The 56,348-nt window shown below is 71.6% G+C and carries 50 protein-coding genes and 1 pseudogene (2 of these 51 only partly in view); 24 read left to right on the top strand and 27 right to left on the bottom strand.

Going from position 1 to position 56,348, the window contains the following annotated elements; all coding sequences use genetic code 11:
- On the bottom strand, positions 1-651 hold the 5' portion of the coding sequence (locus ACLZOT_RS10210) for a rhomboid-like protein (protein WP_416968459.1). It extends 240 nt beyond the left edge of the window; only the first 651 of its 891 coding nucleotides appear in the window; its start codon is at positions 649-651; its stop codon lies off the left edge, out of view.
- 177 nt (positions 652-828) lie between these two features.
- On the opposite strand from ACLZOT_RS10210, the gene ACLZOT_RS10205 reads away from it, so the two are divergent.
- The 4 genes from ACLZOT_RS10205 to ACLZOT_RS10190 all read left to right on the top strand — a co-directional run bounded on the left by ACLZOT_RS10205 (position 829) and on the right by ACLZOT_RS10190 (position 7,530).
- The gene (locus ACLZOT_RS10205) at positions 829-1,548 is read left to right on the top strand and encodes a spermidine synthase (protein WP_416968458.1); all 720 of its coding nucleotides are present in this window, start codon (positions 829-831) and stop codon (positions 1,546-1,548) included.
- Positions 1,549-1,669: 121 nt separating this feature from the next.
- Entirely contained in the window at positions 1,670-2,410 is a 741-nt protein-coding gene (locus ACLZOT_RS10200) for a response regulator transcription factor (RefSeq protein ID WP_416968457.1), read from the top strand.
- Positions 2,407-3,510: a sensor histidine kinase gene (locus tag ACLZOT_RS10195; protein WP_416968456.1), complete on the top strand. Its 1,104-nt coding sequence runs from the start codon at positions 2,407-2,409 to the stop codon at positions 3,508-3,510. The genes ACLZOT_RS10200 and ACLZOT_RS10195 overlap by 4 nt, the downstream gene beginning before the upstream one ends.
- Before the next feature lie 237 nt (positions 3,511-3,747).
- Positions 3,748-7,530 (top strand): multifunctional oxoglutarate decarboxylase/oxoglutarate dehydrogenase thiamine pyrophosphate-binding subunit/dihydrolipoyllysine-residue succinyltransferase subunit, encoded by a 3,783-nt coding sequence (locus tag ACLZOT_RS10190; protein WP_416968455.1) that lies wholly within the window; start codon positions 3,748-3,750, stop codon positions 7,528-7,530.
- Between the two features lie 77 nt (positions 7,531-7,607).
- Here ACLZOT_RS10190 and fxsT read toward each other — a convergent pair whose 3' ends face one another.
- The 8 genes and pseudogenes from fxsT to ACLZOT_RS10150 form a co-directional block, all read right to left on the bottom strand.
- Positions 7,608-10,616 carry an FxSxx-COOH system tetratricopeptide repeat protein gene (fxsT, locus tag ACLZOT_RS10185; RefSeq protein ID WP_416968454.1) on the bottom strand — a complete coding sequence of 1,003 codons (3,009 nt, stop codon included), beginning with the start codon at positions 10,614-10,616 and terminating at the stop codon, positions 7,608-7,610.
- A 154-nt stretch (positions 10,617-10,770) separates the two neighbouring features.
- Complete coding sequence (locus tag ACLZOT_RS10180; protein ID WP_416968453.1) at positions 10,771-12,123, bottom strand: aKG-HExxH-type peptide beta-hydroxylase; 1,353 nt, start codon at positions 12,121-12,123, stop codon at positions 10,771-10,773.
- A complete protein-coding gene (locus ACLZOT_RS10175) occupies positions 12,120-13,268 on the bottom strand; it encodes an FxsB family cyclophane-forming radical SAM/SPASM peptide maturase (protein ID WP_416968452.1) in 1,149 nt (382 codons plus the stop codon). Before ACLZOT_RS10175 ends, ACLZOT_RS10180 begins: the two co-directional genes overlap by 4 nt.
- A gap of 121 nt (positions 13,269-13,389) precedes the next feature.
- Complete coding sequence (gene fxsA / locus ACLZOT_RS10170) at positions 13,390-13,542, bottom strand: FxSxx-COOH cyclophane-containing RiPP peptide (protein WP_416968451.1); 153 nt, start codon at positions 13,540-13,542, stop codon at positions 13,390-13,392.
- A 15-nt stretch (positions 13,543-13,557) separates the two neighbouring features.
- Complete coding sequence (locus tag ACLZOT_RS10165; RefSeq protein WP_416968450.1) at positions 13,558-16,830, bottom strand: SAV_2336 N-terminal domain-related protein; 3,273 nt, start codon at positions 16,828-16,830, stop codon at positions 13,558-13,560.
- Between the two features lie 6 nt (positions 16,831-16,836).
- Positions 16,837-17,853 carry an AAA family ATPase gene (locus tag ACLZOT_RS10160; RefSeq protein ID WP_416968449.1) on the bottom strand — a complete coding sequence of 339 codons (1,017 nt, stop codon included), beginning with the start codon at positions 17,851-17,853 and terminating at the stop codon, positions 16,837-16,839.
- A 121-nt stretch (positions 17,854-17,974) separates the two neighbouring features.
- A complete protein-coding gene (locus tag ACLZOT_RS10155) occupies positions 17,975-20,293 on the bottom strand; it encodes a trypsin-like peptidase domain-containing protein (protein WP_416968448.1) in 2,319 nt (772 codons plus the stop codon).
- A 1,052-nt stretch (positions 20,294-21,345) separates the two neighbouring features.
- Positions 21,346-21,822: pseudogene (locus ACLZOT_RS10150) on the bottom strand (CU044_2847 family protein); the annotation flags it as partial.
- 173 nt (positions 21,823-21,995) lie between these two features.
- Here ACLZOT_RS10150 and ACLZOT_RS10145 point away from each other — a divergent pair.
- Positions 21,996-22,175, top strand: a complete 180-nt coding sequence (locus ACLZOT_RS10145) for a DUF6104 family protein (RefSeq protein ID WP_003992906.1) — start codon at positions 21,996-21,998, stop codon at positions 22,173-22,175.
- Between the two features lie 34 nt (positions 22,176-22,209).
- Here ACLZOT_RS10145 and ACLZOT_RS10140 read toward each other — a convergent pair whose 3' ends face one another.
- Positions 22,210-23,037 (bottom strand): hypothetical protein, encoded by an 828-nt coding sequence (locus tag ACLZOT_RS10140; protein ID WP_416968447.1) that lies wholly within the window; start codon positions 23,035-23,037, stop codon positions 22,210-22,212.
- A 149-nt stretch (positions 23,038-23,186) separates the two neighbouring features.
- Between ACLZOT_RS10140 and ACLZOT_RS10135 the strand changes: the two genes are divergently transcribed.
- Both ACLZOT_RS10135 and ACLZOT_RS10130 read left to right on the top strand, forming a co-directional pair.
- Positions 23,187-24,182, top strand: a complete 996-nt coding sequence (locus tag ACLZOT_RS10135; protein WP_416968446.1) for a DUF4097 family beta strand repeat-containing protein — start codon at positions 23,187-23,189, stop codon at positions 24,180-24,182.
- A 1-nt stretch (position 24,183) separates the two neighbouring features.
- Entirely contained in the window at positions 24,184-25,212 is a 1,029-nt protein-coding gene (locus ACLZOT_RS10130) for a helix-turn-helix transcriptional regulator (RefSeq protein WP_416968445.1), read from the top strand.
- Between the two features lie 47 nt (positions 25,213-25,259).
- Here ACLZOT_RS10130 and ACLZOT_RS10125 read toward each other — a convergent pair whose 3' ends face one another.
- The 4 genes from ACLZOT_RS10125 to ACLZOT_RS10110 form a co-directional block, all read right to left on the bottom strand.
- Entirely contained in the window at positions 25,260-25,823 is a 564-nt protein-coding gene (locus ACLZOT_RS10125) for a Clp protease N-terminal domain-containing protein (RefSeq protein ID WP_416968444.1), read from the bottom strand.
- Positions 25,823-26,032: a helix-turn-helix domain-containing protein gene (locus ACLZOT_RS10120; RefSeq protein ID WP_416968443.1), complete on the bottom strand. Its 210-nt coding sequence runs from the start codon at positions 26,030-26,032 to the stop codon at positions 25,823-25,825. The genes ACLZOT_RS10125 and ACLZOT_RS10120 overlap by 1 nt, the downstream gene beginning before the upstream one ends.
- Positions 26,033-26,134: 102 nt before the next feature.
- Entirely contained in the window at positions 26,135-27,100 is a 966-nt protein-coding gene (locus tag ACLZOT_RS10115; protein WP_416968442.1) for a zinc-binding dehydrogenase, read from the bottom strand.
- A 256-nt stretch (positions 27,101-27,356) separates the two neighbouring features.
- Complete coding sequence (locus ACLZOT_RS10110) at positions 27,357-28,553, bottom strand: NAD(P)-dependent malic enzyme (RefSeq protein ID WP_416968441.1); 1,197 nt, start codon at positions 28,551-28,553, stop codon at positions 27,357-27,359.
- A gap of 763 nt (positions 28,554-29,316) precedes the next feature.
- On the opposite strand from ACLZOT_RS10110, the gene ACLZOT_RS10105 reads away from it, so the two are divergent.
- Genes ACLZOT_RS10105 through ACLZOT_RS10095 form a run of 3 tightly spaced genes read left to right on the top strand, consistent with a single transcriptional unit; the run spans position 29,317 to position 32,020 of the window.
- Positions 29,317-30,288, top strand: coding sequence for an ABC transporter substrate-binding protein (locus ACLZOT_RS10105; RefSeq protein WP_416968440.1), 972 nt, complete (start codon positions 29,317-29,319; stop codon positions 30,286-30,288).
- A 32-nt stretch (positions 30,289-30,320) separates the two neighbouring features.
- Positions 30,321-31,262, top strand: a complete 942-nt coding sequence (locus ACLZOT_RS10100) for an amino acid ABC transporter permease (protein WP_416968439.1) — start codon at positions 30,321-30,323, stop codon at positions 31,260-31,262.
- Complete coding sequence (locus ACLZOT_RS10095) at positions 31,259-32,020, top strand: amino acid ABC transporter ATP-binding protein (protein ID WP_416968438.1); 762 nt, start codon at positions 31,259-31,261, stop codon at positions 32,018-32,020. Before ACLZOT_RS10100 ends, ACLZOT_RS10095 begins: the two co-directional genes overlap by 4 nt.
- Positions 32,021-32,072: 52 nt before the next feature.
- Here ACLZOT_RS10095 and ACLZOT_RS10090 read toward each other — a convergent pair whose 3' ends face one another.
- Together ACLZOT_RS10090 and ACLZOT_RS10085 are read right to left on the bottom strand one after the other, a co-directional pair.
- Complete coding sequence (locus ACLZOT_RS10090) at positions 32,073-32,486, bottom strand: hypothetical protein (protein ID WP_416968437.1); 414 nt, start codon at positions 32,484-32,486, stop codon at positions 32,073-32,075.
- A 202-nt stretch (positions 32,487-32,688) separates the two neighbouring features.
- Positions 32,689-33,447 carry a methyltransferase domain-containing protein gene (locus ACLZOT_RS10085; RefSeq protein ID WP_416968436.1) on the bottom strand — a complete coding sequence of 253 codons (759 nt, stop codon included), beginning with the start codon at positions 33,445-33,447 and terminating at the stop codon, positions 32,689-32,691.
- Positions 33,448-33,542: 95 nt separating this feature from the next.
- Here ACLZOT_RS10085 and ACLZOT_RS10080 point away from each other — a divergent pair, with 95 nt between their 5' ends.
- A complete protein-coding gene (locus tag ACLZOT_RS10080) occupies positions 33,543-34,172 on the top strand; it encodes a CGNR zinc finger domain-containing protein (RefSeq protein WP_416968435.1) in 630 nt (209 codons plus the stop codon).
- Here ACLZOT_RS10080 and sodX read toward each other — a convergent pair.
- Positions 34,076-34,516, bottom strand: a complete 441-nt coding sequence (gene sodX, locus ACLZOT_RS10075) for a nickel-type superoxide dismutase maturation protease (RefSeq protein WP_416968434.1) — start codon at positions 34,514-34,516, stop codon at positions 34,076-34,078. The two genes, ACLZOT_RS10080 and sodX, sit on opposite strands and share 97 nt — an antisense overlap.
- A gap of 145 nt (positions 34,517-34,661) precedes the next feature.
- Here sodX and sodN point away from each other — a divergent pair, with 145 nt between their 5' ends.
- A complete protein-coding gene (sodN, locus tag ACLZOT_RS10070; protein WP_010353595.1) occupies positions 34,662-35,057 on the top strand; it encodes a superoxide dismutase, Ni in 396 nt (131 codons plus the stop codon).
- Positions 35,058-35,132: 75 nt separating this feature from the next.
- Here the strand turns inward: sodN and ACLZOT_RS10065 are convergent, their stop codons facing one another.
- From ACLZOT_RS10065 to ACLZOT_RS10055, 3 genes are read right to left on the bottom strand one after another with little or no spacing between them, the layout of a single operon-like run.
- Positions 35,133-35,615, bottom strand: coding sequence for a GNAT family N-acetyltransferase (locus tag ACLZOT_RS10065; RefSeq protein WP_416968433.1), 483 nt, complete (start codon positions 35,613-35,615; stop codon positions 35,133-35,135).
- Positions 35,616-35,657: 42 nt separating this feature from the next.
- Positions 35,658-35,879, bottom strand: coding sequence for a hypothetical protein (locus ACLZOT_RS10060; protein ID WP_416968432.1), 222 nt, complete (start codon positions 35,877-35,879; stop codon positions 35,658-35,660).
- A 19-nt stretch (positions 35,880-35,898) separates the two neighbouring features.
- Positions 35,899-37,053 carry an anion permease gene (locus tag ACLZOT_RS10055; protein WP_416968431.1) on the bottom strand — a complete coding sequence of 385 codons (1,155 nt, stop codon included), beginning with the start codon at positions 37,051-37,053 and terminating at the stop codon, positions 35,899-35,901.
- A gap of 94 nt (positions 37,054-37,147) precedes the next feature.
- Here ACLZOT_RS10055 and ACLZOT_RS10050 point away from each other — a divergent pair, with 94 nt between their 5' ends.
- The 3 genes from ACLZOT_RS10050 to ACLZOT_RS10040 are packed head-to-tail and all read left to right on the top strand — an operon-like array spanning position 37,148 to position 38,749.
- Positions 37,148-37,552, top strand: coding sequence for a helix-turn-helix transcriptional regulator (locus ACLZOT_RS10050; RefSeq protein WP_416968678.1), 405 nt, complete (start codon positions 37,148-37,150; stop codon positions 37,550-37,552).
- Between the two features lie 10 nt (positions 37,553-37,562).
- Entirely contained in the window at positions 37,563-37,994 is a 432-nt protein-coding gene (locus tag ACLZOT_RS10045; protein WP_416968430.1) for a VOC family protein, read from the top strand.
- A complete protein-coding gene (locus ACLZOT_RS10040; RefSeq protein WP_416968429.1) occupies positions 37,991-38,749 on the top strand; it encodes a VOC family protein in 759 nt (252 codons plus the stop codon). The genes ACLZOT_RS10045 and ACLZOT_RS10040 overlap by 4 nt, the downstream gene beginning before the upstream one ends.
- Here the strand turns inward: ACLZOT_RS10040 and ACLZOT_RS10035 are convergent.
- The 3 genes from ACLZOT_RS10035 to ACLZOT_RS10025 all read right to left on the bottom strand — a co-directional run bounded on the left by ACLZOT_RS10035 (position 38,743) and on the right by ACLZOT_RS10025 (position 41,688).
- Positions 38,743-39,060, bottom strand: coding sequence for a DUF952 domain-containing protein (locus tag ACLZOT_RS10035; protein WP_416968428.1), 318 nt, complete (start codon positions 39,058-39,060; stop codon positions 38,743-38,745). The two genes, ACLZOT_RS10040 and ACLZOT_RS10035, sit on opposite strands and share 7 nt — an antisense overlap.
- Positions 39,061-39,194: 134 nt before the next feature.
- Positions 39,195-40,238, bottom strand: coding sequence for a family 2 encapsulin nanocompartment cargo protein polyprenyl transferase (locus ACLZOT_RS10030; RefSeq protein WP_416968427.1), 1,044 nt, complete (start codon positions 40,236-40,238; stop codon positions 39,195-39,197).
- Positions 40,239-40,284: 46 nt separating this feature from the next.
- Positions 40,285-41,688, bottom strand: coding sequence for a family 2B encapsulin nanocompartment shell protein (locus tag ACLZOT_RS10025; RefSeq protein WP_416968426.1), 1,404 nt, complete (start codon positions 41,686-41,688; stop codon positions 40,285-40,287).
- Positions 41,689-41,858: 170 nt separating this feature from the next.
- Here ACLZOT_RS10025 and ACLZOT_RS10020 point away from each other — a divergent pair, with 170 nt between their 5' ends.
- From ACLZOT_RS10020 to ACLZOT_RS10010, 3 genes are all read left to right on the top strand, one after another.
- Positions 41,859-42,728 (top strand): 1-aminocyclopropane-1-carboxylate deaminase/D-cysteine desulfhydrase, encoded by an 870-nt coding sequence (locus tag ACLZOT_RS10020; protein ID WP_416968425.1) that lies wholly within the window; start codon positions 41,859-41,861, stop codon positions 42,726-42,728.
- A 61-nt stretch (positions 42,729-42,789) separates the two neighbouring features.
- The gene (locus ACLZOT_RS10015) at positions 42,790-43,128 is read left to right on the top strand and encodes a trypco2 family protein (protein ID WP_416968424.1); all 339 of its coding nucleotides are present in this window, start codon (positions 42,790-42,792) and stop codon (positions 43,126-43,128) included.
- Positions 43,129-43,131: 3 nt separating this feature from the next.
- Entirely contained in the window at positions 43,132-46,254 is a 3,123-nt protein-coding gene (locus ACLZOT_RS10010) for a trypsin-like peptidase domain-containing protein (protein WP_416968423.1), read from the top strand.
- Here the strand turns inward: ACLZOT_RS10010 and ACLZOT_RS10005 are convergent.
- Positions 46,205-47,803 carry a Na+/H+ antiporter gene (locus tag ACLZOT_RS10005; RefSeq protein ID WP_416968422.1) on the bottom strand — a complete coding sequence of 533 codons (1,599 nt, stop codon included), beginning with the start codon at positions 47,801-47,803 and terminating at the stop codon, positions 46,205-46,207. The two genes, ACLZOT_RS10010 and ACLZOT_RS10005, sit on opposite strands and share 50 nt — an antisense overlap.
- Positions 47,804-47,871: 68 nt before the next feature.
- Here ACLZOT_RS10005 and ACLZOT_RS10000 point away from each other — a divergent pair, with 68 nt between their 5' ends.
- The 3 genes from ACLZOT_RS10000 (at position 47,872) to ACLZOT_RS09990 (ending at position 49,846) form a co-directional block, all read left to right on the top strand.
- A complete protein-coding gene (locus ACLZOT_RS10000; protein WP_010353611.1) occupies positions 47,872-48,132 on the top strand; it encodes a UBP-type zinc finger domain-containing protein in 261 nt (86 codons plus the stop codon).
- Positions 48,133-48,383: 251 nt separating this feature from the next.
- On the top strand, positions 48,384-48,797 hold the full coding sequence (locus ACLZOT_RS09995) for an anti-sigma regulatory factor (protein ID WP_416968421.1): 414 nt from the start codon (positions 48,384-48,386) through the stop codon (positions 48,795-48,797).
- Positions 48,794-49,846, top strand: coding sequence for an RNA polymerase sigma factor SigF (locus ACLZOT_RS09990; RefSeq protein ID WP_416968420.1), 1,053 nt, complete (start codon positions 48,794-48,796; stop codon positions 49,844-49,846). The genes ACLZOT_RS09995 and ACLZOT_RS09990 overlap by 4 nt, the downstream gene beginning before the upstream one ends.
- Positions 49,847-49,907: 61 nt before the next feature.
- Here the strand turns inward: ACLZOT_RS09990 and ACLZOT_RS09985 are convergent, their stop codons facing one another.
- Positions 49,908-50,363, bottom strand: a complete 456-nt coding sequence (locus ACLZOT_RS09985) for a hypothetical protein (RefSeq protein WP_416968419.1) — start codon at positions 50,361-50,363, stop codon at positions 49,908-49,910.
- A gap of 181 nt (positions 50,364-50,544) precedes the next feature.
- Between ACLZOT_RS09985 and ACLZOT_RS09980 the strand changes: the two genes are divergently transcribed.
- Together ACLZOT_RS09980 and ACLZOT_RS09975 are read left to right on the top strand one after the other, a co-directional pair.
- Positions 50,545-51,513, top strand: coding sequence for a diacylglycerol/lipid kinase family protein (locus ACLZOT_RS09980; protein ID WP_416968418.1), 969 nt, complete (start codon positions 50,545-50,547; stop codon positions 51,511-51,513).
- A 322-nt stretch (positions 51,514-51,835) separates the two neighbouring features.
- Complete coding sequence (locus ACLZOT_RS09975; RefSeq protein WP_006142322.1) at positions 51,836-52,093, top strand: WhiB family transcriptional regulator; 258 nt, start codon at positions 51,836-51,838, stop codon at positions 52,091-52,093.
- Positions 52,094-52,291: 198 nt separating this feature from the next.
- Here ACLZOT_RS09975 and ACLZOT_RS09970 read toward each other — a convergent pair whose 3' ends face one another.
- On the bottom strand, positions 52,292-53,758 hold the full coding sequence (locus ACLZOT_RS09970) for a sensor histidine kinase (protein WP_416968677.1): 1,467 nt from the start codon (positions 53,756-53,758) through the stop codon (positions 52,292-52,294).
- Between the two features lie 508 nt (positions 53,759-54,266).
- Between ACLZOT_RS09970 and nagB the strand changes: the two genes are divergently transcribed.
- A complete protein-coding gene (gene nagB / locus ACLZOT_RS09965) occupies positions 54,267-55,052 on the top strand; it encodes a glucosamine-6-phosphate deaminase (protein WP_416968417.1) in 786 nt (261 codons plus the stop codon).
- Positions 55,053-55,060: 8 nt separating this feature from the next.
- Here the strand turns inward: nagB and ACLZOT_RS09960 are convergent, their stop codons facing one another.
- A protein-coding gene (locus tag ACLZOT_RS09960) for a glycoside hydrolase family 3 protein (RefSeq protein ID WP_416968676.1) crosses the window boundary here: on the bottom strand, positions 55,061-56,348 show its 3' portion. The gene runs 245 nt beyond the window's last position; only the last 1,288 of its 1,533 coding nucleotides appear in the window; the start codon falls outside the window, past its right edge — the gene reads right to left on this strand; it ends in the stop codon at positions 55,061-55,063.

The raw sequence follows: 56,348 nt of genomic DNA, 5'->3' as shown, positions 1-56,348 counted from the left end.
GCTCGCGGCGACCCCGAAGCTGATCCCGTAGTCGAGCCGGTGCAGCGAGGTGTCCGGCAGCCGGCCGACCAGGACGGCGAAGCCGACCGGCAGTTCGGTGGCGAGGGTCGCGACGACGTGGCCGGCGAGGAAGACGAGGGCGGTGCGCAGCGCGCCGATCCGCCGTTCGAGGGCGGTCAGCACGAGGAGGAAGACCGCGGCGAAGGGCGAGCCGAGCCCCCCGGCCACCCACAGCGCGCTCGCGACGAGCACCAGCACCGGCGCCTGCACGAGATGCGTGACGTCGGTGCTGGACGCCTGGAGCACGCTGTCCACCCAGGCGGGGTCCGCGTTGTCGGCGACGTACGAGGTGACGGCGAGCAGGACGGCGTACCAGAAGGTGAACGGCGTACCGGTGGGCGTGGGCAGCAGTCGCCACACGCGCGGGAAGGCCCGGACGGCGACTTCCTGAACGACGGGAACGGGAACGACGGCCTCGACGGACCCGGCACCCGGATCGGCCACCTCAGCCGCCCCGGAAGCAGCGTCCGCCCCGGAGACCGCGTCGGCCCCGACGCCCGTCCCCGCCCGCAGCCGCTGTCTCGGCACCCCGTCCAGCAGCGCCCCGGGAACCGACAACTCCCCCGCTCCAGCCGTCTCGGTACGTTCCACCGTGAGGCGCTCCTTCCGTTCTCCTACACCTTTCGCGCCCCGCACCCCCGCTGTCTGTGACTCAGGCCACGTAAGAGCGGATTCTCAGCAAGCTCTCAAAGAAGCTGCCTTCCCGAACACAACCCCGGCCGGTGAAATTCCATCGGCCCCGAAGCCCCCGAGTGCCAGGATGGGCCGATGCCGCAACCGATGCCACCGCAGCCGTCACCCTCTGTGTACGACGCCCCGCAGGTCCTGGACCGCCGGGAGGGCCCGTACGGCGAAGTGGTCCTGCGCAGACACGGCGGCCTCCTCCAGATCATCGCCAACGGCTGCTTCCTGATGGACACGTCGGACGGCCGGTCGGAACGCCTGCTCATCGACGCCGCGTGGCAAACACTCGACAAAAATCACGCGGCCCCGTCAGAAAAACCCACCCTCCTCATCGGCGGACTCGGCGTGGGATTCTCGCTCGCACACGCCGCCGCGAACCCGGCCTGGTCGAAGATCACGGTCGTGGAACGCGAGCGCGCGGTCGTGGACTGGCACACGGACGGCCCGCTGGACGTCGTGTCGAGGACCGCCCTGGACGATCCGCGCACGGACGTCGTCGTCACCGATCTCCTCGATTTCCTGCGTGAGACATCGGACACGTTCGACGCGCTGTGTCTGGACATCGACAACGGCCCCGACTGGACCGTCACCGAGGGCAACGACGGCCTGTACGGCCCGGCCGGACTCGCGAGCTGCGCCCGGGTGTTGAGGCCGGGCGGAGTACTCGCCGTATGGTCCGCGCAGCCCTCGCCCGACTTCGAGGGAACCCTCTGGAATGCCGGGTTCCGGGGGGTGCGTACCGAAGAGGTGCCCGTTGCCCGAGGCGTTCCGGACGTCGTGCATCTCGCCGTCCGGCCTGGATAGCAAAGCGATGGTGACTCCCCGTACTCTGCTCACCTGACGCCGATCATTCATGCGTCGGTCGCAGTCATGCGCAGACATGGGATCACCCCACGGATTCCGGAAAGCACCCCAGGGGCGGGCGATGGAGCAGACACACACCTCGCAGAACGGCACGACGACGGCTACCCCGGGCGCACAGCGCCGCGTCCTGGTCGTCGAGGACGACCAGACGATCGTCGACGCCATCGCGGCCCGACTGCGCGCCGAGGGATTCCTCGTGCAAACGGCCGGAGACGGTCCGGCGGCGGTCGACACGGCCGAGGCATGGCAGCCGGACCTGCTGATTCTCGACATCATGCTGCCGGGCTTCGACGGTCTGGAGGTCTGCCGCCGTGTGCAGGCCCAGCGGCCCGTCCCGGTGCTGATGCTGACCGCCCGCGACGACGAGACCGACATGCTGGTCGGGCTCGGGGTCGGCGCGGACGACTACATGACCAAGCCGTTCTCGATGCGGGAGCTGGCCGCGCGCGTGCACGTCCTGCTGCGCCGGGTCGAGCGGGCGGCCATCGCCGCCACGACCCCCCGCTCGGGCATCCTGCGCCTGGGCGAGCTGGAGATCGACCACGCGCAGCGCCGCGTACGCGTCCGCTCGGAGGACGTGCACCTGACGCCCACCGAGTTCGACCTCCTGGTCTGCCTGGCGAACACGCCGCGCGCGGTGCTCTCCCGCGAGCAGCTCCTCGCCGAGGTCTGGGACTGGGCGGACGCCTCCGGCACCCGCACGGTCGACAGCCACATCAAGGCGCTGCGCCGGAAGATCGGCGCCGAACGGATCCGTACCGTGCACGGTGTCGGGTACGCGCTGGAGACCCCGACGCCATGAGCGGCGGGCCGGAGGGCGGGCCGAGAGGGGAGCCCTGGGCGGGAATGCGACCGTTCTCGATCAAGACGAAGCTCGGGGCACTCGTCGTCATCTCGGTGCTGATCACGACCGGGCTGTCGATGATCGCCGTGCACACGAAGACCGAGCTGCGGTTCATCATGGTCTTCTCGATGATCGCGACGCTGCTGATCACCCAGTTCGTCGCGCACTCGCTGACGGCGCCGCTGGACGAGATGAACCTCGTCGCCCGGTCCATCGCACAGGGCGACTACACGCGCCGGGTCCGCGAGAACAGACGCGACGAGCTGGGCGACCTGGCCGAGACGATCAACGTCATGGCCGACGAGCTGGAGGCGCAGTACCAGCAGCGGAAAGAGCTGGTCGCGAACGTCTCGCACGAGCTGCGCACCCCGATCGCGGGCCTGCGGGCCGTCCTGGAGAACGTGGTCGACGGCATCGCCGAGGCCGACCCGGAGACCATGCGCACGGCCCTGAAGCAGACCGAGCGCCTCGGCCGCCTGGTGGAGACGCTGCTCGACCTGTCCCGGCTGGACAACGGCGTCGTCCCGCTGCGCAAGCGGCGTTTCGAGGTGTGGCCGTATCTGTCGGGCGTGCTGAAGGAGGCCAACATGGTCGCCTCGGCGCGCGCGGGGATGGCCTCGGGCTCGGGCAACCACACCCGCTCCGACGTCCACCTCCACCTGGACGTCTCGCCGCCGGAGCTGACCGCGCACGCCGACCCCGAGCGCATCCACCAGGTCGTCGCCAACCTCATCGACAACGCCGTCAAGCACAGCCCGCCGCACGGCCGCGTCACGCTGAAGGCCCGCCGGGGCGTGCTGCCGGACTCGCTGGAGCTGGAGGTCCTGGACGAGGGCCCGGGCATCCCGCGCTCCGAGTGGCACCGCGTCTTCGAACGCTTCAACCGGGGCTCGGTACGCCGTCCGCACGGACCGGGCAGCGACGGCGGTACGGGCCTGGGGCTCGCCATCGCGCGCTGGGCCGTCGATCTGCACGGCGGGCGCATCGGAGTGGCCGAATCGGAGCGCGGCTGCCGGATTCTCGTCACCCTTCCGGGGGAGTCTCCGATCAGCGGTTGACGTACAGTTCGATCATCGTCGGGCAGTAAAGGTGCCGGACCAGCGTCATCGTGGACGAAGAGAAGCCGTTTCGGGCGGAACCCCGCTTGTTTCCCGCCATTTCCGGCGACGAAACACGGCGTTCGATGTGACTTACACGACGATGCGGCGGCCCGGCCTCTCCTTCTCGGTCTCGGAGGCGTAGCCTTTATTCCCGCTGTCCATCACCTTGTGAAGCGGAAGAGGGCGGTTGCCGCCGTGTCGTCACAGTCCCCCAGTAACGGATCGAGCACCTCGTCCGAAGCGGACCGAGCGGGTACGAATCCCGCCGCCGCCTTCGGACCGAACGAGTGGCTTGTCGACGAGATCTATCAGCAGTACCTCCAGGACCCGAATTCGGTAGACCGGGCCTGGTGGGACTTCTTCGCCGACTACAAGCCGGGGGTTGCCGAGACGCCCGCCCCGGCTGCGGCGGGCACTGCGGCCGCGGGGGCCGCAGCGACCACCACGCCCACGGCACCTGCCACCCCTGCTCCCGTTCCCGCGGCTCCCGCGGCCCCGGCGCCGGCTCCCCGGCCCGCCGCAGCCGCCGCGCCCGCACCCGCTCCGAAGCCGAAGGCCGCTCCCGTGACGACCCCCGCCGCGCCCGCCGCACCCGCGAAGGAGGCCCCCGAGGGCCCCGAGCTCGTGACCCTGCGCGGCCCGGCCGCCGCCGTCGCGAAGAACATGAACGCCTCCCTGGAGGTGCCCACGGCGACGTCCGTGCGCGCGGTCCCGGTGAAGCTGCTCTTCGACAACCGCATCGTCATCAACAACCACCTCAAGCGCGCCCGGGGCGGGAAGATCTCCTTCACGCACCTCATCGGGTACGCGATGGTGCAGGCCATCAAGGCGATGCCGGGCATGAACCACTCCTTCGCGGAGAAGGACGGCAAGCCCACCCTGGTCAAGCCGGAGCACATCAACTTCGGCCTCGCGATCGACCTGGTGAAGGCCAACGGCGACCGCCAGCTCGTCGTCGCCGGCATCAAGAAGGCCGAGACGCTCGGCTTCTTCGAGTTCTGGCAGGCGTACGAGGACATCGTCCGCCGCGCCCGCGACGGCAAGCTCACGATGGACGACTTCACCGGCGTCACGGTCTCCCTGACCAACCCCGGGGGCCTGGGCACCGTCCACTCCGTGCCCCGCCTGATGCCCGGCCAGTCCGTCATCATGGGCGTCGGCTCGATGGACTACCCGGCGGAGTTCCAGGGCACCTCCCAGGACACCCTGAACAAGCTCGGCATCTCCAAGGTCATGACGCTCACGTCGACCTACGACCACCGGGTCATCCAGGGCGCCGCCTCCGGCGAGTTCCTGCGCATCGTCGCGAACCTCCTGCTCGGCGAGAGCGGCTTCTACGACGACGTCTTCAAGTCCCTGCGGATCCCCTACGAGCCGATCCGCTGGCTGCGCGACATCGACGCCTCGCACGACGACGACGTCACGAAGGCCGCCCGCGTCTTCGAGCTGATCCACTCCTACCGGGTCCGCGGCCACGTCATGGCCGACACCGACCCGCTGGAGTACCAGCAGCGCAAGCACCCCGACCTGGACATCACCGAGCACGGCCTCACCCTGTGGGACCTGGAGCGGGAGTTCGCGGTCGGCGGCTTCGCCGGCAAGTCCCTGATGAAGCTGCGCGACATCCTCGGCGTGCTGCGCGACTCGTACTGCCGCACCACCGGCGTCGAGTTCATGCACATCCAGGACCCGAAGCAGCGCAAGTGGATCCAGGACCGCATCGAGCGCGCGCACTCCAAGCCGGAGCGCGAGGAGCAGCTGCGGATCCTGCGCCGCCTGAACGCGGCGGAAGCCTTCGAGACGTTCCTGCAGACCAAGTACGTCGGCCAGAAGCGGTTCTCGCTGGAGGGCGGCGAGTCCGTCATCCCGCTGCTCGACGCGGTCATCGACTCCGCCGCCGAGTCCCGGCTCGACGAGGTCGTCATCGGCATGGCCCACCGCGGCCGGCTCAACGTGCTGGCGAACATCGTCGGCAAGTCGTACGCGCAGATCTTCCGCGAGTTCGAGGGCAACCTCGACCCGAAGTCGATGCACGGCTCCGGCGACGTGAAGTACCACCTGGGCGCCGAGGGCACGTTCACCGGTCTGGACGGCGAGCAGATCACCGTCTCCCTGGTCGCGAACCCCTCGCACCTGGAGGCCGTCGACCCGATCGTCGAGGGTGTCTCGCGCGCCAAGCAGGACATCATCAACAAGGGCGGCACCGACTTCACGGTCCTGCCGGTCGCGATCCACGGCGACGCGGCCTTCGCGGGCCAGGGCGTGGTGGCCGAGACCCTGAACATGTCGCAGCTGCGCGGCTACCGCACCGGCGGCACGGTCCACATCGTCATCAACAACCAGGTCGGCTTCACCGCCGCCCCGGAGTCCTCGCGCTCCTCGATGTACGCCACCGACGTGGCCCGCATGATCGAGGCGCCGATCTTCCACGTGAACGGCGACGACCCCGAGGCCGTCGTCCGCGTCGCGCGGCTCGCCTTCGAGTTCCGCCAGGCGTTCAACAAGGACGTCGTCATCGACCTCCTGTGCTACCGCCGCCGCGGCCACAACGAGTCGGACAACCCGGCGTTCACGCAGCCGCTGATGTACGACCTGATCGACAAGAAGCGCTCGGTGCGCAAGCTGTACACCGAGTCCCTGATCGGGCGCGGCGACATCACCCTGGAAGAGGCGGAGCAGGCGCTCCAGGACTACCAGGGCCAGCTGGAGAAGGTCTTCACGGAGGTCCGCGAGGCCACCGCGCAGGGCGCGTCCGGCGCGCTCGGCGACCCGCAGGACGGGTTCCCGGTCGCCACGGCCACCGCGATCTCCTCCGAGGCGGTCAAGCGGATCGCCGAGTCCCAGGTCAACATCCCGGACCACATCACGGCCCACCCGCGCCTGCTGCCGCAGCTCCAGCGCCGGGCGTCGATGGTCGAGGACGGGACGATCGACTGGGGCATGGGCGAGACCCTCGCGATCGGCTCGCTGCTCCTGGAGGGCGTGCCTGTGCGGCTCGCGGGCCAGGACTCGCAGCGCGGCACGTTCGGCCAGCGGCACGCGGTCATCATCGACCGCGAGACCGGCGAGGAGTTCACGCCGCTGAACTACCTCTCCGAGGACCAGGCCCGCCTGAACGTCTACAACTCGCTGCTCTCCGAGTACGCGGCCATGGGCTTCGAGTACGGCTACTCGCTGGCCCGCCCGGACGCGCTCGTCATGTGGGAGGCGCAGTTCGGCGACTTCGTCAACGGCGCGCAGACCGTCGTCGACGAGTTCATCTCCTCCGCCGAGCAGAAGTGGGGCCAGACCTCCGGCGTCACCCTGCTGCTGCCGCACGGCTACGAGGGCCAGGGCCCGGACCACTCGTCCGCCCGCCCGGAGCGGTTCCTCCAGATGTGCGCGCAGAACAACATGACGGTCGCCATGCCGACGCTGCCGTCGAACTACTTCCACCTCCTGCGGTGGCAGTCGCACAACCCGCACCACAAGCCGCTGGTGGTCTTCACCCCGAAGTCGATGCTGCGTCTGAAGGCGGCGGCGTCGAAGGCGGAGGAGTTCACGTCCGGTCAGTTCCGTCCGGTCATCGGCGACACCTCGGTCGACCCGAACGCGGTCCGCAAGGTCGTCTTCACGGCGGGCAAGGTCTACTACGACCTCGACGCCGAGCGGCAGAAGCGCGGGATCACGGACACGGCGATCATCCGGATCGAGCGCCTCTACCCGCTGGCGGGTGCGGAGCTCCAGGCGGAGATCGCCAAGTACCCCAACGCCGAGAAGTACCTGTGGGCGCAGGAGGAGCCGGCGAACCAGGGTGCCTGGCCGTTCATCGCGCTCAACCTGATCGACCACCTGGACCTGGCGGTCGGCGCGGACGTCCCGCACGGCGAGCGCCTGCGCCGTATCTCGCGCCCGCACAGCTCGTCCCCGGCCGTGGGTTCCGCGAAGCGGCACCAGGCGGAGCAGGAGCAGCTGGTGCGCGAGGTGTTCGAGGCGTGAGCCTCGCCGCATGAGCGTGTGAAGAAGCCCGGCCCCTTCCGGATTCCGGAGGGGGCCGGGCTTTCTCGTGCCCCGGGTCAGTTCAGCAGCGGTTCGAAGTCCCAGTAGGGCCGGATCCGGGAGCGGGCCGAGATCGTGTGGGGGTGCTGGCGGCCGAGGGTGGCCTCGAAGTCGGCGAGGGCCTCCTGCTCGACCTTCTCGGCCTGGCGGCGTTCGCGGAGGTTGCGCAGGTCGGCGGAGTGGGCGACGCGGGCGGCGAGCGTGAGGGGGTGGGTACGGCCGAGGGACTCGGTCGCGTTCGTGATCAGGGCGCGGCTGAGGCTCTCCGCCGACTCCGTGTCGCCGACGAGGTTGCGCAGGGCGGCGGCGTTGAGGGCGGTGCCGAGGGTCCAGGGGTGGGTGGCGCCGAGGCCCGCGGTCATGTCGGTCAGCGCCTGTTCCAGGATCGCGTGGGCGTGGTCGCGTTCGCCGACGTTGCGCAGGATGAGCGCCTGGTTGGCGCGGGCGCCGACGAGGAAGGGGTGGGTGTCGACCAGAGTGAGCTCGTAGCGGGCGACGATGGACTCGCTGAGCTCGCGGGCCTCGTCGATGTCGCCGTGCTCGCGGATGAAGCAGCTCTGGGCGATGGCGGAGATGAGGGTGGTCGGGGAGTTCTCGCCGAGGACGCGCTCACCGCGTTCGAGGACGCTCGCGAAGAGGGGTCCCGCCGCGTCGCGGTTGCCGGTGCGGTAGAGGCACATGGCGAGGTTGTGCTCGGCGTACAGGGTCATCGGGTTGTCGTCGCCCATGACGATCCGGTACTCGTCGACGTTGCGCGCCTGCACCGATTCGGCCTCGGCGTACCGGCCGAGCAGGCGCAGGTCGACCGCGTACGACAGCTCGGACTGCAGGGTCCAGGGGTGCCGGGCGCGCAGCAGGTTGCGGCGTGCCTCCCAGGCCCTGCGGTCGGTGTCGAGTGCCTCCTCGTACCGGCCGAGCAGCCGCAGCGACACGGCGAGGTTGTTGATCGCGTTGAGGGTGCGGGAGTCCTGGTCGCCGAGCAGGTCACGGTAGGCGGCGAGGACCCACTGGGACAGTTCCAGGGACTCGTCGTACCGGGCGAGACCCCGCAGGTCCCCGCCGAGTCCGTTCGCGGCCCGGAGATGTTCGAGATCCTGTAGTCCGCGCTCCTGGCGCAGGTGCTCGGCGGCGGTCCGGTTGAGCGCCTCGCTGCCCGCGTAGTCGCCGCTCGACCTCAGCAGGTTGGAGTAGTGGTACGACAGGTCCCAGATCCGCGGGTGGGTCTCGCCGAGGAGTTCGCTCCATGCCTCCATCGCGCGCCGCGCGAGCTTCGTGCCGGCCCGGTACTCGCCGGAGAGGTACATGTAGCGCAGGCAGTTGAGGACGAGGCGCTGCACCTCGGGGTCGCGAGTGCGCAGGACGTCCGCGTACTTCAGGTGGGGCACGATCTCCGCGTACAGCGGCCACATCCGGGTGTCGGTGGGGCGGCGCGGGTCGGCGAGCGCGAGGGCGCGGCGTACGACGTCGATGAACTCGGCGCGGTCGCCCTCCGGCATGTCCTTGTGGACGATCTGGTGGACCATGCGGTGCAGGTAGAGGGAGTCGCCGGTGGTGGCGGGTTCGTCGAGGGAGACCTCGTGGGACTCCAGGCGGACGACGGAGTACTGGCGGAGCTGGTTGATCGCCTTGTTCCACAGCAGCGGGTCGTTGACCAACCCGGCGACCTGTTCGGGGAGTTCGTCGCCCGGCAGGTCGCGCAGGAGGCGTACGGGGATGAAGCCGGGCGCGAAGAACGTGCACAGCCGAAGCAGGTCGACGGACTCGGGGACGGTCTCGCGGAGTTTGTTCAGCAGTATCGACCACGCGGTCTGGAAGGCGACGGGGAAGTCCGCGGAGACCTTGACGACGTCGGAGTCGATGCCGCCCTCCAGGAGGGAGATGTAGTCGCGTACGGACAGGTCGGAGTCGTTGAGCCAGCCGGCGGTCTGGTCGAGGAGCAGCGGCAGGTCCTCCAGGGCCTCGGCGAGCTGGTCGGCCTCGGTCTCGGTGAGGCGGGGCGCGCGGCGCCGTACGAAGGCCACGGACTCGTCCCGGGAGTAGACCGGGATCTCCACCAACTGGCTGTTGTGCTCGGACCATTCGGGGTTGCGGGAGGTGATCAGGACGTGTCCGGGTCCGGTCGGCAGGAGGTCCCAGATCTGGTCGGGCTCGTCGGCACCGTCGAGGACGAGCAGCCAGCGGGAGTACGGCTCGCCCCGGCGCAGGGCGTCGCGGACGGCGCGCAGCCGCTCGCCGTACTCCTGGCCGGTCTGGAGGTCGAGCTTGGGGGCGAGTTCGGCGAGGAAGCGCCGGTAGGTGACGCGTTTGTCGGCGTTGACCCACCAGACGACGTCGTACTGGGAGCCGAACCGGTAGACGTACTCGGTGGCGAGCTGGGTCTTGCCGACGCCGGACATGCCGTGCAGGGTGACGACGCCCGCGCCGGGTTCGGCGCCCTGGAGGATGTGGTGGATGTCGTTGAGGAACGGCTCGCGGCCGGTGAAGCGGGTATTGCGGCGGGGTACGCCGCCCCAGACGTCGGGCATCGCGGCGGGGAAGCGGGGTCCGCGCCGGCCGTCGACGCCGTTCGCGTGCGGGTCGTAGGGCAGGTCGAGGCGGTCGAAGAGGCGGCGTTCGGCCTCGTCGGCGCCGAGGTTGGTGAGGTTCTCCGGGGCGAGGACCGTCACGGCCTGCGGGAGGGGGGCGTTGGTGAGGGAGACGGCGGCGAAGCGGGACGGGTCGGGGGCGACGACCTCGCGCAGCGCCGCGTTCCACTCCTCGTGGCTGCGCGGGCCGAGCTGGAAGTACCACTCGCTGACCAGGACCAGGATGCGGCCCCCGGAGAGCATCAGGTCACTCAGCAGGTCCGGCAGCGGCACCTCGGGAGGAGCGTCCCAGCGGACCAGCACGACCCGGACGCCGTTGCGCTCCAGACGGTCGGCGATCCAGGCGGCCCAGGCCCGGTTGAAACCCGCGTAGCTGATCGTGACGGTCGGCCGTGGGGTCCCCCTCTCGGTGGACCTGACCGGTGTGCGGGCTCCAGACAAGGCGGCCTCCAACGCGTCGTTCCAGGAAAAATCGTAGGGCCTCGGCGCGCCGCCCGTAAGGTTCCGGGAGACGGCGAGCGGACGTCCGGGCAGGGAGATCTTCGCGCAGGAGCCCGTACGCGCGCGGGTGTTTGACCACTCGTCCTCCGTCCCCTCACTCGTTCGGGCGTCCCTGGGCGGAAGCGTGCCGTTGTGTCCACAGCGTGCGGGCGGCGTGCACGTACGCCTGGGCGCGCGCCTGCTGGCCCCGGGGTGCCGGACGGTCGCGCATGCGCTCGTGGGTGTCGGCCATCGCGTCGACGAACAGCCGTCCCCGGACGGTGAGATCGGGTGATCCGACGAGCGCGGGCAGGGCCGCGCCGACCATGGCGTGGCAGCGGGCGTGCTCGGTCCAGGCCCGCTCGCGGTGCGCGGGGTCGGTGAGGGCGAGGCGCTGCTGGTAGTCGGCGATCGCGAGGTGGGAGTAGGCGCCCTGGAGGAGGCCCTCGAAGGGGCGGGGGTCCTGCCGCCAGGGCGCGAAGTACCGTTCTTCAGCGCTCGCTTGATGGAGTGTCACCATCTCGGAGAGCGCGGAGAGTTTGGCGTGGTGCAGTTCGTGGACGATGGTCGAGGCGAACGACACCGGTCCGGGGGGAATGCTGCTGAGCAGCGCTCCGAACGCCTCCCGCCGGGTCGCGCTGCTCGTCCCGCGCGCGGCGGAGATGTCGGGCGGCGCGGTGAGCGGCACCAGGCAGCGCAGCAGTGTCAGCACCTCCCGCACCCGGTGCTCCCCGCCGGTCCGCAGCGCCTCCCCCGCACCGGACCACACCTGCGCCCACCGCTTGCGCCCGGTGTCGTCCAGCACCACCGCCTCCCCCAACCCGGCCCGGCCGCGCGGCGATCGGGCCGTGCGGTACGGGTCGAGGTCCTCCAGCGGTACCAGCGGCGCGCCGGGCACCAGGCCGGGCAGCGCGTGCGCCGGCAGCCAGGCGCCCGAGGCGGACCAGGCCCCGGCGTCGGGTTCCGGATGTACGGTGACGTCGAGCTCACCGGCCTGACGGATCGTCACCTTCCCACTCCGATAAGCGACTTCGGCCTCCCCCTCGGTCCGCAGCGCTCCGAGGGACGGCAGGACGAGCATCCCGCCGTACGCCGTGGTGCGGAGCGTGAAGTCGAGTCCGGCCCGTACCGCGCAGGCGGCGGCGATCGCCCCCAGGTGTCCGAGGGCCTGCGGCTGTCCGGGGTTGCGGAGTGTGTGCCAGGCCCAGGAGCCGGTGAGGGGGTGCAGGAGGCGGGCGCGGACGGGGGTGACGGAGCGAGCCGGTTCGGCGGCCCTCCGCGCGGACGCGGCTCTGTCGGCCTGCGTCAACAGGTCCCAGGCGTCCTGTAGTTGATCGCCTGTCGCATCCAGCGCGGCGCGTATGACCAGCAGTTGGCGGCGGTGCTGGTCACGGACGAGGAGGCCGAGGGTCTCGGGGTCGGCGCCGGTGCGGCCGAGGGCGGCGACGGCTGCGTCGGAGAGGGTCACGGCGCCCCCTTCCCGGTGACGGCGGCGAGCCGGTCGGCCACATGCCGGATGAAGTGCTGGAGGTCGGCGCAGTACACGGACGGATTGCGGAAGCCGTGCCCGGCGCGGTAGCGGTGGGCGTAGTGGCCGCCGCCGCAGACCCGCAGCAGGGGACAGCTCCGGCACTGGCCGGCCAGCGCCGCCGCACCCGCCTGCCGGTCGGCGACCGCCGGGTGGCGCAGCGCGTCGTCGAAGGAGTGGCGGTGGACGTCGAGTCCGGTGCGGGCGGCGCCGTCGTACGCCGACTTGAGGGCGTCGGTCTGCTCGATGGTCCCGTCGGTCTCGACGACGACGGAGTCGAAGGGGGCGAGGCCGAGCGCCTCGATACCGGCGTCCTGGCCCAGCAACAGGGCGAGACATGCCTCGAAGAGCCGGACGTGGGCCTCCCGCCGCCCGGTGTCCCACCAGCGGTCGAAGACAGCACTGAGCCACTCGCCGTACCGGCCCAAGTGGTGGGGCGGGGCCGACCAGTTGCCGTGCGGGAGCAGCAGGTCGAGGGTGGGTGGCCGGAGTTCGACGAGCGAGTCGTACGTCCGGACCGGGTCGAGCGTCGGGTCGACGACCGTCAGGATGCCGCCGTACGCCTCGGGGAACCGCTCGGCGAGGAGCCGGGTGCCGCGTACGGCGGCGGGCCAGGAGGGGCGTCCGGCGTGGTCGACGCGGCGGGTGTTGTGCGCGGCGGTGCCGCCGTCGAGGCTGACGCCGACCCGGATGCCGGCGGCGGCGAGGGCGGCGAGGCGGGGCTCGGTGAGGAGGGTGGCGTTGGTCTGGACGACCGGCCGGACCGCACAGTGGTCCGGCACGCGCACCCGGACCCGGTCGGTGAAGCGGGCGAGCGTGCCGGTGCCCGCGAGGAGGGGTTCGCCGCCGTGCAGCACCAGGGAGATCTCGGCGAGTTCATGGGTGCGGGCATGTTCGGCGATGCGGTCCGCCGTACGGTCGAGGATGTCCTCGGAGGCTCGCCGGGGGCGGGTGCGCCACGTGCTGTCGGGACCCTCGTAGAGGTAGCAGTAGGTGCAGGCGAGGTTGCAGCGGCCGTGCACTTTGACAATGAACTGCCGGAACGGGACGGCGAGTTGCACGGGAGCGGCCAGGCGTCCAGTCACTCTGCACCCCCCATGCGTGCGCGGCTGTCCATCACGCGTGTTCCCGCGATCCGGCTCCGGACACACCCCGCCGGACGGAATTTGACCGGTTCACACGGGTAGATCGACCGAAAGGTTCAGGTCACAGCGCGCTGCTGTGTCCCCAGAACATCTCAGCCGGCCCGGCGGCCCGGTCCGTGAGGTCGGCGAGAAGTTCACGCAGCACCGGGTGGTCGGTGTTCCTCAGCTCCTCCAGATCCAGAGTGAGCAGATCGGGCAGGTCCTCGTGGTCCACGGTGTCCCCTTCAGGTCATTCCAGCGCCGCCAGGCGCTCGGCCGTGTCCTGCGGTGTCGGCCGGTCCGGGACGACGCTGTCCTCGGGCAGCCGCGCCCACTCGGCCCGCGCCGCGCGGTAAGCATCGCGGGCCGCGCGGGGCCTGGTGGCCGCTTCGTAGGACATACCCCGCCAGTGGTGCGCCTGCGCGCGAGCGCGGACACATTCCTGGCGGCGCCGCTCGGTACCGGCCAACTCCTCGGCCTCGCGGGCCGATTGAGCCGCGTCCCGGAAGGCGTCCACGGCGAGGTCGAGGCGGGCCGGCCGGCGCAGGCTGCGGTACGCCTCGTACTGGACCTGCCCGAGGTCCAGGAGGCAGTGCGCGGCGAGCAGCGGGTCGTCGGCCTCGTCGGCGGCGAGCCCGAAGAGGTGCTCGGCCTCGCGCAGGTCGACGCGGTCGCCGCGGGAGCGGTAGCGCAGCATCAGGGCGCGGCCGAGCAGCAGGAGGCGGTGGGAGAGGCGGGTGCTGCCCGCCGAGGTCTCCATGCGGCAGTCGCGCAGGACGCGGATGGCCCGGGACAGGGCGTACCGGTCGCCGGTCGCGGCGAGTCTCAGCAGGGCCTCGCCCCACTCGGCGAGGACGTCGGCGTGCGCGGCGGAGTCGCGGGGCACGCGCTGCGCGGCCCGGTCGAAGTGCCCGGCGGCCCGCTCCAGGTCGGCGGCGAGCCCGGATTCGCCGTACCGGGCGACGGCCACCCGCCCGGCCCGCACCGCGAGGGCGGCACGCTGGGCCTGTTCGCGGACGAGCGCCAGCGCCTCGTCGACGCGGGCCTGTACGTCGTCGAGGGGGCCGCCCGCGCCGAGGAGGGCGTCGGTCAGGTCGAGGAGGACGCGTACGCGCGCGCGGATCTCGTCCGGGGTGTCGGGTGCGGGGGTGGTGTCGAGGGCGGCGGTCAGGGAGCGGGCGGCCTGTTCGGCGTAGCGGCGGGCCTGATCGGGGTCGGCGGTGGCGCCGGACAGCAGCAGGAGGATCCGGCCGTGCACGAGGGGCAGTTCGGGCGGGCGGGTGCGCCGGTCGGGCCAGACGTCGGCGAACGCCTCCAGCATGCCGACGGAGACCTGGAGGAGGGCGCTGTCCTTGCCGAGCCGCCACTGCTCCTCCAGGGCGCGCACGCGCTCCAGGGTGAGTTTGAGGGCCTCGTTCTCGCCGAGTCCGGGCGCGGCGCAGGCGACGGCGTACTCGCGGTCGGCGCGGGAGAGCAGGTCGAGGGCGGCGGGCAGGTCGCCGCGCCGTCTGCGGTCCCCGGCGGAGGCGTGCAACACCCGGGCCAGCACGGCGCGTTCGTGCAGGGCGCGGGGGTGCGCGACGGCGCGTTCGGCGGCCTGCTCGGCCTTGCGCAGCAGGTCGTCGCCGCCCTGCACCTCCCACAGGCGCAGCGTGCAGTGCGCGTACTCGGCCCACAACTCGGGGTCGGCGGCGGCCTGTTCGTCGCGTTCGGTGGCGCCGCGCAGCAACTGCACGGCGTCGATGGCGTCCTGGATCATGCCGTCGCGGTCGAAGCGCCCGATGAGCGCGCGGGCGCGCACCACCACGGGGTGCGTACGCCGCTCCACGACGGCCCCGGCGCCGACCTGTTCGTAGCTCACGGGCAGCGGCATGAACCGCCTCAGCACCCGCGCGGCGACCTCGGCGAACGGCTGCGGCACCGGCGGTGCGCCGCCGTCGTCGCCGGGCGCGTACGGCCGTCCCGAGCCTCCGTCGCCGAGCTGGGCCAGCGCGAGCGCCGGGAAGTTGGGGCCGCCCTTGCCGAAGCGCTGCTCGATGTACTCCGAGGTGTGCTTGAGGACGAGCATCGCCTCGTCGCGGCCGAGCCTCGACAGGAGGGCGTCACGGATGTCCGGCTCGATCTCGTACCACTGCGCGCCGTCCCCCGGATGGTCCTCGCCGGACCGGCTGACCAGGCCGCCGACCAGGACCTCGGCGAGTTCGGCGGGCCCCGAGCCGGGGAGCATCGTGCGCTGCACGAGCTGCATCACCGGCAGGCACAGGGGCGCCGCCGCGAGGTACACGGCGAGGCGTCCGGCGGTCGGCGAGGCGCTCGCGCTGAACCGGCTGACCCGCTCAAGTCCCGTACGCCGCCGGTCGGCCCGCGCGGGCGGGGCGGGGCGCTGGTCGGCGCGGACCCAGCCGACCGCGCCGGGTACGGGACCCGAGCCCGAGCCCGACAGGAGACGGGCCCAGGCGCCGAGCGCGACCGGCTCGGGCGGCAGCACCGGCACGGGCAGCGCGCCCGGCTTGCGGACCTCGCCGGCCGTGCGCACGCGCAGGGCGCCGCCGAAGGTCTCCGCGCGGCTCAGCTCGCCGAAGGTGACCGGGAGCCGGGTGCGGGCCCACATGCGCTGCGGGAGGGGCTGCAGGACGGCGACCGGGCCCTGGCCCGACAGGTGGTGCAGCAGGCGGTGCGCCCGGCCGCTGTGCCACAGGGGGCCCGCGCAGTCGCTCACCAGGACCACGATCCGCCGGCCCGTCGGGTCGCTCAGCCGCTCCGCCGAGTGCAGCGGCGCGACCTGTGGCTCCGGGCTGCGGCTCACCCCGGGCTCGCCGTCGGGGCCCTGGTGCAGGAAGCTCACCTGGATGTCCGAGAAGGCGCCCAACTGGCCGAAGACCTGCTCCAGTTCGTCGAACATGCGGTGCCAGACCCGCATCGACGAGGAGGCGTCCAGGACGAGCTGGAGCCGGGCGTCGCGCCGGGTGACCGCCCGGTGCACCGGGATGATCAACCCGCCCGCCTGGGCGCTGAGTTCGGCCGTCGCCGCCTCGTCCAGCGCGGTCCGCAGCGGGGGCGCCGGGCTGCGGTACCCCTGCAACCTCCGCAATGCGCGCTGGAGTTCGAGCGGCGCGGGCAGCACGGGGGCGGCGGGAACACCGATCGGCAGCGCCCCCGCCCGGGCCTTCGGGACGTTCGGCGGCATCGGATACAGACTGACCTGCCCGTCCAGCACGGGCCGCTTCGGGGGGCGTTGCGTTTCCGCGGCCGGCCCGGGCGGCTCCGTACGGGCAGTGCCCTGCGGCAACTCCCCCAGCCGGCCCGCGACTTCGGGCGCGGCTCCGTCGGGGGCGTCCGGCGCGGCGGGGCGGCGCGTGAAGCGGGCCAGCCACAGGGCGTCGCTCAACTGCCGGTGATCGGGGTCGAGTCCGGCGGTGCGCAGGCGGGCGATCAGCTCGGCGAGGGGGTCGTGGGCGGGAGTGTCGGGGGAGCCGGGAGGGGTGGTGTCGTCGGGGCCGTGGCGGGGGGTCGCGTCGGGCATCGGCCGTCACCTCGGGCGGTCGAGGCGCTGGATGAGGAGGTCGGCGAGGCGGTCGCGACTGGGCGGGGCGGCGGCGTCCGTCAGGTAGATCGCGTTCAACAGCTGGTCGGCGGCGAGGAGTTCGCTGCGGGAGCGCTCCAGGAAGTGGGTGATCAGGTCGTCGCCCACGCGCGCGGCCTCGTCACCGAGGTGCGCCCGCACGAACGTGGCGAGCCGGTTGTGGTCGGGGCGGCCCAGCTCCAGGTGGATGCAGCGGCGCATCAGGGGCGCCGGGAAGTCGCGCTCGCCGTTGCTGGTGAGGACGACGAAGGGGAACGCCCGGCACCGTACCCGCCCGTCCTTGACGCGGACCTTCACCCCGTCCGCCGTCAGCACCTCGGCCTCCCCGCCCGGCAGCCGGTCGGCGATCCGCTCCAGCTCCGGTATCGCGAACTCCCCTTCCTCCAGGACGTTCAGGAGGTCGTTCGGCAGGTCGATATCGCTCTTGTCCAGCTCGTCGATGAGCAGCACGCGCGGTGTGTCCGACGGCAGCAGCGCCGTGCCGAGCGGCCCGAGCCGGATGTAGCTCCCGATCCCCTCCACGGCCCCGGGCGAGCCCGCCGCCCTGCCGAATCCGCCCTGCGCGGCGATCTGGACGTCCTGGAGGCGCGCGATGGCGTCGTAGTGGTACAGCCCGTCCTGGAGGGCGGAGCGGCTGACGATGGACCAGCGCAGGACGCTGCCGAGACCGAGTTCGTACGCCACCGAGTGCGCGAGCGTGCTCTTGCCCGCGCCGGGGCTGCCGGTGACCAGGAGCGGGCGGCGCAGGTACAGCGCCGCGTTGATCATCTCCAGCTCCTCCGCGCCGGGCCGGTGCAGCTCCGCGAGGTGGCGGTGCGCGCCCAGCCGGCGGTCCTCGGAGCCCTCGTCCGGTGTGTCCCGGCCCGCGAAGTCGCGCCAGGGCGGTGGCGCGGGCAGCCGCTCGATGCCGTCGTGGGGTTCGCCGGCGCCCCGGTAGATGAGCCACTCGCTGGATTCGGTCATGATCCGGTCCTCGTCACTCGTCCACTCACCGGGCGCGTACGGCCGTGCTCACGGTATCGATGCCAGGGGGGCGCTGGTAAGGGCCTGTGCCGCATCCCCGGACGGGGTTCCCGGCGGGGCGTCACGGCGCCTCCAGCAGATCGCCCGTCCCCGGCAGGGGCTGGTGCGGATCGTCGTACAGCAGCGCCACCCCGGCCGCCCAGAACGTCTCGCCCCGGCCCTTGCTCAGCCGGACCCTGAGGTCGTGCACGGCCTCGGGCAGGCGTGCCGCGCTCGACGGGCGGGCGATCTCGTCGACGCTGCCCCGGTGGAACTCCCCGCACACCGTGTCCGGGCGGGTCCTCCCGCGCCGCCACAGGGCTACGCCGTACCCGCCGTGCACGATCCGCGCGAGCGCCGCCGCGTCGTCCTCGAAGCGGTGGTCGCCGTAGCGGCACAGCACCGGGACGGTGCCGTACGCGAGGGAGCGCAGCTTCTCCACCGACGGGACGGGTACCCGCAAGCCGTCGGCGCAGTCCAGGAGTTCGGCCTGCGCGCGGTGCGCGTGCAGGCGGCGCCAGCGCGCTCCGCGCTCCTCCTGCGCGTCCGACCACTCCTCGTCGTCCATGCCGCCCATGTCGTCGGCCAGCTGCTCCCGGTCGGCGGCCCGTACGACCACCGGCCGTGCCGTCCCGAGCGGCTCCTCCCCCAGCCGCCAGGCGTCCACCTCAAGACCCAGCAGCCCGTGCGGCACGGCGACCTGCAGCACCGCCGGGCGGCCTGGCTCGTCACACCGCCGGAACGCCTCCGCGAGCACCCCCGCGACCCGCTCCGGCAACTCCCCGAGCCGCGTCCGCTCCGCGCCCGGCAGGGGGTCGGCCCCACCGTCGGCATGCAGCACGGAGACCGTCCAGTCACAGCGGTCGGGCTCCCAGGGGCGGGGCAGGATCCCAAGGAGCACGGCGGAGGCGGGGCGGGGGGCCCGGGGTGCGTGGACGGTCGCCGGGGTGGGGTGGGGGGTGCCGTTGGGGTGCGGGGGGTGTGCGCCGGGTGGCGGGGGCGTCTCGGGGGCGGGTGCGCCGGCCCCGTACGTGGTCGCGGGCGCCGTGGGCCCTGTCTCGGGGGCCGTGTTCGTGTCGGCGCCCGGCCGTGGGGCGGTCCTGGTGTCGGTGCCGGGCGAGGAGGCTGCTTCCGGGGCCCGTCGCCCGGTCCCTGTGCGTGTCCCCGCGCCTGTGCCCTGCCCCGGAGCCGCTCCGGAGCCCCCGAGCACGGCCTCGTGCTCGTGCGCGGGCCCGTGCCTCGTCCCCGTGCCCTGGCCGTTCTCGCGGGCGCGGCGGTCGCGGAGGAAGTCCGTGTGCTGTTCGGCGAGGCTCGCGCGGTAGCGGCCGGAGAGGCGGCCCGCGGACTGCCAGATCCAGGACCAGAGGGAGTCCTCGGCCTCGGAGGTCGTCGCGGAGGTGAAGGGGCGGTCGGCGGACAGCACGCGCATCGCGTAGTCCAGGACGAGTTCGAGGGCGCTGTCGTCCCGCGCGCTCTCGTACAGAGTGCCGAGCCCGTCGCGCCAGGCGCGCGGCGCGGGCAGCGGCGGCGGGCCCTGGAGGTCCGGCAGGGAGTCCAGGATGTCGAGCAGCGCGCGCGTGCTCGCGGGCGGCGGCAGGTCGGCGAGCCGGCCCAGCAGCTGGACGCGCTCGTCGGGGCTGAGCGTACGGCCCGGCCGCGCGCCCAGGCTGCCCTGGACGTCCGTCCAGGTCCGGGCCCGCGCGGAGGGGTGCCGCTGCCGGTCCCGGTGGTAGCGGTCGTGCGCGTGGAACACCGCCTGGTACAGGTCGTCGTGCTCGGCGGTGATCTTCCCCGCGGGCACGCGCAGGGTGCGCACCTGCTCGATGCCGGTCGACGTGCCGCCCGGACGGTGGTCCGAGCGCGCCTTGAGCACGCCGATGACCTCCCCGCGCGCGAGATCGATCACCGGCCCGCCCGACACGCCGTACGGCAGGTCGTTGTCGCCGAGGCGCATCTGTACGTCGGAGTTCCAGCCGCCGATCGTGCCCTGGACGGAGAGCGTGCCGTCGAGGACCTGGAGGCGTCCCTCGCTGACGGTCCAGCCCGCGTACAGCACCCGGCCCTCGCCGAAGTAGGCGGCGGGGCGTTCGGAGACGTACGCGCACTCGTGGTCGTCGACCGGTTCGGCGAGCTGGACGAGCGCGAGGTCCGGTGCGGGCCAGTTCCCCGAGAGCGGCATCCGCTCCGGCCGCTCCGGCACCGTCGCGGCGACCCGCCCGCGTACGGTGCGGGCCTCGGCGCCGGGCGAGCTCTGACAGACCACCACGACCTCGCCCCCCTCCCCGCCGCAGGCAACATGTGCGCAGGTCAACACCCAATTGGGAGCGACGAAGAACCCACTCCCGAGAAAACTGCCGACCTCATCGATCTCATACCCGCCCCCGCTGCGGTGAATGCGCACAGTAGCCGCGACAACGAGCCCACGAAGTGCACGCCGGGCGGCATCTCCCCCATCAGACGCGCCCCCGACGCGCCCCCCGTTCACACCCACCCCCCGACACCCCGGCCCCCACCGCCCCCATGCCCCAGCGCGCCGGGCGGTGCATCGCCCTGCGGGGGTGAGAACCGACGAACGAGGGCATCGCGCGGGCGGGGGGTCAGGGTCGGAGGTTCGGTGGAGGTCGGGGAGTCGGGAGGAGAGTGGGTTGCTCCGGGGGTGGAGGTTGAGGAGCGAGGAGGGGTGAGAGCGGGTACGGCCGCGCGCTCGGGGGCCGGGGCGGGAGCTGGAGAGCCGGGAGCTGCCGGGAGGCCGAGGGCCGGGGAGCCGGGGGGCGAAGGAACGGGAGCTGAGGTCGGTGGCCTGGGGAAGGCAGGTCTTGGGGTGCGGAGGAGTGAGAGGGGGGGTCCTGAGGGGGTGTCAGGGGCTGGCGTCGCGGAACCGGTGGTCCCGGGAGCGAGTCCCTCAGCGACGTGTCCGGAGGGGAACACACAGGCGCCGTACGCCTCGCAGTGGCTGAACGACGTGGGCAGACCCCCACCACACTCCGCCTTCAGGGCAGCGCCCCCTTCCTCCCACCCTGCGGAAACGTCACGGCTGACAGCGCCCCCCGGAGCCGAGCACGCGCCCCGGGCACACACCGAAGCACCCCCGCCGAACCGCCCCGAGCCACTACGAGCCTCCGCGGCAGAAGCTCCACCACCCGTTGCCGCACGGACCGCACCACCCGGTCGCCCGTCCGCCGAGGCCCAGGAAACCCCACGCCCCCGCCCTGAGCCCTCATCGCCTGCCGGACCGCGGGGAACGCCATCCGCCCCCGGCGAGAGGGCGGCACTCCCCGGCCTCGAAAACCCGCCACTCGCCCGCTCCCCCCGCGCTCCCCCCACCGGCTCGCCGGACACCCCCCTCGCCCCTCCCGCAGGGGCACTCGGTTCTCCTCCCAGGCTTCCCGAGGGTGTGCCGTTCGACGTGGGTGGTGGGGTGCCGTTCGTCGGTGTGGGATGTGTGTCTGCCCCGGAGTTCGAGGGTGTGCCCTGGGGTGGTGTCGGGGGTTGGGGGTCGTTCTGAGGGGCGTTCGGGGGCGAGGGGGCGTTCGGGGGTGCCGTCGGGGACGGGGGGCCGCCCGCTCCCCACGTCAGTGTCACCGTGATCGCCGCCTTCGCCTCGCCGTCCGCGAGGAGGCCGACCACCTTGCCCGCCTTGGCCGTGAGTTCGATGCCGAATTCGATGCTGGCCTCGTCGGGGCGGACCGCGCGCAGCGGGCCCGCGAGGGAGTGGGCGACGCCGGTGATGAGGGAGTGGAGGCTCTCGACGCCGGCTTCGACGCGTTCGGTGAACCCCGTGTCGCTGTAGGAGAGTTGACCCGGTGGGGCGGCGGGCACGCGCAGCTCCCCCGTACCGGAGATCCGTGCCCACACGGGCGTACCGTCCGGCAGCGCGACGCGTGCGACGCGCGTCACGTCGCGTCCCGCCTGCTCGGTCTCCTGGCTCATGGCGCTCCCCCCGCTGCCGCGTTCCCCCTGCTTCCGCCCGCCCGACGCCAGGACCGGCAGCCTATCCTTGCCCTGTGCCCCCACGGCCCCTTCGCGGTCCGCACGTGGGAAACAAGCTCATTCCCCCGGTGGCACTTCCCAACCCCGACGAACCCACCCACGGAGCACGATCCATGTACTTCACCGACCGCGGCATCGAGGAACTGGAGAAGCGGCGCGGCGAGGAGGAAGTCACCTTCGAGTGGCTCGCCGAACAGCTCCGCACCTTCGTCGACCTCAACCCGGACTTCGAGGTACCGGTGGAACGTCTCGCGACCTGGCTGGCCCGCCTCGACGACGAGGACGACGAGTAGACGGGGGGACGAGTAGCGGACCCCGCCCGGTTCCTCACGTAACGACCGGCATCGCCCGCCGGTTCCCGCCCCTGAGCCCCAGCACCCCGTGCCCGAGGAGCAGCGCCCCGGCGGCGGCCCAGCCCGCGCTGCGGCGCCGTACGCCCCACAGGGCGAGCGGCAGGCCGACGCCGGCCTGGACGACGGCGAGCGCCCGCGCGCGGGGGCTGCCGGTCCAGGGCAGCCAGGGCCCGAGGGGACTGCGTTCGACGGCGTCGATCTCCGCGCGCACGGTCTCCCGCCACCCGCCCCACTCGACGCGCTGGACGTCGGCCCGGTCGAGGGCACCGCGGCGCAGCCGCTCGGCGCTCTCGCCGGGGACGATCCCGGCGGGCAGCGCGACGCCCGCGCGCGTGAGGACGGCGAGCAGCCCCCGCAGGCGCCCGCGCGCGTCGACCGCGGGGTCGGCCCGGGTCAGCTCCTCCAGGGACTGCGTGTCGAAGACGGGGTCGAGCCCGAGGCGCGAGGCGAACGTCCGCATCGCCTCGTCCTCGCCGACGGGTGTGCCGTCCGCGAGCCAGTCGTAGCCGACGGGCCGCCGAAACCCGGAGGCGAGCGCGCAGCCGGACCGGTCGGCGTCCCACCACAGCGCGAGGACGGGCCAGGGCGCTCCGACGGCGAGGGCGGCGGCCCAGCCCGTGAGGACGCGGTCGACGGGTTCGTTCCCGTCCTGCCAGGGCGTCCCCTCGGGCACGAGGACGCTCCATTCGATCCCGGCTCGGGTCAGGAGCATGCGTTCGCGCAGCAGGTGGGCGGCGGGGGCGACGGCGTCGGGTTCGGCCCGGCACAGCAGCAGCGCGCCGGGCTGTTCGGTCGGCGACATGCTCACACCGTAGGACAATTCGTCACCTTTGGGCGGCGGGAGCCACCGGAAAGAGTGTCTCGATATGTCTTGACTCCTCGCGAGCGCGATATATCGTGAAGAGGAGAAGACGCGATATGGCGTGTCGTCGAGGAGGAGGGGTCAGCGTCATGCCCGAGTGGTCCGTGTCCGAACTGAGGAAGTTCTCCTTCGACGAGCCGGTGCGGGAGCTGAACGTCCGGCTGGTCTCCGGAGCGGTGAACGTCGTGGGCACCGACGAAGGTTCCGCCCGCCTGGAGGTCTCCGAGATCGAGGGCCCGCCGCTGATCGTCACGCACCGGGACGGCGTCCTGACGGTGACGTACGAGGACCTGCCCTGGAAGGGCTTCCTCAAATGGCTCGACCGCAAGGGCTGGCGGCGGCACGCGGTGGTGACGCTGGCGGTCCCGACGGACACGCGGGTGTCGCTGGGCGTGGTGAGCGCGTCCGCGGTGGTCTCCGGCATCGACGGCCGCGCGAGCGTCCAGGGCGTCACCGGGGACATCACGCTGGTGAGCCTGGCCGGCCCGGTCCGCGCGGAGACGGTCTCCGGCGGCGTGGAGGCCCAGGCACTCACCGGCGACCTGCGCTTCAACTCGGTCTCCGGCGATCTGACGGTCGTGGAGGCGGGCTCCTCCGTCAAGGCGGAGTCGGTGAGCGGCTCGATGATCGTCGACCTGGACCCGACGGCGGGCCCCACGGACATCGCGCTCACGAACGTCTCGGGCGAGATCGCGATCCGCCTCCCCCACCCGGCCGACGCGACGGTCGAGGCCAACACCACCAGCGGCAAGGTCTCCAACGCCTTCGAGGACCTCCGGGTGAGCGGCCAGTGGGGCGCCAAGCGCATCACCGGCCGCCTGGGCTCCGGCAACGGCCGCCTCAAGGCGACGACGGTCTCCGGCTCCATCGCCCTCCTGCGCAGGCCCCCCGCGGAGGACGGCGCCTGGCCCCAGGACCCCACGGACCCGCAGGACCCGTCGGACCCCCGAGACGTCCACGACCCCTCGGACCCCGCAGACCCCGCAGACCCGTCGGACCCGCTGGACGCCCGCGACCTCGCAGCCCCCTCGACCTCCCCCACCGGCGACGCCCCCGACGGCCCCACCGACAAGAAGGTGCTCTGACATGCCCCCCGTCTTCGCCCACGGCCGCCTGCGCCTCTACCTGCTCAAGCTGCTGGACGAGGCCCCCCGCCACGGCTACGAGGTGATCCGCCTCCTGGAGGAGCGCTTCCAGGGCCTGTACGCCCCCTCCGCGGGCACGGTCTACCCCCGCCTGGCCAAGCTGGAGGCCGAGGGCCTGGTCACCCACACCACCGAAGGCGGCCGCAAGGTGTACGCGATCACGGACGCGGGCCGCGCCGAACTCGCCGACCGCAGCGGCGAACTCGCCGACCTGGAGCTGGAGATCCGCGAGTCGGTCGCCGAACTGGCCGCGGAGATCCAGGCGGACGTCCGGGGCGCGGCCGGCGACCTCCGCCGGGAGATGCGCGCGGCGGCGACCCAGGCCCGCGAGGGCACCGGCGCCGAGGGGGACGCGTACCGCCCCCACGCCGAGGACGACGAGGCGTGGCAGGCGGCGAAGGAGGAGATGCGCCGGGTCAAGCAGGGCTGGAAGGACCAGGCCCGCCGCGCGAAGGACGAGAGCCGCCGCGCCCGTGACGAGGCCCAGCGCGCCCGCCGGCTGGCCAAGGAGGCGCAGGACCACGCCCGCGCGCAGGCCCAGGAGGAGGTGCAGCGCATCGCCCGCCGGGTCCAGGAGCAGGTCCAGGACCACTTCTCGCGGGGCGACTGGCCGACCGGCGTCCGCGAGGGCCTGACCGAACTGGCCAAGGAGTTCGGCGATTTCGGCAAGGACTTCGGGAAGGGCTTCGGCAAGGACCTGGGCTTCACGTTCGGCACGGGCCCGCAGCCCCGGGACCACGCGACGGCCACGGAGGACGTCCCGTTCACGTACGAGCCCTCCTGGTCCCACGAGCCCCCCACCGACAACCCCGCCCGCGACCTCGACCGCCTCCTCGACCGCTTCCGGGACGACATCCGCGACGCGGCCCGCGACCACGGCGTCACCGCGGACCAGCTCCAGGACGCCCGCCGCCACTTGTCCTCGGCGGCGGCCCATATCGAGGCGCTCCTGAGGCAGCCGAAGGCATGACGGAAGGGGCCCGCCACTCGACGCGGGCCCCTTTTCGAGCGGCCCCCTCACCCCGCCCGCAGCTCACCCCCGCCGTACAGCACCCGGGTCAGCGCCTCGTAGGTCACCCCGCGATCGGCGAGCACCTCGCCGGACACCCCCGGCATGACGGTCACCGCCAGCAGGATGTGCTCGTCCCCGATATGCCGGTCCCGGTGCGCGACGGCGATCCGCAGCGACCGTTCCAGCACGTCCTTGGCCTCCCGCCCGAAGGAGCGCCGCCCGCTCCACCACCCCTTGTCCCGTCCGTCCCCGGACAGCGCCCCCACCCCGTGCGCCTCCTCCACCCGGGAGACGATCTCGGCGACGTCGATCCCGAGTCCGGCGAGCGCGTCGGCCTCGGCGCGGGAGAGGCCGGCGCGGCGACGGGCCTCGGCGAGTTCCTCCCGTACGGAGTCGCGCCAGCGGTCGGCGCCGAGGGCGGCCAGGGCGAAGGCTCCCCGGCTGCCCTCGCGTTCCAGCAGGGTGAGCAGGAGGTGTTCGACGCCGATGGTCCGCGCGCCGGCCTCTTCGCATCGGTCGACGGCGCCGCGTACCACTTCACGGGCGTCCTGGGTGAAGCGTTCGAACATCACTGCCTCCCGTATTTCTTGTGCACGGCCTGCCTGCTGACACCGAGTTCCGTGGCGATCTCCTGCCAGGACCACCCCTGCACCCGTGCGCTGCGCACCTGCACGGTCTCCAGTTGCTCCAGCAGTCTGCGCAGGGCGGCGACGGCGCGCAGTCCGATCCTGGGGTCGCGATCGCCGGCCCGCGCCGCGAGATCCGTAGCTTCGGTCATGCGTGTCAACTTACATTGACAGCGCATTATCGTCAACCGAGGTTGACATCCCGGGCGGCGAAAAGGGGCGAGCCCACCAGGCCCGCCCCTTGTCCCGTCCCGTCAGCCCCGAGTCAGCACGATCTTCCCGAACTGCTCCCCCGACTCCAGCCGCTCGAAGCCCTCCCGGGCCCGGTCCAACGGCAGCTCCTCGTCGATCACCGGCCGTACGCCCGTGGCCGCGCAGAAGGCGAGCAGGTCCTCCAGTTCGTCCTTGGTGCCCATCGTCGAGCCCACGACCTTCAGCTCCAGGAAGAAGATCCTGGTCAGTTCGGCGTGCGAGGGCCGGTCTCCGCTGGTGGCGCCCGAGATGACCAGCGTCCCGCCGGGCCGCAGCGACTTCACGGAGTGCGACCAGGTCGCGGCCCCCACGGTCTCGATCACGGCGTCCACCCGCTGCGGCAGCCGGGCGCCCGGCTCCACCGCCTCCGCAGCCCCCAGCTCGACGGCCCGCTTCCGCTTCGCCTCGTCCCGGCTGGTGGCGAACACCCGCAGCCCGGCGGCCTTCCCGAGCACGATCGCGGCGGTCGCGACGCCGCCGCCGGCGCCCTGCACCAGCACCGAATCCCCGGGTCGTACCCCGGCGTTGGTGAACAGCATCCGGTACGCGGTGAGCCACGCGGTCGGCAGGCAGGCGGCCTCGGCGAAGGACAGCTCCTTGGGCTTGGGCAGCAAGTTCCAGGTGGGCACGGCGACCTGCTCCGCGAACGTCCCCTGATACCGCTCGGTCAGAATCGACCGAGGCTCCCGGGGGCCGACCCCGTGCCCGCTCTGCCCGATGACGGAGTGCAGGACGACTTCGTTCCCGTCCGCGTCGACGCCCGCGGCATCGCACCCGAGGATCATCGGCAACTTGCCCTCGTCCAGCCCCACGCCCCGCAGGGACCAGAGGTCGTGGTGATTCAGCGAGGCGGCCCGCACATCGACGACGCTCCACCCCGGCGGGGCCACAGGGGCTGGCCGCTCCCCCAACTCCAGCCCGTTGAGGGGCTGATCACGGTCGATGCGGGCGGCGTAGGCAGCGAACATGGGGTAGACGATAGGGAGAAAAGACGGGAAGCAACACGACCCGGCGATGTGACACACACCCACTTGCAAACAACGTGAGCATCATCGCCCCTAAAGGGGCGCGGGGAACTGCGCGCCCAGCCAGATAGAGCCCGCACCCGGCACTCAACAAAACCCCCCACAACGAACCCCGCACGAGGCCCACCCCTCAACAAACCCGCACGGGTGGGTGGGCGGGTTGGCAATGGCCCCGCCAAAGCGACGGGGCCATCACAACTCACCTGCGTGCGACACCCTCCGCCCGCGCGGCAGCCGCAACCGCGGCCGTCACCGCAGGCGCGACCCGCTCATCGAACGGCGACGGAATCACATAGTCCGCGGCAAGGTCGTCCCCGACAACCCCGGCCAGCGCCTCAGCCGCAGCGATCTTCATCCCCTCGGTGATCCGGGAGGCCCGCACCTGAAGCGCCCCCGCGAAGATCCCCGGAAACGCGAGCACGTTGTTGATCTGGTTGGGGAAGTCGGACCGCCCGGTGGCGACGACGGCCGCGTACTTGTGCGCGACCTCGGGGTGGACCTCGGGATCGGGGTTGGCCATGGCGAACACGAACGCCCCGGGCGCCATGGAGGCGACGGCCGATTCGGCCACCGTCCCCCCGGACACCCCGATGAACACGTCGGCCCCGGCGAGCGCGTCCTCCAGGGACCCCTTGAGCCCCGCCTTGTTCGTGAACCCGGCGAGTTCCCGCTTGACGTCCGTGAGGTCGTCCCGGTCGGCGGAGACGACGCCCTTGCGGTCGGCGACGGAGACGTCCCCGATCCCGGCCTCGACGAGCATCCTGGCGATGGCGACGCCCGCGGCGCCCGCGCCGGAGATGACCGCCCTCAGCTCCCCGATCGCCCGCCCGCTGAGCCGCGCCGCGTTGCGCAGGGCGGCCAGCGTGACGACGGCGGTGCCGTGCTGGTCGTCGTGGAAGACGGGGATGTCCAGCGCGTCCTGCAGGCGCCGCTCGATCTCGAAGCAGCGGGGCGCGGAGATGTCTTCGAGGTTGACGCCGCCGAAGGAGGGCGCGAGCCGCACGACGGTCTCGACGATCTCGTCGACGCCCGTGCAGGCCAGCGCGATCGGCACCGCGTCGACGCCGCCGAACTGCTTGAAGAGGATGGCCTTGCCCTCCATCACGGGGAGGGACGCCTCGGGACCGATGTCGCCGAGCCCGAGCACGGCCGTACCGTCGGTGACGACCGCGACGACCGACGACTTCCAGGTGTAGTCGTCGACGAGTTCCGGATTCTCGGCGATGGCGGTGCACACGCGGGCGACGCCGGGCGTGTAGGCCAGGGACAGGTCGTCCTTGTCACGGATCGGAACGGTGGCCTGAACGGCCATCTTCCCGCCCCGGTGCAGCGCGAAAGCCGGATCGAACGCGTCGTCCGTGCTGTCGCTGCGAGGATTGACGATCTCCGCTGCCATGTGTCGTACCCCTTACTCGTTCATGTTTGAGGGTGGCCGCCCCTGATTGAGGAGCGGGCGGGACCGCGTACGACCCACGGCGGTGACGCCAGACAGGTCCCGTACGCGACGAGCACGCCGCACACGCGCTCTGGGAGCCTGTCCGTAAACCCCCGCCTGCCCTCCGGGCGGACGACGGGGGTTTACGGACAGGCTCCAGCCCCGGATGAGGGGTGTTGAACAACCTTTTTACTCGACGGACCGCGCCGTGCACGAGTCAGATCCGTGCAAGGTCACATCCTTCGAACTGTCGACGCCCTACATCCCGCGCCGCACCCCGCTCCGGAGGTCATATCCCAGTGACATGACTCATGCACCGATATACGGACAAGCTCAAGGGCAACTCTTGACAACCTCGAAACCCGGCCCCGCGCGCCTCGAAAACCCGGTCGGTCCGGTACCACATCCTGAGATACGCCGAAGATCTTCCGGGCGGAACGGACCATTCCCGCAGATGATCCGGCCGAGACCAGCCCCCGGACCCCGGACCGTCAGTTCTTCCCGGCCGCCCGTTATCCGATTTTGACATCGCATCCCGCGTACACGGCATGGTCCGAATGGCAAGATGCCGTAATCACACAAGGTCGCGACACTCGATGGTGTGTGTAGACGCGACCCGGCGCACCGAACCCATCGGCAGCGCTCACCGTCCTGGAGTACGGCCGACGCCGTCGGCCGTGCCCGCACGATCGGCAACTCCATCCATCCGCCGGAGGAACCCACGATGACCGCAAGCACCACCCGCCGTACGACCGCCGCGCGCACCCGCCTGGCCGCGGTCGGCTCCCTCGCGGTCGCGGGCGCGCTGATCCTCACCGGGTGCGGTGACCAGACGAAGGACAAGGACAAGGACGCGGGGTCGTCCTCGGCCGGCACGTCCACCGCGTCCGCCCCGCTCGCCGACAAGCTCCCCGCCGACATCCGTGCCAAGGGCGTCATCAAGGTCGGCTCGGACATCGCGTACGCCCCGGTCGAGTTCAAGGACGCCTCCGGCAAGACGGTCGGCATCGACCCCGACCTCGCCGACGCGATGGGCAAGCAGCTCGGCGTGAAGTTCGAGTTCGAGAACGGCACGTTCGACACCCTGATCACGGGTCTGCGCTCGAAGCGCTACGACATCGCCATGTCCGCGATGACCGACACGAAGAACCGCCAGAACGGCATCGACGCCGACACCGGCAAGAAGGTCGGCGAGGGTGTCGACTTCGTCGACTACTTCACCGCCGGTGTCTCGATCTACACCCCGAAGGGCAAGGACCAGGGCATCAAGACCTGGGCCGACCTGTGCGGCAAGAAGATCGTCGTGCAGCGCGGCACCGTCTCCGAGGACCTCGCGAAGTCCGAGGCGAAGAAGTGTCCCAAGGGCAAGACGATCTCGATGGAGGCCTTCGACAACGACCAGCAGGCCCAGACCCGCCTGCGCGCGGGCGGCGCGGACGCCGGCTCCTCGGACTTCCCGGTCGCCGCGTACGCCGTGAAGACCTCGGGCGGCGGCAACGACTTCCAGCTCGTCGGCGAGCAGGTCGAGGCGGCGCCGTACGGCATCGCGGTCGCCAAGACCAACACCCAGCTGCGGGACGCGCTCCAGGCCGCCCTCGACGCCATCATCAAGAACGGCGAGTACACCAAGGTCATCACGAAGTGGGGCGTCACGGCCGGCGCCGTCACCCAGGCCACCGTCAACGGCGGCAAGTGACCCGGCGAAACGGGCACTGAAAGGCAACACCCGTGACTGTTGACATCGACAAGACGGACGGCGGCCCGGCGGACACCCCGCCGGCCGGCCCCGAGGCCATCAAGGCCATCCCGGTCCGTCACTACGGCCGCTACCTGGCGGCCGTGGTCGCCGTCGGCCTGCTGGCCAGCATCGTCTACGCCTTCTCCCAGGGGAAGATCAACTGGGGGGCGATCCCGGACTACTTCTTCGACGACCGCATCATCAAGGGCGTCGGGCAGACGCTGCTGCTGACCGTGATCTCCATGGCGATCGGCATCGCCGGCGGCATCACGCTCGCGGTGATGCGGCTCTCCAAGAACCCGGTGACGTCGTCCATCGCCTGGTTCTACATCTGGTTCTTCCGGGGTACGCCGGTCCTGGTCCAGCTGTTCGTATGGTTCAACCTGGGTCTGGTCTTCGAGTACATCAACCTCGGGCCGATCTACAAGGACTACTGGTCCTCCTTCATGACGCCGTTCCTGACGGCGCTGCTCGGCCTGGGCCTCAACGAGGCCGCGTACATGGCCGAGATCTGCCGGGCCGGCCTGCTCGCCGTCGACGAGGGCCAGACCGAGGCGTCGCACGCGCTCGGGATGAGCCACGGCAAGACGCTGCGCCGGATCGTGATCCCGCAGGCGATGCGCGTCATCGTGCCGCCGACGGGCAACGAGGTCATCAACATGCTGAAGACGACCTCACTGGTGTCCGCGGTCCAGTTCTACGAGCTGTTCCGGTACGCCCAGGACATCGGCCAGACCTCCGGCGCCCCCGTCGAGATGTACTTCCTCGCCGCGGCCTGGTACCTGGTCATGACGTCGGTCCTCAGCGTCGGCCAGTACTACATCGAGCGGTACTACGCCCGCGGCTCCAGCCGCAGCCTGCCGCCCACACCGTGGCAGCGGGTCCGCACCAACCTCGCCCCCGTCTTCAACCGGAAGGGGGTCACGGCATGACGTCCATGGTCAAGGCCGAGGGCGTCCACAAGTCCTACGGCCCCGTCGAGGTCCTCAAGGGCATCGACCTCGAAGTGAAGTCGGGCGAGGTCTTCTGCCTCATCGGCCCCTCCGGCTCCGGCAAGTCGACCTTCCTGCGCTGCATCAACCACCTGGAGAAGATCAACGCCGGCCGTCTGTACGTCGACGGCGAACTCGTCGGCTACCGCCAGAAGGGCGACAAGCTGTACGAGCTGAAGGACAGCGAGGTCGCCCTCAAACGCCGCGACATCGGCATGGTCTTCCAGCGCTTCAACCTGTTCCCGCACATGACGGCCGTCGAGAACATCATCGAGGCGCCCGTCCAGGTCAGGGGCGCGGCGAAGGCCCAGGCCAAGGAGCGCGCGATGCAGCTCCTGGAGCGCGTCGGCCTCGCCGACAAGGCGGCGAACTACCCGTCGCAGCTCTCCGGCGGCCAGCAGCAGCGGGTGGCCATCGCCCGTGCCCTGGCGATGGAGCCGAAGCTCATGCTCTTCGACGAGCCCACCTCGGCCCTCGACCCCGAGCTGGTCGGCGACGTCCTCGACGTCATGCGCGACCTCGCGGAATCCGGCATGACGATGGTCGTCGTCACGCACGAGATGGGCTTCGCGAGGGAGGTCGGCGACAGCCTCGTCTTCATGGACGGCGGTGTGGTGGTCGAGTCGGGGGACCCGCGCGAGGTACTGACGAACCCGCAGCACGAGCGGACGCAGGCGTTCCTGTCGAAGGTGCTCTGAGCCGACGAAGGGTGCACCGGAAAACATCCGGTGCACCCTTCGTCACTCCAGCCTATTTGCCGGAAACGTACCCGACAATGGCAGCGGTGGGGAACTGGTCGGCTCCCTTGGCTCCGTTTCTGGCCACGACCGCGAAGTTGATGTAGATATTCCGCCCCTCAGGGAAATCGTAGTCACACGTGACCGTCTTTCCCTCACCCTTGGCGTTGTGGCACTCGCCCCGGTCCAGAATCTTGTTGTGATTTCCGTTGTCCGCCACATACCAGACAACGACCGAACGCAATCCGTCCGAATAATTGTCGAGTACTTCGATCCGGTCGTCGGAGGAGTAGAAGCACGCGTATCCGGCCTTCGCGAAGGCTTGGGTGCAGAACCTCGTCACCGTCGCAGAGGCCGGAGTGGTCGCGGTCAGGACCATCCCCGCAGCTACGGCCGCGGTCCCCACCGCCGCCAGCGACCGGCGCACACGCCCAGAAAATCGCTCCACTTACTCCACACTCCCCGTTTCGCACAACATGGTCGAGAAACAACTCTGGGGAGCGGCACCTGATACGTCAAGAAACTCATCCGAACCTGAGGGAAAATTGAGCCTTCTCCCGAAGGATCGACTCCCTTTCCGGGAACCGGCCGAACGAAACCCCGAAAAATCCGGAAAGACCGAGATCACATCACCGGAGTGCCAGCAGCAGCGTGTCCGAGGCCGAGCACCACACCGGCCGCACCTCCCCGAATCCCTTCTCCCGAAGGACCCCGGCATGCCATTGCGCGGACGGCGTATCCCCCTCGGCGTGCTCCCCGTAGATCTCGAACCGCCGAGCGGTGGGCCCGGCGAGGACGGGGTCGGCGGCGGCGAGCTGCCACCACTCGGCCCAGTCGAGGGCCCCGGCAGCCTTGGCGGCCTCCTGCCGCCCCACCCGGTGCGCACGCTCGGCGGCGTTGATCCGGGGAGTCGACTCGTCGGCCATGTGATCGGCGTTGAGGAAGACCCCGCCCTCGGGAAGGAGCCCGGCGAGCTGCCCGTACAGCACCTCCAGGGGCCCCCGCCGCAGCCAGTGCAGCGCGGTCGCGGTGAGGACGGCGTCGTACGAGTCGTGGGGCAGCCGGGAGACCCAGCCGGCGTCCATGAGGTCCGCCTCGACGAGCGTCACCCGGGAGTCCCCGTCGAAGGTGCCGTGCGCGATCGCGAGGAGCGCGGGGTCGAGGTCGACGCCGACGGACACGGCGTCGGGGAACCGTTCGAGGAGCCGCGCGGTGATGGTCCCGGTGCCGCAGGCGAGGTCGAGGACGCGGGGCGCCGTACCGGCGAAGGCTTCGACCATGTCGAGCATGACCCGGAAGCGTTCCTCGCGGTCGGGCAGGTACCACTCCTGCTGCCGGTCCCAGCTCCGCTGCCACCCGGCCCAGTCGGTGATGTCGACGGCGCTCATAGAACCCTCCCGGCACACGTAATACCCTGTTAGGTCAACCGGCCATTACCGACCGTGCCCACGACGACGATAGAACGCCTCCGTAAGGACTACAAGTGGAACTGGCCTATTACTCGGACTACGCCGTACGTCTCGTGAACACCGAGGAACCGGCGCGCAACAAGGACGGGTTGACCTCGGTCGACGCGGTGAGGGACCTGTTCGGCGGCAGCCAGGAGGCGGCGCGGCGGGTCACGGACGCGGACGTGACCCGCTTCAGGTCCGTACGGGCCCGGCTGCGCGCCGTGTTCGACGCGGCGGACGCGAAGGACGAGACCCTGGCCGTGAACCTGCTGAACTCCCTGCTCCTGGAGTTCCCGGTGAGCCCGCAGATCTCGGGCCACGACTTCCGGGACGACGAGGGCAACCCGCTGTGGCACATGCACCTCGCGGACCACCCGTCGAACGCCACGGCGGGCTACGCGGCGATCGCGGCGATGGGCCTGGCCTTCCACCTCACGGAGCACGGAGTGGACCGCCTGGGCCTGTGCGAGGCGCCGCCGTGCCGCAACGCCTACCTGGACACCTCGACGAACCGTTCGAGGCGCTACTGCTCGGACCGCTGCGCGACCCGCGCGAACGTCGCCGCCTACCGCGCCCGCAAGCGCCTGGAGGCCGACCGGTCGGACAGCACGGGCCGTACGGCGGTCAGCGCCCAGCGCGCGACCACGAGCGGCGAGCGCTGACCGGATCCGATCGCCCGGTACCGGAGAAGCACCTTCCCGAGCACGAGGTCGTCCGGCACGGTCCCGTAGTCCGTGGAGTCGCCCCCGGCGTACGCGTTGTCCCCGAGGACCCACCACCCCCCGTCCCGGCGCTCCACGGCCCGTTTCACGACGAGCAGGTCCTGCTGGAAGGGGTGGCGCAGGACGACGACGTCCCCGGCCCGCACCTTCGCGCCGTACCGCACGACCAGCTGGTCCCCGTGGCGCAGCGTGGGCACCATGGACGGCCCCGTGACCTCGGCCAGCCCGAACGGCGTGGCCGCCCTTCCGCGTTCCGCTCCTGTCTCCTGTGACAGCTCCGGCATCGCCGGCACCTCCCCTGTACGTGTCCTCCGCGGGTCCAGTGTCACCCCGGACTTTGGTCCTAAGCCCCCAGGGGCGCTCGCGAAAAGCCGTCCCTCAGGGAGTAATCTCCCACTTGAGAAGACGATCACGAGGAAGGAACGCTCCATGCTTTCCCGCCTGTTTGCCCCCAAGGTCAAGGTCAGCGCCCACTGCGACCTGCCCTGCGGCGTGTACGACCCGGCCCAGGCCCGCATCGAGGCGGAGTCGGTGAAGGCCGTGCAGGAGAAGATGGCCGCCAACGACGACCCGCACTTCCAGGCCCGCGCCGTGGTCATCAAGGAGCAGCGCGCCGAGCTCGCGAAGCACCACGTGTCCGTGCTGTGGAGCGACTACTTCAAGCCCCCGCACTTCGAGAAGTACCCGGAGCTGCACGTCCTGGTCAACGACACCCTCAAGGCCCTCTCGGCCGCGAAGGCGTCCACGGACCCGAAGACCGGCGAGAAGGCGCTCGAACTCATCGCCGAGATCGACCGCATCTTCTGGGAGACCAAGAAGGCCTGATCCCCGCCTTCTGCCTTTTCCACGACCGTACCCGGCTGCCCTCGCGGACGCCGGGTACGGTCGTTTTCCGGCCGTTTATCGGGCGGCCGCGGCGAGTGTCTCCAGGGGTGCGCCGGTGAGCCGGCAGATCCGCCACTCGTCGAGGAACTCGGCGCCGAGGGACTTGTACACGGCGATCGCGGGCTCGTTCCAGTCCAGCACCCACCACTCGAAGCGCTCGTACCCCCGGTCCACACAGATCGCGGCGAGCGCGGCGAGCAGCGCCTTCCCGTAGCCGCCACCCCGCGCGGCGGGCCGGACGTAGAGATCCTCCAGATGCAGCCCCCGCGTCCCGGTCCAGGTGGAGAACCGCGGGAACCACAGCGCGTACCCGACGGTCTCCCCCGTCCCCTCGTCCTCGGCGATCAACGCGTACGCCGCCGGCGACTCCCCGAACAACGCCTCCCGAAGCTGCTCCTCGGTAGCCGTCGCCTGCTCCACGGCCCTCTCGTAATCGGCGAGTTCACGGATCATGGCGCGGATGTCCACGACATCGTCCACGGTGGCGTCTCTGATCATGTCCCCGATCATGTGCGGCCGCCCGCCCCCTGTCCAACCCCGTCAGTGGAACTGAGGCACGATCAGATAGATCCCGTACGCCACCACCGCCGCGCACGCGAGGAAGCACAGGCCCGCCTGGGCCCTCCCGGCGACAGTGGCCGTACCCTCCTCGGTCCCCCGCGCGAGGCCGAGGACGCCGAGGCTGAAGACGACGACCACGGCGACGGTGACGCCGAGGCTGACCGCGGCGACCTGCCCGAGGGCGCTCCAGTTGAGATGCATCGGTTGTCTCCTAAGGGGCTCAGGCGGCCGTACCGACGCGGGCCGGCGGCTCGGTGCGGAGGGTGACCTCGTGCGCGTCGTTGACGTTGCTCGCGTGAACGGGGTTGCGGCGGGAGGCCAGGAAGATGCCGCCGGCGACGGCGACGCCGATCAGCGCGACGACGGTCGTACCGAAGTTCCCGCCGTGCTTGACGGCGTACGCGGCGACGGCCCCGACGAGGGCCGCGGCCGGCAGGGTGACCAGCCAGGCGATCACCATCTTGCCCGCGACGCTCCAGCGGACCTCCGCGAGGCGGCGGCCGAGGCCCGCGCCGAGGATGGAGCCGGAGGCGACCTGGGTGGTGGAGAGGGCGAAGCCGAGGTGCGCGGAGGTGAGGATGACGGTCGTGGACGCGGTCTCGGCCGCGAAGCCCTGCGGGGACTGGATCTCGGTGAGGCCCTTGCCCATCGTCCGGATGATCCGCCAGCCGCCGAGGTACGTGCCGAGCCCGATCGCGAGGCCCGCGGAGGCGATGACCCAGACCGGCGGGCCGGCGTCGTGGCCGAGCGCGCCCGCGGAGATCAGGGTGAGGGTGATGACACCCATGGTCTTCTGCGCGTCGTTGGTGCCGTGCGCGAGGGAGACGAGGGAGGCGGAGGCGATCTGCCCGTACCGGAACCCCTTCTCGACGGGCTTCTTCTTCGCCCGCTCGGTGATCTTGTACGCGAGATAGGTCGCCGCGAGCGCCGCGACCCCGGCGACGACCGGCGAGGCCACCGCGGGGACGATCACCTTCTCGACGACCTTGTCGAAGTGGACGCCGTGCTCACCCGCGCCGACCCACACCGCGCCGATCAGCCCGCCGAACAACGCGTGCGAGGAGCTGGACGGCAGCCCGACCAGCCAGGTCATGAGGTTCCAGAGGATGGCCCCGACCAGCCCCGCGAAGATCATCCCCGGCGTGACGAGCGTGTCGTCCACGATCCCGCCGGAGATCGTCTTGGCGACCTCCGTCGACAGGAACGCGCCGACGACGTTCAGCACCCCGCTGATGAGTACGGCCGTCCGCGGCCCGAGCGCGCCCGTCGCGATGGACGTCGCCATCGCGTTGGCCGTGTCATGAAATCCGTTGGTGAAGTCGAAGGCCAGCGCCGTGACGATGACCACCGCCACCAGGAACGTGATGTGATCCATTCCCCCATGCAAACAAGCGCGGGCCAATCCAGGGCGAACCCCAGGCAAAGCCTCGGCCAGGAGAGTGAACGAGAACCGTGCCATGCTGGCGGGCATGGTGAGCGTCGAGGATCTTGTGCGACTGCGGCAGGCCCGCGACCGGATGGACCGGGAGTACGCCGAGCCCCTCGACATCGCCGCCCTCGCCGCGACGGCCCTCATGTCGCCGGGCCACTTCCAGCGGACGTTCCGCGCGGAGTACGGGGAGACGCCGTACGCCTACCTGATGACCCGCCGCGTCGAGCGGGCCAAGGCGCTGCTGCGGCGCGGGGACCTGTCGGTGACCGAGGTGTGCATGGCCGTCGGCTGCACCTCGCTGGGCTCGTTCAGCTCCCGGTTCACGGAACTGGTGGGGGAGACGCCGAGCGCCTACCGGGCGCGGTCGCACGAGGAGAGCGCGGTGATCCCGCCGTGCGTGGCCCGCACCTACACCAGGCCGAAACGCCGCCGCCGTCCCTAAGCTGACCGGCATGGACCTCACACTCCACCAGTGCTTCATCGCCGTGGACGACCACGACAAGGCCCTGCACTTCTACGTCGGTGTCCTCGGCCTGGAGGTCCGGGGCGACGTCTCGTACGAGGGGATGCGCTGGGTGACCGTCGGTTCCCCGCTCCAGCCCGATGTCTCCGTCGTCCTCGAACCCCCGGACGCCAGCCCCGACGCCTCCGCCGCCGACCGCGAGTCCCTGAACCGGCTGCTCGCCAAGGGCCTCCTGCGCGGCGCGATCTTCGCGACCCCGGACTGCGACGCGCTCGCGGCCCGCGTCCGCGAGGCGGGCTACGACCTCCTCCAGGACCCCACCGACCAGCCGTACGGCGTCCGCGACTGCGCGCTGCGCGACCCGGCCGGCAACCTCCTGCGCTTCATGGAGCGCCCGGCGCGAGCGGAGCGCACGGCATGAGCGGAGCGCCCGGCATGAGCGACGTCCGCTGGACCTACGCGTTCATCGACCGCCCCTCCCCCGCGTCGGCCGCCTTCTGGACGACGGTGACCGGCACGCACCTGTCCGAACCCCGGGGCGAGCGGGCCGAGTTCGCGACCCTCCTCCCGCCCGAGGGGTACGACCCGTGCCTCAAGTTCCAGACGGTCACCGAGGGCCCCGGCGGCGCGCACATCGACTTCGCGGTGACGGACGTCCACGCCTTCGCCGCGCGTGCGGTGGAGCTGGGAGCGCGTGTGGTCACCGACCACGCCACCTTGGTCGTCCTCCGCTCCCCCGCCGGCCAGCTCTTCTGCTCGGTCCCCTGGCGCGGCGAGTCCACCCGCCCCCCGGTCCACGCCGGCGCCCGCCTCGACCAGGTGACCATCGACATCCCCCCGTCCTCCTACGCCACCGAAATCGCCTTCTTCACCGCTCTGCTCCCCACATGGACCACAACGCCCAGCCCCCTCCCGGAGTTCCACGTCCTCGTCCCGCCCCCCGGCCTCCCCGTCCGCCTCCTCCTCCAACGCACGGACCAGGAACAGCCCCTGTCCGCGCACCTGGACCTCGCGACGTCCCCGAACACCCCGGAAGTCCGCTCCCACCACGAGGAGTCGGGCGCACGGACGGTGGCCGAGTTCCCGTACTGGACGGTGATGAGGGACCCCGGCAACAGCCTGTACTGCCTGACGGCCAGGGACGCGGAAACAGGCGGCCGCCCGAAGACTCAGTAACCAGGAAACTCCTCAACATCCACAACAGCCCCCACGGGAACCGCCCCATAGACATGCGGAAACCCACCCTCGTACTTCACCGACACCCCCAACCGAGCCGGATCGATCACGAGCACCACGAGATCGGCGTCGTCATCGGGGTACACAAGCGCGGCGGTACCGGCGAGTTGGGCCCGAGTAGAGCAGTGCACGAACCCTTCTTGCTGAAGGGTCCGCCCCCGGGTCGACCACTCATAAAGCTCCCGCTCCTGAGCCTCCTCCCAGAGAGAACGCTCGGTGAGATGCAGGATGTAGGACGAGTTCTCAGACATAGCCACACGATAAACAGGCCCCGCACACCGTGGGGATGTGCGGGACCTGGCCCGGATAGGGCGCTGTAAGCGCCCTGCTTAGGGGCGCGGGGAACTGCGCGAGAAACCACGACGGCGCCGCACCCGAACGACCCTCAACTACTCCGCCGAGTAACGAACTCAGCCAGCGTCAACAACCCTCCCGCCCGCTCCGGATCCGGAACAGCCCGAGCCAACTCCCCCAAGGCCACCCCCATCCGATCCGCGGCCTCGATCTGAGCCCAGTCCCTCCCCCCGGCCCGTTCCACGGCGAGAGCCGTCCGCTCCAACTCCCCCTCCACGTACGGCAGGGAATACAGCGCGGCCAGCTCCTCCCCTGCCGAACCCCCGGAGGTCAGTGCCGCGACGACCGGCAGCGACTTCTTCCGCGCCGCGAGATCCGCCCCGGCTGGCTTCCCCGTGTGCAGCGGATCTCCCCATATCCCGATGACGTCGTCGATGAGCTGGAACGCGAGCCCGGCCTGTCTCCCGAACGCGTCGAGGGAGTCGACGACGTCGAGGGACCCCCCGCCGTACAGCCCCCCGACGGCACAGGCGCATCCGAGCAGCGCCCCGGTCTTGGCCTCGGCCATCCGCAGCACCTCGGACAGCCCCACCTCACGGGGGTCCCGGTGTTCGAGGGCCGTGTCGACCTGCTGCCCCTCGCAGAGTTCGATGACGCAGGCGGTGAGCCGCCCGATCGCGGCGAGCGCGGCGGGATGCGGGTCCCCGGCGAGGAGCTGGAGGGCGAGGGCCTGGAGCGCGTCGCCGGAGAGGATCGCGTCGGGGTCGCCGTAGACGTTCCACGCGGTGGCCCGGTGGCGCCGGGTGGGGTCGCGGTCCATGACGTCGTCGTGGAGGAGCGTGAAGTTGTGGACGAGTTCGACGGCGGCGGCGGCCCGGACCGCGGCCGCGCGCCCGGCCGTACCCCCGACCGCCTCGGCGGCGGCCAGCACGAGTGCGGGGCGGATGGCCTTGCCGCCGTTCTCGTCGACGGTGCGGCCGTCCGCGTCCTGCCAGCCGAAGTGGTAGCGGGCGACGCGCCGCATCTGGGGCGGCAGGGAGTCGATCGCGGACCGCAGCGCGGGGCCGACGTCGGCGCGGGCGCGTTCCAGGATCAGCGCGGCCTCCTGGGTCACGCCGGCGGCCCGGACGGTCACCCGGGCACCCGCCCCGAAGGGCGGGCGCCGAGGGTCGGACGGGTGGTCACCAACGACCGACCTCGACGTTCTCCATGACGCCGAGGGCGTCGGGGACGAGGACGGCGGCCGAGTAGTACGCGGTGACGAGGTAGTTGATGATCGCCTGCTCGTTGATGCCCATGAACCGCACGGACAGGCTGGGCTCGATCTCGTCGGGCAGCCCGGACTGCCGCAGCCCGATGACGCCCTGGTCCTTCTCGCCGAGGCGCATGGCGATGATGGAGCTGGTGCGGGCCTCGGTGACGGGGATCTTGTTGCAGGGGTAGATCGGCACGCCGCGCCAGGTGGGGATGCGGTTGCCCTCGATGTCGATGGTCTCGGGCACGAGCCCGCGCTTGTTCAGCTCGCGCCCGAACGCGGCGATGGCGCGCGGGTGCGCGAGGAACAGCTTGGTCCCGCGCCGGCGGCTGAGGAGCTCGTCCATGTCGTCGGGGCCGGGCACCCCGTCGTGCGGCTGGATGCGCTGGTCGTACTCGCAGTTGTTGAGGAGGCCGAACTCCCGGTTGTTGACCAGCTCGTGTTCCTGGCGCTCCTTCAGCGCCTCGACCGTGAGCCTCAGTTGCTGCTCGGTCTGGTTCATGGGCTGGTTGTAGAGGTCGGCGACGCGGGAGTGGATGCGCAGCACGGTCTGGGCGATGCTGAGTTCGTACTCGCGGGGCGAGGCGTCGTAGTCGACGAACGTGTGCGGGATGTCGGGTTCGCCGGAGTGTCCGGCGGAGAGGTCGACGGCCTTCTCGCCGTACTTGTTGGTGTTCTGCGCGGGGCGCGAGCGCAGTTCCTGGAGGTGTGCGCGCAGGGCGTCGCCGCGCTCGGCGACCTGCTGGAAGTCCTGCCGGGACAGGGTGAGGACGGTGCAGGCGGTGGCCGCGCGGGCGGTGTACTCCCAGATCGCGTCGTCGTCGAGGAGGGCCTGGTCGCCGAAGTGGGCGCCGTCGGCGAGGACGCCGAGGACCTGGTCGTCGCCGTAGGGGCCGGTGCCGACCTTCTCGACGCGGCCGTGGGCCAGCAGGAAGACCTCGTCGTTCGAGGCGCCGAAGGAGGCGATGACCTCGCCGGCGCCGATCTCGCGCTGGCGGGCGCGGGAGGCGAGTTCGGTGAGGATCGCCTCGTCCTCGAAGCCGCGCAGGGCCGGCAGTTCGCCCAGCTCGGCGGGGATCACCTCGACGCGGTCGCCGGTCTTGACGAACGTGATGCGGCCGTCGCCGACCGAGTAGGTGAGCCTCCGGTTCACCCGGTACGTGCCGCCCTGGACGTCGACCCACGGCAGCGTGCGCAGCAGCCAGCGGGAGCTGATCTCCTGCATCTGCGGCACGGACTTGGTGGTGGTGGCCAGGTTCCGCGCCGCGGCCGTACCGAGGCTCTGCTGCGGTGTGCCCTCTTCGGTGCGGATCTCTTCGCCTACCGACATGGTGGATTGCCCTCCCGCTCATGCACCGGCACATGGTGTGCCGGGCACTCATCTCGCAGGCAAGCTTTCCGCAGTTAAGCGGTCAGTGGTATTACCCGAAAGAGGGGGAATGGATCATCGCGAGAGTGGGAAGAGGCACGTTTCACCGAACGGTGTTCGACAATGGTCCGGTGCCCCTGCCCTCCCCTCTCCAGGAAACCCGGGACGAACGTTTCACCAGCCATGACGTCCGTCTCCTCCTGAAACGCGACGACCTGATCGACCCCTCCCTGATCGGCAACAAGTACCGCAAACTGACCCCCAATCTGGAGGCGGCGTCCGGCCGCCCGATCCTCACGTTCGGCGGCGCCTACTCCAACCACCTCCGCGCGACGGCCACCGCCGGCGCGGCCCGCTCCATCCCCACCATCGGCGTGGTCCGGGGCGACGAACTCGCCGCCCGCCCCCTCAACCCCTCCCTGGCCCACTGCGCGGCGCACGGCATGCGCCTGCACTTCGTGGACCGCGCGACCTACCGCCGCAAGTCCGACCCGGCGACCCTCGCGCGCATCCTCCGCGAGGCCGGCGCCGACGGCGCGTACGTCGTCCCCGAGGGCGGCAGCAACGCAGCGGCCGTACGCGGCTGCCGGGCCCTGGGCGAGGAACTCGCCGGGGTCGACGTCGCGGCGATCGCCTGCGGCACCGGAGGCACCCTGGCGGGCCTCTCGGCGGGTCTGGCCCCGCACCAACGCGCCCTGGGGATCCCGGTGCTGAAGGGCGACTTCCTGGCGGACGAGATCCGTACGCTCCAACGCGAGGCGTTCGGCCGGGAGTTCGCGAACTGGCGGCTGGACCCCCGCTTCCACTTCGGCGGCTACGCCCGCACGACCCCCGAACTGGAGGATTTCGCCCGGGACTTCGAGGACCGCCACGGACTCCCGGTGGAGCGTCTCTATGTCGCCAAGTTGCTGTACGGACTTGTCGCCCTGACCCGGGAGGGCGCCTTCCCTCGCGGGACGACGCTCGCGGCGGTGATCACCGGAACCCCGTTCCCCGGCTGATTCCCCGGCCGTACAGTGATCCGGCTGACGGAGAGTTGACCGGCGAGCAGGGGGGGAACCTGTGGCGGACGAGATCGGTGTGGGCGAGGCGGTCCAGGCGCTGCGCGACGAGCTGCTGAGCGCGGCGACGGCCGGCGCGACGAGCGGCCTCTCCTTCGAAGTGGGGCCCATCGAGCTGGAGTTCGCTTTCACGCTGACCAAAGAGGTGAACGCGCAGGCCGGGTTGAGCCGCATCTTCAGCGCGGTCGTGTCGGCGAACGTCAGCGGCAAGGCGGGCAAGCAGGACACGCACCGCGTGAAGTTCGTCCTCACCCCGAAGGATGCCTCCGGCAACCCGCTGCTGATCAGCAACGACAATCCGCCCGAAGTCGGCGGCCTGGACTCGGCGTTCGGCCGCTGAGCCGTGCCGGACCGGCTCCGGGCCGCCCTGGTCGAGGCGGCGGGCCAGGGCTCGGGCCTCGTCCTCGCCCCGCGCCTGGTCCTCACGGCGGCGCACGTCCTGCGCGAGCTCACGCACGCGACGGTCCGCACGCCCCGCACCCCGCCCGTGCGCTGCGAGGTCGTCTGGTCGCGCTTCGACCGGCACTACGACGCGGCCCTGCTCCTCGCCGACGAGGACGTCCTCCCGGGCGTCGAACCGGTCCGCTGGGGCACGCCGGTCACCTCGGAGCCGGCCGCCGTCACCCTCCTCGGCTACGCCGCGGGCCCCGGCGACCAGGTCGGCTCCCGTCCCTTCCGCGGCGAACTCGACCCGCTGGACGCGGTGGAGCGCGACCGGTACGTCCTGAACCTCACCGGCACCCCGCCGGAAGGCGCCTCCCCCTGGGCGGGCCTGTCCGGCGGCGGCGTCTGGTGCGGCGACCTCCTGGTCGGCACGGCCGTCGCGGACCTCCCCGGCTGGCACCACAGCCGCCTGGAGGCCGTCCCGGCGTACGTCCTCCTGTCCGACCCCGGCTTCCGGGAACTCCTGCGCCTGCACACCGGCCAGGACGCCCAGCTGGAGCCCGCCGAGTTCGCGGACCGCGCCCAGCCTGCGGCGCCCCTGGTCCCCGCCTCCGTCGCCCTGCTGCTGCACCCGCGCGCGGAGACGGTCCGCTTCACGGGCCGCGCCGGCCTCCTCGCCGACCTGACGTCCTGGTGCACGGACGGCGACGGCGTGTCCCTCGCCCTCCTGACCGGCGCGGGCGGCGCCGGAAAGTCCCGGGTGGCCCGCGAACTGGGCCACCGCCTCGCCGCGTCCCGGCACGCCGTCGTCCACCTGTCCCGCAACGCCGTCCCGGACGCCCTCTTCGCCGCCACGACGGCCCCCGTCCTGCTCGTCGTCGACTACGCCGAGAGCCGCGTGGAACAACTCGCCGCGCTCCTGGAGATCGTCGCGCGCGGGGGCTACCTGCGCATCCTCCTCATCGCCCGCGCGCAGGGCCGCTGGTGGGACGAACTGCGCGCGTCCGGCCCCGAGGCCGCCGACCTCGCGGAGAACGCCCGCCACTGGTCCATCACCGGCACGGAGTCCCTCGGCACGGACCCGCACGAGGTGTTCCGTACGGCCGTGACGGACCTGGCGCGCGGTGTGGCCGCCCTGGGGCTGCCCGTGGCGCCCGTACCCGGGTCGGCGCCCGCGAGGCCGCCCAGGACCGTCCTGGAGATCCATATGGCGGCCCTGGCGAGCCTCCTGGCCCCCTCGGCGGGCACGGCGGCCCAGGACACGCTGCTGCGCCACGAGGCGGCGTACTGGAAGAGCGCGTCCCGGGACACCTCGCTGAACCTCCTGGGCGAGGCGGCCCTGCGCAACGCCGTCGTCACGGCCACCCTCGTCGGCCCGGTCCCGCGCGAGCGCGCCCACGCCGTCCTCGCGCGCGTACCTCGCATCGGCGACCAGCCGGAGGCGGTACGGCACGCGGTCGCCGACTGGCTGCGGGACCTGTACCCGAGCACCGCGTACTGGGGCGTCCTGGAGCCCGACCCGCTGGGCGAGTACCTCGTGGGCACGCGCGTGGCGGACGAACCGGAGATCTTCCTGCGGCTGCTCGACGTCCTCGACAACGAGGAGATGGTCAACGCCCTGCTGGTCCTGAGCCGGGCGTCCGCGCGCGTGGAGGGTGTCGCGGAGGTGGTGTACGACGCGGTGCGCGCAGCTCCGGGAGTGTTGGCGCCCCGGTTGCTGGGGGCGGTGCGGCGCAGTGCGGAACCGGGGGTGCTGGTGGGGGCGTTGGAGGTGGTCCTCGACGAAGAGCTGCTGCCGGACGAGTGGTTGGAGGAGCTGGCCCACCGGATGCCGTTGCTGAGCCAGGCGCTGGTGACCTGGAGCGTGCGGCTCCAGCAGCAGTTGGTGGACCTGGGAGAGGAAGGCTCACCGCTCGCGCGCGCGGGATCGCTGCACAACCTCGCCGGACGCCTCGTGGCCGCCGGACGCCACGAGAAGGCGCTGACCACCACGGCATCGGCGCTGGCCCTCCTGGACACCGTCCCGGACGCCCCCGCGTGGCTGCGCGGGCTGTTGCTGGGCCAGCGGGCCCGTGAGCTCAGCTCGCTCGGGCGCCCGCAGGAGTCCGTCGCCGCGGGCGAGGAAGCCCTCCGGGAGCTGTCCAGGGTGCCGGACACGGAGGACCCCGACATCTGGACGGAGTCCCTCGCCGCGACGCTCAACAACCTCTCCTACGGCCTCGCCGACTGCGACCGGCTCGGCGAGGCGCTGGAGCGAGCGCGGGAGTCCGTCGTCCTGCGGCGGGACCTGGCGGGCCGCCACCCGAACCTGCTCCCCAGCCTCGCCCGTTCGCTCAGCACTCTGTCCCGGCACCAGCACCGCGCGGGCGACCTCGACGGCGCGCTCAGGACGGCCGGGGAGTCGCTGCGGGTGCGCCGGTCGGCCGCCGAGGAGGAGCCGGACGCCTACCTCGCGGAACTGGCCTCCGCCCTGGACCACCTGGTGCAGATCCTGGCCGACCTCGGTGACGGGCCCGCGCTGATCGAGGCCGCCCGGGAGAACCTGTCCGTCCGGCGCCCGCTGGCCCGCGTCCGCCCCGAGGCGCACCTGACGAACTACGTGGAGACCTTGCTGATCCTGGCGCATCTCACCGAGGGACCAGAGAGCCGGGAGGCCGCCGACGAAGCCGTCACGGCGGCCCGTGTGCTCGTCCGCGACCAGGGCCGCGAGCACCTGCTCCTGCTCGGCTCGGCCTTCCGCCTCCAGGCCCGGTCACGCATCCCCGTCAACAGCCCGACGATGACGTTCCGCGTGTACACCAAGGCCGCCCAGGTGCTGCGCAGGGTGTTCCGCGAGACCGGCGAGGGCGCGGACGAACTGCTGTGGGCCCTCGACGCCCAGGCCCGCTTCTACCTGCTGTTCACCGACCGCTACGAGGCCGCCGCGCACCTCTCCGCCGAAGCCCTCGCCGTCCTCGCGTCCCTCCCCGAGGACGCCCTCCCGGACGAGCGCACCGCCGCCCTCGCCACCCACGCGCGCGTACGCGAGGCCCTCACTCAGCCTCCCGATAAGCCGCAGCCTCCTCCAGATCCAGCCTCCTGAGCAGCGTCCGCAGCATCTCGTCGTCGATATACCGACCGTCCCGCAGCCGCACGAACATCTCCCGCTCGGCGCTGATCATCTCCCGCGACAGCCGCCGGTACGTGTCGTCGACGCTCTCCCCGGTGACGGGGTTCGCCTGCCCCAACCGCTCCCACACCGCGTTCCGCCGCCGCTCCAGAACGGACCGCAGCCGGTCGGCGAGCGGCGGCGGCAGGGCGTTGCGCTCGTCGGACAGCAGCTCGTCGAGGCGCTGTTCGGCGACCCGGGACGCCTGCGCCTGCGCGTTGGCCTCCGCGAGGGTCGCCGCGCGCGTGTCGGCCCCGGGGAACTTCAGGAGCCGGATCAGCGGGGGCAGCGTCAGCCCCTGGAGGACGAGCGTCCCGATGACGGTCGTGAACGTCAGGAACAGCACGAGGTCCCGTTCGGGGAACGCCTCCTCGCTGTGGTGGAGGGTCAGCGGCACGGAGAACGCGATGGCCAGCGAGACGACCCCCCGCATCCCGGCCCACCCGATGATCACCGGCCCGCGCCAGGTCGGGTTCTCCTCGCGCTCCCGGACGCGTTTCGACAGCAGGCGCGGCAGGAAGGTCGCCGGGAACACCCACAGGAAGCGCGCGGCGACGACCACCAGGAACACGGCGACGGCGTACCAGGCGGCGTCACCGGCGTCGTACTCGTCGAGGCCCTTGAGGACGACGGGAAGCTGAAGGCCGATGAGGGCGAAGACGGCGGACTCCAGGACGAAGGCGACCATCTTCCAGACGGCGTCCTCCTGGAGGCGGGTGGCGAAGTCGACCTCCCACGCGCGGTGGCCCAGATACAGCGCGACCACGACGACGGCGATCACCCCGGACGCGTGGAACTGCTCGGCGGCGGCGTAGGCGACGAACGGGATGAGCAGGGACAGCGTGTTCTGGAGGAGCGGTTCCTTCAGGTGGGTGCGCAGCCAGTGCAGGGGCGCCATGAGGATGAGCCCCACGGCGGTCCCGCCGACCGCCGCGAGCAGGAACTCCCCGATGCCGCCCGCCCAGGACGCGCCCTCGCCGACGGCCGCGGCGACGGCGACCTTGTACGCGGTGATCGCGGTCGCGTCGTTCAGGAGGGACTCGCCCTGGAGGATCGTCGTGATCCTGGACGGCAGCCCCACGCGCCGGGCGACGGCGGTGGCGGCGACGGCGTCCGGGGGCGCGACGACGGCCCCGAGGACGAGGGCCGCGGTGAGCGGCATCCCGGGCACCAGCTCGTACACGGCCCACCCGACGACGAGCGTCGCGAACAGCACGTACCCGACCGACAGCAGCGCCACGGGCCGTACCTGCGCGCGCAGGTCGAGGTAGGAGCTGTCGGCGGCGGACGTGTACAGCAGGGGCGGCAGGAGCAGCGGCAGGACGACGTCCGGGTCGAGGGTGTAGTCGGGCACCCCGGGGACGTACGACACCACCAGGCCGACCGCGACCAGCAGCAGCGGCGCGGGCACCGGCGTACGGCGGGCCGCGGCGGCGAACGCGGCGCTGCCCGCCACCAGCAGGAGCAGCGGCATCACATCCATGTCGGGCCCACCCTCGTTCCTCGGTTTTTCCGCGCGGCCATCCGTACGGCCGTCGTAACCTGGCAATCATGAAACAGTGCACGCACGCGGACACGCTGCCGCACCCGGACCCCACGCCGCTGAACGAGACGTGTCCGGAGTGCCTGCGCGACGGTACCCACCCGGTGCAGTTGCGTCTGTGCCTGACGTGCGGGCACGTCGGCTGCTGCGACACCTCGCCCGGCCGGCACGCGACGCGCCACCACGACGAGACGGGCCATCCGGTGATGCGGACGTTCGAACCCGGGGAGGACTGGCGGTGGTGCTTCGTGGATCACGTCCTGGTGTGATCGGGAGCGGGTACGGTTCGAGAGTCTGATGCCGGGGTACGTCAACCCGGCGCGCGCTCTTCCGATTTGGGCCCGCAGACCCCCTAGACACGGAGCGTATTCAGAGTTTTACTGTGAGTGACGCCATGGGGTCGGGGTCCCGGGACAGGACGCTGGTGAGCGCGATAGCGTCACCGCTGCACCACACTTCGCGTTACTCCGGGGGGCGACGACCCTCGGCCCGAACAGCTTGTACCACCTTGGAGGTGAGGGTGTCCCAGATCGCAGGCGAGCCCGCGACCCAGGACTTCGTGGAAGTCCGGCTGCCGGCCGCGGGTGCCTACCTGTCGGTGCTGCGGACGGCCACGGCCGGCCTCGCGGCCCGTTTGGACTTCACCCTGGACGAGATCGAGGACCTGCGCATCGCGGTGGACGAAGCCTGCGCGATCCTGCTCCAGCAGGCCGTGCCCGGCTCGGTGCTCGGCTGTGTGTTCCGCCTGGTCGACGACTCGCTGGAGGTGACCGTCTCCGCGCCGACGACGGACGGCCACGCACCCGCGCGGGACACGTTCGCGTGGACCGTGCTGTCCGCGCTCGCGGGCAAGGTGTCCTCCGCCGTCGACGAGGACAAGACCGTCTCGATCAGCCTCTACAAACAGCGCGGCGCGGGCCCCGGGCCGGCGTGAAGGACGGGGACGGGCCGGTGCAAGGCGATGAGCGCGGCGCGCGGCTGCCGACCGAGGAGGGCTACCTCCCCGACGGCGCGTGGCGGACGGCGGACGGCATCGACGGCATTCCCGAACAGGCCCGGCAGCATCCGGAGGACGACACACCGGACAACGGGCGGCGGGAGCGGGACGGTACGCAGGGCACCCCTGGCCGGGCCGGACGGACGGCTCGACAAAGGGCGACGGGCGGGACGATGAGCGAGCACGAGCGAGACGATCAGCAGGGCGCGGTGACCGCCGTGCCACACGGTCATCAGGACCGCAGCGAGGCGCGGGCACTCTTCGTCCAGCTGCGGGGGCTCGCCGACGGCAGCCCCGAGTACGCGGAGCTGCGCAACCGGCTGGTCCGGATGCATCTGCCGCTCGTCGAGCATCTCGCGCGGCGGTTCCGCAACCGGGGTGAGCCGCTGGACGACCTCACGCAGGTCGCCACGATCGGGCTCATCAAGTCCGTGGACCGCTTCGACCCCGACCGGGGCGTCGAGTTCTCCACGTACGCGACGCCGACGGTCGTCGGTGAGATCAAGCGCCACTTCCGCGACAAGGGGTGGGCCGTCCGCGTCCCGCGCCGGCTCCAGGAGCTGCGCCTCGCGCTCACCACCGCGACCGCCGAGCTCTCCCAGCTCCACGGCCGCTCCCCCACGGTCCACGAACTCGCCGAGAAGCTGGCGATCTCGGAGGAAGAGGTCCTGGAGGGCCTGGAGTCGGCCAACGCGTACTCCACCCTCTCGCTGGACGTCCCCGACACGGACGACGAGTCCCCCGCGGTCGCCGACACGCTCGGCGCGGAGGACGAGGCCCTTGAGGGCGTCGAGTACCGCGAATCCCTCAAACCCCTCCTCGAAGACCTCCCGCCCCGCGAGAAGCGGATCCTCCTGCTGCGCTTCTTCGGCAACATGACCCAGTCCCAGATCGCCCAGGAAGTCGGCATCTCCCAGATGCACGTCTCCCGCCTCCTGGCCCGGACACTGGCCCAACTGCGGGAGAAACTGCTCGTGGAGGAGTAGGGCGGGATGGGGAGCAGCGCGGGGCAGCCCCGGCGCCCCGGCAGCGGGGCGGCCCCCGGGGTTACTCCTGGGCTCCGCCCGGGCCCCGGATTCCCAGTGCCCGGGTCGTCTCGCCGTTGATCAGCAGTACCAGCGCGGTGACGGCCACGACCCCCAGCACGATCCCCGCCGGAATGGCGACGCTGTCGGCCCGAAGCAGGTTGTACGCCACCGGCAACGCCATCACCTGCGTCACCACGGCGGGCCCCCGGCTCCAGCTCCGCCGCTTCAGCAGCCCCCGCGCGGCAAGCAACGGCAGCAGCGCGAGCACGGCGAGGGTGACCCCACCGGTCACGGCCCCCTGCCGGTCATCGGCGTCCCCGCCGACCCCCAGCACGAGCATCCACACGCCGCCCACCACCAACGCCAGCCCCTCCACCCCGGCCAGCACCGCGGCGTACGTCAGCCTGCGGGGCCGTACTCCGTCGGGGGCCGGGTCGGGGGTCCGGGAGGGCTCGGGGGCCTTTTCGCTGCTCACCCTCGAAGGGTAGCGGCGCCCTTCAGCACCTCACCCCGCGCGCCCCCGGCTCCCGCCGGCCCCGCGCGCCCCCGCCACACCCCCACAAGCCCCACCCCGTGTCGAGGCTCACGGCTCGATCTCTTACCGCTTCCCTACCTCGACCTGTGCCCGGTACCACCCAGTAGGTACGCTGCGATCCATGCGTGCACTTCTTGTGGTCAATCCGGCGGCGACGACTACGAGTGCGCGTACGCGCGACGTACTGATCCACGCCCTGGCGAGCGAGATGAAGCTGGAGGCGGTCACGACGGAGTACCGCGGACACGCGAGGGACCTCGGCCGCCAGGCGGCGCAGAGTTCGGACATCGACCTGGTCGTGGCCCTGGGCGGCGACGGCACGATCAACGAGGTCGTGAACGGCCTGCTGACGGGCGGCCCGGACCCGGACCGCCTGCCGGGCCTCGCGGTCGTCCCCGGCGGTTCCACGAACGTGTTCGCGCGGGCCCTCGGTCTCCCGAACGACCCGGTGGAGGCGACCGGCGCCCTGCTGGACGCGGTGAAGCAGGGCAGCGAGCGCACGGTCGGCCTGGGCCTGGCGACGGGCACCCCGGGTACCGAGGACGAGGCGGTCCCGGCAAGGTGGTTCACCTTCAACGCCGGCCTGGGATTCGACGCGAAAGTCATCGGCCGGGTCGAGCAACAACGCGAACGTGGACGGAAATCCACACACGCTCTTTACCTTCAGCAGGCACTCCGTCAGTTTCTCGGAGAACCGCATCGCCGCCACGGAACGATCACCCTGGAACGCACCGGCGAAGAACCCGTGACCGATTTGGTGATGTCCATAGTCTGCAACACGGCTCCGTGGACCTATCTGGGCAATCGCCCGGTGTACGCGTCGCCTAAGGCTTCGTTCGATACCGGCCTCGACATCCTCGGTCTGAGCCGCCTCTCGACCCCCGCACTTGCCCGGTATGCCACCCAATTGCTCCTTTCGTCCCCCGAGAAGGGACCCCAGGGCAAGCACGCGGTCTCGCTCCACGACCTGGACCAGTTCACCTTGCATTCGAAGGTGCCGCTCCCGCTCCAGATGGACGGAGACCACCTCGGACTGCGCACGAGCGTGACGTTCACAGGCGTACGCCGTGCACTGCGTGTGATTGTGTGAGCAGAAAGGGCGGAAGTCCTTTCACTCGAACGTTTAGGCCAGGGTCCACCCCTTGGAAGTACGGCTGTGACCCAGTCGACACCGAGGAATCAAAAAAAACTTTCCAGAAGGGGTTGTATCCGCCGCTGAGGTTTGCGAGTCTCTACGTGGCGATCGGGACAGCCCGCAACACCGGCATCCACTGATCACCGGAACCCCTCTTCACGACACCAGGACCGCGCCAGACATGTCTGGCTGATGGCCCTTCCCTTGTTGAGGGATTCGTGAAAGCGTTCACATTCACAAGCAACCAGCACGTAACACCCAAGGAGAGGTAGCAGCCATGGACTGGCGTCACAACGCCGTTTGCCGCGAGGAAGACCCCGAGCTCTTCTTCCCCATCGGCAACACCGGTCCTGCGCTGCTGCAGATCGAGGAAGCCAAGGCCGTCTGCCGTCGCTGTCCTGTCATGGACCAGTGTCTGCAGTGGGCGCTCGAGTCCGGTCAGGACTCCGGCGTCTGGGGTGGTCTCAGCGAGGACGAGCGCCGTGCCATGAAGCGCCGCGCCGCCCGCAACCGGGCCCGTCAGGCTTCTGCCTGACCCGTCCGCCCCGCACCAACAGCCTGAGGTTGGCGGCGCGTACAGCACGTACGCAGCTCCCGCCCCCGAACCGCAGCGCGCAGTACCCCCAAGCGCTCAGTACGACTTGCACAACATGCACGAGTACCGCAGCAGGGAGCACTAGCCCCGGCCCACCTGGTCCGGGGCTCTTTGCTGTCACGACGCACTGTGATGTTGTTACTTCTGCGCCCGCACCGGCACGTCCAGGATCACCCGCGTACCCCCCTCGGGCCCCGGCACCATGTCGAAGCTGCCCCCCAACTCCCCCTCCACCAGGGTCCGTACGATCTGAAGGCCCAGGTTGCCCGAGACGTGCGGGTCGAACCCCTCGGGCAGCCCGACCCCGTCGTCCTGGACGGTGACGAGCAGCCGCGCGTCCTTGGTCGTGCCGCCGCGCACGGCCGTCACCTCGACGGTCCCGGTCTCCCCCTCGCGGAACCCGTGCTCCAGCGCGTTCTGGAGGATCTCGGTGAGAACCATCGACAGCGGCGTGGCCACCTCGGCGTCGAGAATGCCGAACCGCCCGGTGCGCCGCCCGGTGACCTTGCCCGGCGAGATCTCGGCGACCATCGCGAGCACCCGGTCCGCGATCTCGTCGAACTCGACCCGCTCGTCCAGGTTCTGGGACAGCGTCTCGTGGACGATGGCGATCGAGCCGACCCGCCGCACCGCCTCCTCCAGCGCCTCGCGCCCCCGCTCGGACTCGATCCGGCGGGCCTGGAGCCGCAGCAGGGCGGCCACCGTCTGGAGGTTGTTCTTCACCCGGTGGTGGATCTCCCGGATGGTCGCGTCCTTCGTGATCAACTCGCGCTCGCGGCGGCGCAGTTCGGTGACGTCCCGCAGCAGCACCAGCGAACCGATGCGCGTGCCCTTGGGCTTGAGGGGGATCGCCCGGAACTGGATCACCCCGTCGTTCGCCTCGATCTCGAACTCGCGGGGCGCCCAGCCGCTCGCGACCTTGGCGAGCGCCTCGTCCACCGGCCCGCGCGTGGGGGCGAGTTCGGCGGTCGTGAGGCCGAGGTTCTGGCCGACGAGGTCGGAGGCGAGGCCCATGCGGTGGTACGCGGAGAGCGCGTTCGGCGAGGCGTACTGGACGATGCCGTCCGCGTCGAGGCGGATCAGGCCGTCGCCGACGCGCGGGGCGGCATCCATGTCCATCTGCTGGCCGGCGAACGGGAACGCGCCCGCCGCGATCATCTGCGCGAGGTCGGAGGCGCTCTGGAGGTAGGTCAGCTCCAGACGGCTCGGGGTGCGGACGGTCAGCAGGTTCGTGTTGCGGGCGATGACACCGAGGACGCGGCCCTCGCGCCGTACGGGGATCGACTCGACCCGTACGGGGACCTCCTCGCGCCACTCCGGGTCGCCCTCGCGGACGATGCGGCCCTCGTCGAGGGCGACGTCCAGGAGCGGGCGGCGGCCACGGGGAACCAGGTGGCCGACCATGTCGTCCTGGTAGGAGGTGGGGCCCGTGTTGGGGCGCATCTGCGCCACCGAGACGTACCGCGTGCCGTCGCTCGTCGGGACCCACAGCACCAGGTCGGCGAAAGAGAGGTCGGAGAGCAGCTGCCACTCCGAGACCAGCAGGTGCAGCCACTCCAGGTCGGAGTCGTCCAGGGTGGTGTGCTGGCGTACGAGTTCGTTCATGGAGGGCACATGGGCGAGCGTACCCGCCGGTTTGTCGCTGGCCGAAATATGACGTTCGTACGCCGTGCTGGATCCCATCGTCTCGGCATACCCCGTGGACGGGTCTGTGTACGCCTCCCGGAAACACCCGCGGGCCGCGGCGCCTGGAGGGACCCTCAACCCTCGCGGCACCGCAGCCCGGAGCAATCCCGGCCGCGGGGTGTGCGGTCCCGTCGGCCGAAAGGTGAGGAGCCGGAGCAGTCAGGGCAGAGAGCGCCGGGTCCTCGGTCCGCCCTCCTGTGCGGGGAGGACGGAAGTCTCGTCGTATGTCTCAACGCAGCCTAGCCTGTGCGGGTTCCCGTGGGGGGTCTGATCACCGGGGCAATTTCGGCGGCAGGGGGGCCGCCTTCCCGGGAAGTTCAGCGGACCGACAGGCGGACGAAACCCCCGGGGCCGGAAGGCGTCGGCTAGATTAGAGTGGTCTAAACCACATGTCCTTTTCGGATCGTCCTCAGAACGGCAGGCCAGCGTGGAAGTTGTGATCGTCCCGGACGCCGCCGCCGGCGGCGAGCTCGTCGCCGAGGCCGTCGCCCGGCTGGTGCGGCGCAAGCCCGACGCCCTGCTGGGCGTGGCCACCGGCTCCACCCCCCTGCCGGTCTACCAGGCGCTCACGGCGCGCGTCCGCGCGGGCGAGGCCGACGTCTCCGCCGTACGCATAGCCCAGCTCGACGAGTACGTGGGCCTGGCCGCCGACCACCCCGAGTCCTACCGTTCGGTGCTGCGCCGCGAGGTCCTCGGGCCGCTCGGGATCCCCATGTCCGCGTTCCTGGGGCCCGACGGGGCGGCGGACGACATCCAGGCGGCGTGCGAGACGTACGACCGCGCGCTCGCGGCGGCCGGGGGCGTGGACCTCCAGCTCCTCGGCATCGGCACGGACGGCCACATCGGCTTCAACGAACCGTGCTCGTCCCTGTCCTCCCGCACCCGCATCAAGACCCTCACGCAGCAGACCCGCGTCGACAACGCGCGCTTCTTCGACGACGACATCGCCCAGGTCCCCCACCACGTCATCACCCAGGGCATCGGCACGATCCTGGAGGCCCGCCACCTGGTCCTCCTCGCGACGGGCGAGGGCAAGGCCGACGCGGTCGCCGCCACGGTCGAGGGCCCCGTCGCCGCGGTCTGCCCCGCCTCGGCCCTCCAGCTCCACCCCCACGCGACGGTCGTCGCGGACGAGGCGGCGGCCTCCAAGCTGAAGCTGGCGGACTACTTCCGCCACACCTTCGACAACAAGCCGGCCTGGCAGGGCATCTGAGAAGGCCCCTAGGGCGCTTCTGAAGCCCCCTGGACGCCCCGCACCCCCACGATCACCTCCGCCGCGGCCCTCCCGCACACCCGCGCCGCCCCGTACGTCGCGATGTGGGCGGCGCCCCGGGGCGGGGCGTGCGGGACGCCCATCTCCACGACGACCGTGTCGGGGCGGGCGGCGAGGAGGGTAGTGAGGGCGGCACCCATCCAGGGGTGCCGGTGCTCATCGCGGACGACGGCGACGATACGGCGGTCAGCCGCCGCGGCCAGCGCCTCCCGGCCCGCCTCCGGCCCCGTGAACGTCCCCGTGGCGGTGCCGGGAAGGAAGTCGGCCAGGGCGGGCCCCAGCCCCCACGGAGTCTCGTCTCCGACCGCCATGTTCGCGAGCGGCGTGAACGCGGCGACGTAGGGAGCCGCGCTCAGCGGCAACCCACCGCGCGACGCCACCCGAACCGCCCTCCGAGCCGCCTCCAGCCCGACACCCGCCCCCACACCCCCGCCGGCCTCGGAGTGCCCCCGCGCGCCCCTCCTCGTCCAAGCCGCCAGTGCCCGGACCCGGTCGGCCGCCTCCGCGAGGCGTTCCTCCGGGAGGTCGCCCGTGTGGACCGCCGCGATCAGGGCGTCCCGCAGCCGGGTCACCGTCTCGTCGTCCGACAGGCCGCCGCCCACGCAGATCGCGTCGGCGCCGGCGGCGATCGCGAGGACGGTGCCGCGTTCGATGCCGTACGTGTCGGCGATGGCGCGCATCTCCATGCCGTCGGTGATGATCAGGCCGTCGTAGGCGAGGTCGCGGCGCAGGAGGTCGAGGGTGCGGCGGGAGAGGGTGGCGGGGCGGGTGGGGTCGAGGGCGGGGGTGAGGATGTGGGCGGTCATGATCGCGCGGGTGCCGGCGGCGATGGCCGCGCGGAAGGGCGGGAGGTCGCGGGCGGCCAGCACCTCGTACGGGACGTCGATGCGCGGGAGCGACTCGTGGGAGTCGACGGACGTGTCCCCGTGCCCGGGGAAGTGTTTCGCGCAGGCGGCGACGCCGGCGGACTGGAGGCCGGTGACGTACGCGGCGGTGTGCCGGGCGACCAGCGCGGGGTCGGCGCCGAAGGAGCGTACGCCGATGACGGGGTTGTCGGGGTCCGTGTTGACGTCCGCGGAGGGCGCCCAGTCGAGGGTGACCCCGCACGCGGCGAGCCGGCGGCCCAGTTCGGCGGCGACGCCGTACGTGAGGTCGGTGTCGTCGACGACGCCGAGCGCGAGGTTGCCGGGGAAGGACGAGCCCCGGCGCGCTTCGAGGCGGGTGACGTCGCCGCCC

It is taken from the genome of Streptomyces sp. 4F14, from assembly GCF_048159485.1.
Taxonomy (GTDB): Bacteria; Actinomycetota; Actinomycetes; order Streptomycetales; family Streptomycetaceae; genus Streptomyces.
The sequence above is the reverse complement of the archived record's forward strand: the minus strand, read 5'-3'. Positions and strand labels throughout refer to the sequence as shown.

Coding starts and splice junctions, on each gene's coding strand:
- ACLZOT_RS10165 (WP_416968450.1), bottom strand. CDS start 16,830: ATGCCCGACGCGACCCCCCGCCACGGCCCCGACGACACCACCCCTCCC.
- ACLZOT_RS10045 (WP_416968430.1), top strand. CDS start 37,563: ATGGACCTCACACTCCACCAGTGCTTCATCGCCGTGGACGACCACGAC.
- ACLZOT_RS10115 (WP_416968442.1), bottom strand. CDS start 27,100: ATGTTCGCTGCCTACGCCGCCCGCATCGACCGTGATCAGCCCCTCAAC.
- ACLZOT_RS10200 (WP_416968457.1), top strand. CDS start 1,670: ATGGAGCAGACACACACCTCGCAGAACGGCACGACGACGGCTACCCCG.
- ACLZOT_RS10195 (WP_416968456.1), top strand. CDS start 2,407: ATGAGCGGCGGGCCGGAGGGCGGGCCGAGAGGGGAGCCCTGGGCGGGA.
- ACLZOT_RS10145 (WP_003992906.1), top strand. CDS start 21,996: ATGTACTTCACCGACCGCGGCATCGAGGAACTGGAGAAGCGGCGCGGC.
- ACLZOT_RS10050 (WP_416968678.1), top strand. CDS start 37,148: ATGGTGAGCGTCGAGGATCTTGTGCGACTGCGGCAGGCCCGCGACCGG.
- ACLZOT_RS10055 (WP_416968431.1), bottom strand. CDS start 37,053: ATGGATCACATCACGTTCCTGGTGGCGGTGGTCATCGTCACGGCGCTG.
- ACLZOT_RS10140 (WP_416968447.1), bottom strand. CDS start 23,037: ATGTCGCCGACCGAACAGCCCGGCGCGCTGCTGCTGTGCCGGGCCGAA.
- sodX (WP_416968434.1), bottom strand. CDS start 34,516: ATGCCGGAGCTGTCACAGGAGACAGGAGCGGAACGCGGAAGGGCGGCC.
- ACLZOT_RS10135 (WP_416968446.1), top strand. CDS start 23,187: ATGCCCGAGTGGTCCGTGTCCGAACTGAGGAAGTTCTCCTTCGACGAG.
- ACLZOT_RS09975 (WP_006142322.1), top strand. CDS start 51,836: ATGGACTGGCGTCACAACGCCGTTTGCCGCGAGGAAGACCCCGAGCTC.
- ACLZOT_RS10160 (WP_416968449.1), bottom strand. CDS start 17,853: ATGACCGAATCCAGCGAGTGGCTCATCTACCGGGGCGCCGGCGAACCC.
- ACLZOT_RS10125 (WP_416968444.1), bottom strand. CDS start 25,823: ATGTTCGAACGCTTCACCCAGGACGCCCGTGAAGTGGTACGCGGCGCC.
- ACLZOT_RS10095 (WP_416968438.1), top strand. CDS start 31,259: ATGACGTCCATGGTCAAGGCCGAGGGCGTCCACAAGTCCTACGGCCCC.
- ACLZOT_RS09980 (WP_416968418.1), top strand. CDS start 50,545: ATGCGTGCACTTCTTGTGGTCAATCCGGCGGCGACGACTACGAGTGCG.
- ACLZOT_RS10065 (WP_416968433.1), bottom strand. CDS start 35,615: ATGATCAGAGACGCCACCGTGGACGATGTCGTGGACATCCGCGCCATG.
- ACLZOT_RS10035 (WP_416968428.1), bottom strand. CDS start 39,060: ATGTCTGAGAACTCGTCCTACATCCTGCATCTCACCGAGCGTTCTCTC.
- ACLZOT_RS10110 (WP_416968441.1), bottom strand. CDS start 28,553: ATGGCAGCGGAGATCGTCAATCCTCGCAGCGACAGCACGGACGACGCG.
- ACLZOT_RS10105 (WP_416968440.1), top strand. CDS start 29,317: ATGACCGCAAGCACCACCCGCCGTACGACCGCCGCGCGCACCCGCCTG.
- ACLZOT_RS10000 (WP_010353611.1), top strand. CDS start 47,872: ATGAAACAGTGCACGCACGCGGACACGCTGCCGCACCCGGACCCCACG.
- ACLZOT_RS10130 (WP_416968445.1), top strand. CDS start 24,184: ATGCCCCCCGTCTTCGCCCACGGCCGCCTGCGCCTCTACCTGCTCAAG.
- ACLZOT_RS10205 (WP_416968458.1), top strand. CDS start 829: ATGCCGCAACCGATGCCACCGCAGCCGTCACCCTCTGTGTACGACGCC.
- ACLZOT_RS10060 (WP_416968432.1), bottom strand. CDS start 35,879: ATGCATCTCAACTGGAGCGCCCTCGGGCAGGTCGCCGCGGTCAGCCTC.
- ACLZOT_RS10085 (WP_416968436.1), bottom strand. CDS start 33,447: ATGAGCGCCGTCGACATCACCGACTGGGCCGGGTGGCAGCGGAGCTGG.
- ACLZOT_RS10005 (WP_416968422.1), bottom strand. CDS start 47,803: ATGGATGTGATGCCGCTGCTCCTGCTGGTGGCGGGCAGCGCCGCGTTC.
- sodN (WP_010353595.1), top strand. CDS start 34,662: ATGCTTTCCCGCCTGTTTGCCCCCAAGGTCAAGGTCAGCGCCCACTGC.
- ACLZOT_RS10025 (WP_416968426.1), bottom strand. CDS start 41,688: ATGTCGGTAGGCGAAGAGATCCGCACCGAAGAGGGCACACCGCAGCAG.
- ACLZOT_RS10040 (WP_416968429.1), top strand. CDS start 37,991: ATGAGCGGAGCGCCCGGCATGAGCGACGTCCGCTGGACCTACGCGTTC.
- ACLZOT_RS09970 (WP_416968677.1), bottom strand. CDS start 53,758: ATGAACGAACTCGTACGCCAGCACACCACCCTGGACGACTCCGACCTG.
- ACLZOT_RS10120 (WP_416968443.1), bottom strand. CDS start 26,032: ATGACCGAAGCTACGGATCTCGCGGCGCGGGCCGGCGATCGCGACCCC.